The organism is Sporosarcina sp. P29, assembly GCF_002743265.1.
Lineage (GTDB): Bacteria > Bacillota > Bacilli > Bacillales_A > Planococcaceae > Sporosarcina.
Genome location: NZ_PDYX01000001.1, coordinates 230,685 through 288,355, shown reverse-complemented (window position 1 = coordinate 288,355; position 57,671 = coordinate 230,685). Strand labels below are relative to the sequence as shown.

The following is a 57,671-nucleotide window of genomic DNA, read 5'->3' as shown; positions in this document are numbered from 1 at the left end:
TAAGATGAAGCCTGGATTCCCGAATTTCATTCCAGGAAAAGTCGGTATGAAAGCACCACGTCCTCCAATGGGGATTGTTGGAGGTAGGGGACTAACAGAACTGGAGAGAAACGCAGCCATTACAAATCCGCGACCGGGTGCTGTTTTCACCGATCCATGTCCTGAGGGGGCCCCTGTGAAGGAGTTCAATATCTCTTTGATTGAGATCCCTCTTATTTATAACCGTGAAGGTTGGCATGATCTAACTGGCCGCATTTTCGTACTGGATGAAGATCTGGAGGATATTTGCTTGGGGAAGAAAGCGCCCGAACCGCTCGTCATCCATGAATCCAGTCATACTCGCTATCAAATTAATTTCACAAATCGGCTGCCGCATATTCTGGATGGTGATGCCTTCCAGCTTGTTACGCGAACTTATGAGGCGGGTATGCATATCCATTTTGTAAAGTTTGATGTGCTCGTAAATGATGGGGCGAATGTCGGCTGGAACTATGATTCTTCCGTTTTGTCAGGTGAGACCATTCAATACTCTTACTATGCAGATACAGAGCTTAAAGCATGGTTCTTCCATGATCATTTATTCCCTGGTGCCCATCAGCAGCATGGCGTCTTTGGAACGGGCGTTGTTCATCCGCGATTTACTAAATATCTTGATTCGACGACTGGAGAAGAAGTAGATCAAGGAACGGAAGTCACTTGTGTCAATCCGCTAATACCTGATTACAGGGACTTTGTGATCTTTGCACAGGATTTCACACATTTAGTCAATAAAGACGGTAAACCATTAGCACCTCCGCCATTCCCAGGTTCACCGGATGATCCAGGATTATTTGGAGTGAACTATAAAAATGAACCACTGCAATTCCGGTTAGGCAAAGACTGTGATCCTGCTTATAGTTTCAGTTCTTATGTAAAAGGCGATCCAATTACTCCGATTTTTAAAGCGTATGAGGGAGATTCCATCCGGATTCGGCTGCTGCAAGGGGCACAGGAAGAATCTCACAGCTTTAATGTACATGGTCTTCGTTGGCTACATGAACGAGGCGATCTGAATTCCAGATTGGAAAACCAACAGCATATCGGCATATCTGAATCATTTACGATGGAGATGAATGTGCCGCGATCGGGTGATTATTTATGGACTTTCGAAACAGAAGAGGATTTATGGAATGGGTTATGGGGTCTAATCCGCGCATTCGATGAAAAAGTGCCTGAATTGATCAAATTGCCAGATCGGCCTGAACCAAAAGAGCGTTCAACACCTTTGCCGGAATGTACAGGGATCAGACCGCCGTCAGCTGCTGATCCAACTGTGGAGATAGTGAAGGGGCCACTGAGGAAGTACGATGTTGTAGCCTTTCAAACCTCGATCCAATATAACTCGTTCGGTGATCATGATCCGGATGCCATCATCTTTGCATTGCGTGAGGATATGGAAGCGATACAGAATGGCGAAATAGAACCAGTACCACTCATCTTACGTGGCAATGTGGGCGATACAGTAGATGTTACGTTAACTAGCTATCTGAAACCAGAGCTGTTTCAATTCAAAGACGGAATCTATCCATATCCAATAGTGAAGGAGCAAGCATTTTATCCACCATCTCTACGTATTTCCCTTCATGCTCAATTACTTGATTATGATGTTAAGACATCCGCCGGAGAGACGGTAGGGTTTAATGGTGATCAAACTGTTGGTCCGGGTGAATCTAGGACCTATCGCTGGTATGTCGATTCGGCTGTCGGTGTGTGTGGCATGTGGGATATGGCAGATATCCGCAATCACCGTTCGCAAGGAGCGTTCGGAGCTTTCATTGCTGAGCCTAGGGGGACGGAATATTTGGATCCGTATTTACTGCAGCCAGTGGCGACAGGAGCGAATGTTATTCTGCGGAATCCGTACTTACCAGATACCAGGGAATTCGTAATTGTAATGCATGACGGTGTAAGGTTGCTTGATAAAAATAACCAGGTCATTTTTGATCCTGTGGATGGTATATTGCTCGCTCCGCCTGGAATAGACGAAGATTTGCTTGATACGTATGATCAAGGATCGCGTGGCTTTAACTATCGAAGTGAGCGTCTAATCAATCGTTATCTAGAGCATGCAAAAATTCATGATTTATTTAGCTCAGATGTTTTTGGCGATCCTTCAACTCCTATATTTGAAAGCTATGTGGGGGATCCAGTCACTATTCGGCTAGTTACACCTGCCGAAAGACGTAGATCTCATACATTCCACTTACACGGCCATCGTTGGAAATCTGATTCGAAAAATATTCATTCTCGAACAGAATCAAATGTCGGATTTAACGTAGCGGGTGCTAAGAGAAATCTGCAATTGCTTGGCGGTGCGGGAGCTTATAACGGATTCTCGGGCGATTTCATGTATCGGTCAGGAAACATTCGCTGGGATATCGAGCAAGGGATGTGGGGGATTATGCGGGTGTTCGAAGAGCTTAAAAAACATCTCCCTAAACTAGATCAATAGTTTGTTAAGAACGGGGGGGTGTGAAAATGGGGAACAAGAGAATAAGGAAGAAACAAAAGAAAAAACAAAAGAAAAAACCAGACTTTTTCATACCCGTAAAATGCTGTCCAGAAAGGGCGGATAGTCCTGAACTGCCATCTCCAGAAAGCTGTCTTCCTCCTGAAAAGCGTGAGGAAGTAGACAGAAAAATTGCAGAAGCCAATAGATTATTACTGGATCTGGCACTTGATGATAATCGATCCATTCAAGAGACGTATCAACGGGCGTTTGACGGCTTGATTGGTCTGGAAGTAGAGATAGTAAATCCTTTAGATGAAACGATTTCGGGAGTAGTGATGATGGCGGCATTTGATTTCATTCTGTTAAGTCGAGACGATTATAAAATCATCGTGCCATATGAACAGATTGAATCGGTCAAAGCTTCCGGCTGCTATGCTGAACTAGTACCGGTGGCCAATTTACTGAATATCGGTCCACGCTTACGTAGGAAGCTGACATTTCAGTTTGGAAAAGTTGTCGGCTCATCTCCAGAGCTTATTCAGCTATTTTTCAAAATCCCGCTAGCAGTTTATCTATTGTTGTTCGAAGATCAAACTATAAAAGTTCGAGTGGGACGGTCACTAATTGAAGGGGTGCTAGTGGATGTGAATAAAGAGTCCATTGTACTGGAGATGAATAAAGAAAAAAGCATCATCGCCATTGGAAATATTGCCCACATCATGGTAGGTAAATAAGAAATCAGTCCCTATAGCTGGGGACTGATTTTTTATTACTATACTACCTGCATGGGTTTTTGGAATGGCAATATCCTAGGGTTTTGATTTGTGAAATCTTGTCGATTGGTAAAATCAAAGTATTACCGATTGGATGATCTACTTTCTTTCCTTTTTCATCAGTAGTACAACCACAGTCTGCGGGCAATTCGCCTGGTTTCCCATTCACGAATATCTCTACAAAGTTAGAGCCGACAAAAATTATAGTACCCTTTACAATTTCCTCTTCCATCTGTAACTCCACCTCACAACAAACCATTTGGCGCAAACGGAAGTTAAGACCGTCTTGTAAACCACCTAAACGGACCATGAAGCATGGATTACATAAGTCTTTTCTACAACGGCTACAGTATTTGGCATCGCATTTTATTTTGAGGCACTTCTGACAGTAATGGTGATCTCCACATTTACAATTCTTTTCTTTTTTCAAAGCATTCACCTCCCACCGCTCTATGTAGTATATGAATATCTACTGCTCGAGAGATGATGGAACAACCTAAGAAAGTTGTAATGTCTAGAGATTCATTTTTTTATAACGGATAGTGGGTGAAATTCATTCCTCCACAAACGTTCTTTTCCATAATAATTATATAGCTAAGTATTCAAGATGAGAGGCGAGATCGTCTAATGCTTTTCTGATCAAAGGATGCTGGAGAAATGAAAAACCACTCTTTGAATCATCTAGATTCAAAGAGTGGTCCATTACGTAGTATTAGCTATCTAGACTTTTAATGAAGTGCAACACTTCATCCGCGGTAGATAGGGAAAGAATATGATCTATCTGTTTTTCTAAGGTGACCTTAGATAGTTTCTGGATTTGTGAACGTGTACGAAGTATGGAAGATGCACTCATGGAAAACTCATCTAATCCCATCCCAAGCAGTATAGGAATTGCCGTTTCATCACGTGCCATTTCTCCACACATTCCTACCATCTTACCTTCTTTGTGTGCCGCATCAATAATCATTTTGATAAAGCGTAAAATAGATGGATTATACGGCTGGTAGAGGTAAGAAACGTGCTCATTCATCCGATCAGCAGCCATCGTATACTGAATTAAATCATTTGAACCAATGGAGAAGAAATCTACTTCCTTGGCAAATACATCAGCCAAAATAGCTACAGCCGGTGTTTCAACCATAATTCCGAGTTGAATCGTCTCACTTACTTCGATTCTTTCACTAATAAGTTGTTGCTTTACGTCTAAAAATAGTTCTTTTGCTTGTCTGAATTCATTAATCGTTGCGATCATCGGAAACATGATCCGCAAGTTTCCATATATACTGGCACGCAATAAAGCGCGTAACTGTGTTCTAAACATCTCTTCATGATCAAGACATAGACGGATTGCTCGTAATCCTAAGAATGGATTGGCTTCATGTGGAAGTTGTAAATACGGTAATTCTTTGTCTCCACCAATGTCTAGAGTACGAACAATGGTAGCGCTTCCGTTCATTTGCTCTAGCACGCTTTTATATGCTTCAAACTGCTCATCTTCGGTAGGGAATTGTTCTTTTCCCATGTAAAGAAACTCCGTCCGGAATAATCCAATCGCTTCTCCACCATTTTTCAAGACATTTTCCACATCATCGGGTGTCCCAATATTTCCAGCTAATTCAACGCGATGACCATCAAGTGTAATAGCAGGCTCGTTCGCAAGTAACTGCCATTCTGCTTTTTGTTTGGCAAATGCCTGCTGCTTTTCTTGATAAACGGCTAATGTTTCTGCGTCAGGGTTTACAATAACCTTCCCAGCTTCACCGTCTACAATAATGATTTCACCGTTTTGAATCATAGCCATTGCGGTTTTACTTCCGACAACGGCTGGAATTTCCAATGTTCTCGCTAAAATAGCAGAGTGAGAAGTAGGACCCCCAATATCTGTTACGAAACCTTTAATTAGTTCAGGATTCAGTTGAACAGTGTGAGAAGGCGTCAAGTCTTCTGCAATGATGACGACCTCTTGCGTAATGTCTTCGGGCGTTTGAATACTGACGCCGAGCAAATGGGAAAGGATTCGTTTTGTTACATCCCGAATATCAGCAGCACGCTCTCGCATATATGGATCGTCCATCGCTTCGAAAATGGAAACGTATAAGTTTGCCGCTTCTTGTACTGCATATTCGGCGTTTACGTGTTGCGTCTGAATTGTATCTGTAATAGCCGCGCGTAATTCTGGATCGTCGAGAACAAGTACATGTGCACTGAAAATAGCTGCCTCCTGATCACTGAACTTTTCTTGTGTCTGTTTCTGAATCGTCGTCAATTCTGATCGGGATAGAGAAAGAGCGTTTTGTAGACGATCTATCTCTGTTGACACGTCTGAAATGGATTCCTTCAGTACAGTCAACTCCGCATTTTCTAGACGAAAGGCTTTGGCGATAGAAATACCATTGGAGGCTGCGATGCCCTGAAGGATTTTGTTCATTAGTCTTCTGCGCCTTCAGATCGTAATAATTCCTCCAGCTTGTTCATCGCGTCTATTTCATCTTCACCATCCGCAATCAATGTAATTGTAGATCCTCCAGCGACGCCAAGTGACATCACACCAAGAATAGATTTTAGATTTACCTTCTTTTCTTTATACTCAAGTGAAAGTTCTGATTTAAAAGGGGTTGCAGCAGCGACCAATTGGGCGGCTGGACGAGCGTGAAGCCCTTCACCATTGCTGAATACGAACTGTTTCTTTATCATTACGAAAACCTCCTATGAATTGTTTTGAATGTTTTTGACTGCTTATGACTGATTATGATGGATTTTATTGAAAAATTCAAGTAATATGGTGTTATTGATAGAGAAGGTGGGTTGCACATGCTAACAAATGAACGATTTGAATTAATTTTGAATAAATTGGCTACTCATAAAACGGTGAAGATTACAGAATTAATAGAGGCAACCGACGCATCGGAATCTACCATTCGAAGAGATTTAACTGAACTCGAAACGCTCAATAAACTTCAACGAATTCATGGTGGAGCCACATTACCAGATCGAGATATGCAGGAATTAAGCATTTCAGCCAAGTCTGAAAAATATTTTTCAGAAAAAGTAAAAGTTGCTTCATTGGCAGCAAGTATAGTCAAAGAGGGTGATTTCATCTATCTTGATGCGGGTACCACTACGTTTCAAATGATCCCTTTTCTAAAAGACCGTAATATAACGGTTGTAACAAATGGACTGACACATGTGGAATCATTAACTGAGCATGGCATTTCCTCTTATTTAATTGGAGGCTATGTCAAAGCCACAACAGGTGCGCTTGTAGGACAACAGGCTAGGAACTCATTGAAACAATATCATTTCAATAAATGTTTTTTAGGTACGAATGGAGTTGACCCCGTTCATGGGTATACGACACCTGATCCTGATGAGGCAACTGTAAAAAGTTTAGCAGCAGAGCAATCAAGAACTACTTATATAGTGGCGGATCATTCTAAAGTGAAAAAAAGCAGTTTTATAAAGTTTTTATCTATAGAAGAGGCCGTCTTGATTATTGACGAAATGCCAGAAGATATTCTAAATGAACTGGAAGAGAAAACGTTAGTAAAGGTGGTGCAAAAATGATTTTCACATGTACATTCATGCCAACAGTTGACTATACCGCATATTTATCGAACTTTGAGCGCGGAGAACTGAATCGTACAAATGAAGTGTATTATTATCCAGGTGGAAAAGGTATTAACGTATCAAGGGTTGTTCACAGACTTGGTGCAGATACGGTCGCATGCGGGTTCATTGGTGGTTTCACAGGAGACTTTATTGAGGACTTTTTACAAAAAGAAGATATAAAAACCGATTTTATTCGCACAGCAGATATTACGCGAATTAATGTGAAAATTAAATCAACTGAAGAAACGGAATTAAATGGGCCTGGACCAAGTTTAAATGAAAACAATGTTCAAGGGCTCCTTGAGCGAATCGGTCGACTAACAGAAGATGACTGGTTAGTGATTGCTGGGAGAATTCCAGATTCTTTACCTTCGTCATTCTTATCTGAACTCGCTAGACTTTGTGGAAAAAATAAAGTGAGGCTTGTAGTGGATACATCAGGGCCTGCATTGAAACAGATCATGGAAGTAACTAAGCCATTTTTGATCAAGCCGAATGAACAGGAACTTGGAGAATTGGTTGGTAAGACCATTCATAGTAAACAAGAGGCAGTTGGTTATGCCAAAAGATTAGTAAGTGAAGGTATTCAACATGTAGTGATATCGATGGGGAAGGAAGGGGCGCTCTATGTATCAGCTGAAGAAACATTGGCAGCCACTGCGCCAAAGGGCAAGCTCGTCAATTCAGTAGGTGCTGGAGATTCGCTAGTATCAGGTTTTATCGCATCCTACTCTACAGATGGACATGCAGAAAATGCTTTCAAATATGGAGTCGCAAGCGGAAGTGCCACCGCATTCCAGTCCGATTTATGTAAAAAAGAAGATGTGGAGTCATTATTGAGCCAAGTGATCATTACGAAACTATAGGAAGAGGTGCTATTCTATGAAAATCACACAATTATTGACAGAGGATACAATCAACCTTCATTTGCAGTCTAAATCGAAGGATTCAGTCTTGTCCGAATTGGTTCAGCAGTTACATGTCGCGGGGAAATTACGTGACAAAGTGCAATTCACCAATGATATTCTCAATCGGGAAAGTCAAAGTACGACGGGTATTGGTGAAGGAATCGCTATTCCACACGCGAAGTCAGCAGCTGTTCAGACACCCGCTATCGCGTTTGGCCGTTCTACTGAAGGTATAGACTTTGATTCGCTTGACGGTCAACCGGCACATTTGTTTTTCATGATTGCTGCGAGTGAAGGGGCTAACGACGACCATTTAGATGCACTCTCTAGACTTGCGACATTTTTGATGGATACTTCATTTCGTGATAAAATCATGTCTGCACAAACAGCAGCGGATGTATTGCAAGCGGTCAATGACAAAGAGTCGGAATTGGATGATGAAGTAACAGAAGATGTACAAGCACCGAAAGAAGAGAAATCTACCGTACGTTTGCTAGCGGTTACGGCTTGTCCGACTGGAATTGCGCATACGTATATGGCTGCTGAAAAATTAAATGAGAGAGCAAAAGAACGTGGCCTTTCATTAAAAGTAGAAACGAACGGTTCATCCGGTGTGAAAAATAGATTAACAGATGCAGAAATTGCAGAAGCGGACGCCATTATTGTGGCAGCTGATACGAAAGTGGAAATGGCTCGATTCGCTGGGAAACATGTGATCCAGACGAAAGTCGGAGATGCTATCTATGAAACGGATGCATTACTGGATAGAGCGATTGAAAAAGATGCACCGATTTATCAGCCAGAAAAAGGTCAGGAAGATACTTCATCGAGTGACAAGAAGAGCGGTTTTTATAAGCATTTGATGAACGGTGTATCCAATATGCTTCCTTTCGTTGTCGGTGGGGGGATTTTGATAGCGCTCTCTTTCTTCTGGGGAATCGAATCTTCTAATCCAGACAGTCCTGAATACAATGCATTTGCAGCGATGCTTAACACTATAGGTGGAGGAAAAGCATTCTTCCTCATGGTTCCTGTGTTGGCCGGTTTCATAGCTTCAAGCATTGCCGATCGACCCGGTTTTGCTCCCGGTATGATAGGGGGGCTGATCGCCATCACGGTTTCAGGTGTAGATGAAGTGGGTGGCGGATCAGGATTTTTAGGCGGTCTTATTGCAGGGTTTTTAGCAGGGTATATAACTTTACTTGTTAAGAAGTTATTTGCTCGTTTACCTAATTCATTAGAGGGCTTAAAACCCGTGCTGTTTTACCCGGTTTTCAGTATTGCAGCGACAGGATTAATCATGTTGCTTATCAATCCACAACTGGCCAAGCTGTATACAGGATTTTCCTCGTTCCTTGAAGGGATGGGCGGTACGAATCAAATTTTAGTTGGTTTAGTCATTGGTGGAATGATGGCTGTGGATATGGGAGGACCGGTCAATAAAGCGGCATACACATTCGGTATTGCCATGCTAGATGCACAGAATTTCCAATTTATCGCAGCGGTAATGGCGGGCGGTATGGTACCGCCGCTTGGCATGGCGATTGCAACTACCTTATTTAAAAATCGTTATACAAAGACTGAGCGTGAAGCGGGGAAAACTGCGTATGTGCTCGGTGCTTGCTTCATAACGGAAGGTGTTATTCCATTTGCAGCAGCTGATCCATTGCGTGTCATTCCGGCTTCCGTAATAGGGGCAGCGACAGCGGGTGCACTAACGATGGCATTTGATATCGCCTTACGCGCACCACACGGAGGAATCTTCGTCATGGGACTCATTGAAGGTGGAATTAGTAAGATCCTTCTGTATGCATTTGCAATAATCATTGGTTCTGTCATTACAGGCTTAATTGCTGGCATGTTGCGTAAGAAGCCTGTTTGATTACAATTCAAATCAGTTAATTAGTAAAAGCTGGCCGTGTAAAGTCATCAGTTGACGCAGCATGGCTAGCTTTTTACTTTTTCTATTCAATTCTTCTGCAACATGGTAAACTATTCAGACTGCATACATTCTCATGAACTGGAAAACCATTAGTAAGACAAAATCTTAAGGAATTCCTTAGTGTATTGTGATGTTGAAGTGTGAATTATATTGAAAAGGGGATTCATTGTATGGGGTTGTTTGATGCTCTTTTAGGGAATGCTTCCGTCGTAAACAATGAAGAAGTAAAGAAGGAACTCGACTTAATCTTAGCAGAAGGTGAGGAAGTAGAGGCTGCGTTTAAGCTCGTGCGGGATTTAATCGTATTCACGAAAACTCGATTAATACTCGTAGACAAACAAGGTATCACAGGAAAGAAAGTGGAATATCATTCCGTCCCATTCAAAAGTATCTCTCATTATAGTGTAGAAACGGCAGGTACATTTGATATGGATGCCGAATTGAAGATCTGGATATCAAGCTCACTGACTCCGCATATTGAAAAACAGTTCCGTAAAGATAAAAGTATCTACGATATTCAAAAGATATTGGCGACTGTTTGTGTGTGACTTTCGTTTGAAATAAATAAGTGGTACTTTCTTTAATAGAAAATACCACTTGTAGCTTATCTCTTTTCAGCTGGAACGACACTTTCATACGCAACAAGAGTCACGCCTATTTTATCCTCCAGACGATTTACTGCATGTAATTCTTCAGCACTTAGTTTCGCAATTGATGTGTCTTTATTTGTCATATAAAAACTTCCTTTCCCTGTTTAAGCATAAGATGGCTGAATCGCAATAAATTATACATACAAGAGGTAAGGAGGCCACGACATGTACGACCCAACTGTATTTGAAAATTTAAAAGTCGCATTTGAAAATCATATATATAATTTGGATAATCTGAAACAAACCGTTCATATTTTACATCGCAAAGATCAACTGGATGTAGCCGTGATGGCAAGAGAACTAACCATTCGTTTTTCCAGAGTCGGCTTTCCGTCTGTCATTGTCGATTTAAAATTACATTCATCACTCAAGGAACTGGCGGATGAAATACTTGAAACCAAAGGCACGGATCCGGGCTGTACGCTTACATTACTCGTCCGCACGTTTATTCGAGATGTAGATAAAGAATGTGAAGAAATTGCGAGTATCCTTCGTACTGTATGGGAGAACGATATTAGTTTCACACAAACACTTAGCTTCCGTCATGAACAAACAGAACCGGGGTTCATGAACAGGATCAACATTCATTTCAAACCAAAACTAACTGAAGAGCATATGGGGGAAATCGGTGAATTCTTAAAAAGTGTACTGGACATGATGGAGCGAATTGGAGAAGTGTCATAAAGAAAGAAAAAACGCTTCCTGTTAACGGAGCGTTTTTCAAATACTACTATAATACTGTTTGTGAAAAAGCCCAAATATAGTCTACACCATCTTCAGATGGACCACTTGGATCACCGAACTCGGTTACGCAACCACATGTACCGCATACTGCGGAATAACCGATCGATAGCACACCAATTCCTGGATCTTCCACGTTTGAGAAAGAACAATAAAGGATAAATTCATCATGCTTACAAAAGTGACAAATAAGTAGATGTTCTAAAATCGTTATACGGCTTCTTACGCTTTCTAGCTCTTCTACCATTACGAATCCACCTCGATGTAGACAATGTTTGGCTTGTCGTGGTGTGATTGCTCTTGGATCAACTGCGTTGTACTACATAGTTCACAAGCAAATGATTGCAATGTTAGCTGATTAGGTATGTCTTTAGCTGTTTGCTTCAAATCAATATATACTTCACGGTGAAAAAACGTTGTGCCACCGCAGAGTGTACAATGAAGCGGTATGCCAATAACTTCTATTTCAAATATTCCGCGTCTTCTAACCATCTTTCAACACCTACCTTATTTTTTAAACCGATTACCTGTATTGACATAGAGTAAAGTAAATGCGAGTACTAATAGGAACAGTGTTAATCCTACAATGAAGTATAGATCTTCTTCCAACAGTTCACTTACGGCGAACAATCCGACACAAAAACTTAAAGCGAACATGATTTTCGCCATAAACTTGCATAACGCACGCTCATTAATACGCATTTTTTTTTCGAATGGCATCGTATTATAGCCTGACAGTAAGGATGCACCTTTACCTTGCCAAAGTGCTATGCCATAGACAATAAATGCAATCATTATAATAATATTAAGAAGTAGGCCGGTCATAGTGATCCCTCATTTCATGAAAAAGAATCGGCATTCAATAAAAAATGGAGCCAACTCTTAGACGAGTTAACTCCATTCTATCTTATTCCATAGCGGTCTGCCGAGTCTTTACAGCTATCGATAAAGAGATAGCTGCACATAAGAATGCGATGATAACAATTACGCCACCAACTGCCGGCATATTTGTGACACTACCTGTTTGACTATAAACTACCCCGCCAACTCCAGATCCAAGCGCAATTCCGACTTGTAGCGCCGAGTTATTGAAACTCTGGTGTATATCGGAAGTTACCGGATCACTTTGGATAATATAATCTTGCTGAGCAGGTGCTAGCGCCCAACTTAATCCACCCCAGATCATCATGAAGATAATGAAAAGTGGAATGGAGAATGTGGAATAGGGAAGCGCAAATAAACTAATCGCAAATGCCCCTAATATAATTAAAATACTTTTCTTCGAGCCAAGACGTGAAGCTAATCCGCCACCAAATGCTCCGCCTGCTACTGCTGCCAGTCCAAACAGGAAGTAGAATACACTGATCCAATACGGACTTAACTGCATCGTCGTTTCTAAGAAGGGAGTGAAGTACGCATATACCGTATAATGTCCAGCGAGCATAAACATGGTCGCTAAATGAGCAAAGAATATTTTTTTATTCGCTAAAGCTTTAATCTGAACAGACAGTGGTTGTACTTTCGCGTTAGGAATTTTTTCGAGAAACTTTGCGATTAATAGTATAGAACCTACTGTCAAAATCGCAATTCCTAAAAACACTGAACGCCATCCGAATGCGTTCGTTACTACAATACCGATGGGTACGCCTAGGACAAGCGATGAACTGATCCCCATGTAAATATAGCCAAGCGACTTAGCTCTCACACGTGGCTCGACCATTCGTGCTGTAATCGTTAATGATAGCACAATGACAAGTGCTGCACTTGCAGCTGTCAATACACGAGCAGCCATCATCAAGCCGAATGTCGGACTGAAGTATGTTAGAATGTTTCCGAGTAAAAACACGACTAATGTAATTAAATATAATTTCTTGCGTTCCACTTTCGCGGTCAGTGACAATAATACAGGTCCTGCAACCGCGTATACGAGAGCGAATACTGTAATGAGTTGTCCAGCGGTTGCGATGGAAACATTCAAGTCATCCGCAATGACGGGCAAAATTCCTCCGACTACCAACTCAACTAGTCCTACTGTAATAGCAGACACTGCCAATAATAAAACACGTAAATCCAAAACAATTCCTCCTACTAGTGTCTCTACACTATTTTTTCGAATAGAAAAATCCTGATTACAAAAATTACTTTGTAATCAGGATTTGACGGTTCCTGGTAGAGACCCTCGAACCATATTATCGAGGTTATACATGTTGATTCCGTAATGAAATTTTCTATTGTTCAATTTATCATGGAATGTGAGATATGGCAAGTTGGAAAGCTGCTACCTAAAAAGATCCCCGATTTATTAAACAATGTAGAAGTGACGTTCGTTCTGCGTAATAGTATGGTTCGAATCGTCTCGAGTTGTAAAAGTCCTCAAAATCAAGTATACTTTTCCCGATAAACTTGTGCGGATCAATACACTAATAAAGGATGGATATGCATGACATTTGAAGAGGTATTACCACGTTTGAAGGCTGGAGAGAAAGTCATCCGTAGTAACTGGGGCGGAGCAGAGTTATACGTGAAGCTAGTAGGGGAAAGTGAACAAGACGGTAAAAAACTGAATCCATATTTCGTGATTGATGTAACGGGTGAAGGCTATACAATGTTCACACCAACAGTTTGTGACTTACTAGCCGAAGACTGGGTCATCGTAGAGTAAATCGGAAGAATCAAAGCTCATGAGTATTCATGAGCTTTTTTATATAGGAGGCCGTTATGAAATTTGCAGAATATGAAAATAAGACCATCGTAGTGACAGGTGGCGGGTCTGGTATTGGGTACGCACAAGCTGTAGCATTTTTGGAAAATGGAGCAAATGTTTTTGCATTTGATATACAAGAGGGGGATCTCCCGAAATTACAAACAGACTATCCGTCACAGTTTGCCTATGCGATTGGTAGTGTCAGTGTAAAGGACGACGTAGCACACGCGGTGAAAGAAGCGTGTAACGTATTTGGTACTATAGATATTTTATTAAACACTGCAGGGGTGCTCGATGGTTTTGCCAAAACATTAGATACTGACGAAGCGCTTTGGGATAAAATCATGGATACGAATGTAAAGGGTACATATTTTATGACGAATGAAATATTGCCACAGATGATCGCTCGTAAGTCAGGTGTTATTGTCAATATGGCGTCCGTTGCGGGCCTTGTGGCAGGTGGTGGGGGTGCGGCTTATACAGCATCCAAACACGCCATTGTTGGTTATACAAAGCAACTGGACATGGATTACTGCCGCAATGGAATTCGCGCGAACGCGATTGCGCCAGGTGCGATCCAGACACCGATGAACCAAGCGGATTTTGAAGGTGACGGTGAAATGGCGAAGTGGGTAGCAGAGGAAACGCCTGCAGGACGTTGGGCGCAGCCGAGTGAGGTTGCAAGCCTGACATTATACATAGCCAGTTCCGCAGCGGACTATATTCATGGAGCGGTTATTCCGATTGACGGAGGTTGGATTGCAAAATAAAGCTTTTGTATTATAAGGAAATCTGTTATAATACCGAAGCAAGCAAATTCTGTTTGCACTACGACACTTTTGATCGAGCGATAGGCTCTTTCTTCCTTTGGTCGTAGTTATTACTGGAATAGCATTTTCGCTATTTCACAAAGGAGAAAATAAAATGAGTATGTCTTATGTTAAAGATTCGCCTAAGAGTAAGAGTACGGTGAATGAACTGACAAAAACAGCGCTCGTCGCCGCTTTGTATGTGACGGTGACGTTCGTGTTTGCAGTGATCAGTTTTGGTGCAGTCCAACTGCGTTTGTCAGAGATGTTCAATTATCTGGCTTTGTATAATAAACGGTACGTGATCGGAGTCACGCTAGGTGTCATGTTCGCAAACTTTATGTCACCGACTTGGATTTTGGATGTGCCGATTGGTTCTATGGCTACGTTAGTCGCATTATTAGTCTGTCGTGCACTGACAAAGAAAATTAAAAATGATATCGTCAAAATGGTGATTACTGCTATTGTGTTTGCATTATCTATGTGCGCCATTGCAGCTCAACTGACAATTTTACTAGGTTTCCCGTTCTGGGCTACATGGTTAACGGCTGGAATTGGTGAATTATTATCGATGACAATTGGCGGAGTTATTATATATACATTAAACAAGAAAATAGATTTGTCCAAATAAAAGAGAGCATTCGCAGATTTTGTGAATGCTCTCTTTTTTGTTTTCCTTAAAATGATCTCATTATATAAAGTAGGTGTACGTTCATGTATTAAGCGCGTTGCAAAACGGTAAATGAAATCGCGTAAATAATCAAACCACTAATTGGAATAGAAGCTACTGCGAATATTGGATACCAAATATAATCCAAAAAATAGTTTGGAATAAACATGAATGAACCGATCATGAAAAAGGAGTAAATTAATATACCCGAAAAAGCATAACTAATCGCTTTTCGTGTATTCGCCACTGCTCGTTCGTCTGTAGAGTCGTATTCGAACGTGATGAAATCACGTATATCGGTATTGTTATTTTTTCGCATACGTAAAAAGTGAATCAGATTAGCGATTATAAAAAGTATGAGTACAGCAATCATCAAAGCTCCTGGCCAAGTATTAACTTGTACTGTAAATCCTTCAATATATCCGCGATCCATCTGAATGAATTTCTGTTCAACCTGCAAAAAATCAAAAACCATGATAGCTAAAGCGATGAATAGCACGATTCGTAATGTAACAGAAATACATATATTCTTCATTCAAGCATCCTCCTTGTAAAAAATCTCTTCAATCGATAACTTAAATACTTCTGCAATGTTCATAGCTAGCAAAAGAGAAGGGGTATAGCTACCTTTTTCTAAAGCCACTATCGTTTGCCGTGTAACTCCAACTTGTTCTGCAAGTGCACTTTGTGTTAGATCCATCCGCGCACGTAATTCTTTCACTCGATTTTTAATCACTCCACTCATCACCTCGTCTTGTTAAATGTATATCAAACTTTACATATTGTCTAGTTGACTATACAATAATTTATATAAAAAAACCGGAAATCAATAGGTTTTGTTGATAGAAAATCAAGCAAAAAAGGATGCCCAGAGAAGTGTTTCCACTTCATGGACATCCTATTATAGTTTTACACCTTTACATCGGTATCTTTTGGTCTTGGATTCTTGATCAGCAGCGCCAATAGTAGACCGACAATGGATATACAACCTGAAACGAAGAAGGCTGTATTTACACCTTGAATTTGACCAGCAATGGTTCCGTTATCTAGATCGGATGTGATCATGATTGTCACGAGCGCAGCAGTTCCAATAGACCCCGCAATCTGCCGGAAAGTATTATTCATAGCTGTACCATGAGAAATCAAGTGATTGGGTAGCTGATTCAGACCTAGTGTAGTCGAAGGCATCATAATCATCGCAATACCAAACATTCTTACAGCGTTTAATATGGCTAAATAGGTGAACGTTGTATCTACTGATAAGTTTGCGAACATGAATGTCGTTACGGTTAAGATGGTGAAGCCTGATAGCAGTAACCATTTGGCACCATACTTATCGAATATCGTCCCCGTTACCGGATTCATGATACCCATGACAATTGCACCTGGAAGTAGCATAAGACCGGAGTGGAGTGCATTAAAACCAAGCATAGTCTGCATGAACAACGGTAAGATCACTGTAGATGCAATCATGGAAGCAAATACAATCATACCTAAGCTAGTTGCCAGTGTGAATACGCCATACTTGAACACTTTAAACTCGAGAATGGGTTGTTCTAGTTTCAATTGTCTTAGAATGAACCAAGCAAGTGAAATTGCCCCAATGATTAACGAAAGTAAAACGTTCACATGTAGCCAACCCGTATTACCTGCAATACTGAAGCCGTAGAGTAATCCACCAAAACCGAATGTAGAGAGCACAATCGATAAATAGTCCATTTTTGGATTGGTTAGTTTCGTTACGTTTTTCAGCAAGAAATAAGCGGCTACGATATTTAACAAAGCAAACGGTAAAACAACGTAGAATACACTGCGCCAAGGGTACTGATCTACGAGATATCCAGATAGGCTCGGCCCGATAGCTGGCGCAAATGCAATGACGAGTCCAAAGTACCCCATTGCTTTTCCGCGTTGTTCAATCGGAAATAGCAAGAACATAATAGTTTGCAGTAGCGGCATCATAATCCCGGCTCCCGCACCTTGGAGAACTCTACCTATTAACAATATAGAGAAGTTTGGAGATGTCGCTGCAATTAGTGTTCCTAAAGCAAATATACTCATCGCTGTCAAAAATAGTCGTCGAGTCGTAAACTTGCCGATGAAAAAAGCTGTAATAGGAATCATAATCCCGTTAACTAGCATGAAGATTGACTGCAACCACTGCACGGTACTTTCGCTAATCTGAAGATCCTTCATGATTGGCGGAAGGGCTGTAGCGAGAAGCGTTTGATTCAGGATTGTAATGAACGCACCCGATAATAATACAATCATCAAGGGAAGGTTCTTTTTAAAATCGAATTTTTGTGAGTTTACCATGTCCACGCATCACCTCATAATTAATTACAGATCACAAAATAATTCGGAGTTCGTTATAAATCTAACATACAGGCTATGTTAATTGTTATTTCGTAAGACCACAATAATCTTGCTTGACTATGTCTATAGGCGAAGTTGGAAAGGTACTACGTTTAAAAGAATGTAATGAGGATACTATGAATAGTAATAAGATCTTTTAATTGGGAGGAAATCTACTATGAAAAAAGCTGTATTCTTGGATCGAGATGGTGTGATCAATGAAGTGTTGACGGATCGAGTGAAATTTGTGAATGAACCTAATCAATTATATTTTTTGCCAGGAGTGGCAGAAGCGATAAAGGAATTGAATCAATCGTTTGACTACATATTTGTAGTGACGAATCAAGGCGGTGTAGGTCTTGGTTACATGAAGGAATCTAAGTTGAAATCCATACATGATCATATGATAGCAGAGCTCGCAAAGGAAGGTGCCATAATTGACGAAGTCGCATATTGTCCGCATAAGCCGAAGTCTGGTTGTGATTGCCGCAAACCCCACAGTAAGTTGATAGAAAAACTCGCAAAGAAACATAATGTAAACTTGTCCACTTCCTATATGATAGGCGATACGGATACAGACATTATTGCCGGAAAAAGAGCAGGGACCAAGACGGTCTTCCTAGGTACAAAAGATCCACTGGCAGATGCAGTATTTCCAGATTTGCTTCATGCTGTTCCTTGGATCATAGATGATATGTCGAAGTGAAGAGCATTCAAGCACTAACCCATTACTAGTAAGGCAATCAATGAAGTAGCGCATCCAGATGCAAGAAAATACAGATAATATTTTTCTGCCTGTGATCGTCCTAACTATTAATTAGGATAATAAATGCCGCAACATCACTAGATATTTGTGGCATTCATGCTTACTTTACATAGGCTCATCCTACAGACTTTACTCACCACAAGCCCATGATTATCTAGTGTAAAGTAATCTCTCCAAGAAAGTACTAGTGCAATTGAGTAATAGTACTGAAAAAAACCATTTAATAGCAACACTTGAGAGAAAAATATAAGAAAGACTAGTGAAAAAGTATTATACTATGATATGATTATTAAAATAATTAATAGAATAATACTAATTACCCTTATCATTCTTACTAAGAAAATAATTAGATACCCTCTAATTATTTCAACCTATTTTAAGAAAGAAAAAGTGAAAGTGAAAGAGTACTAGTGAAAGGGGGGACTACTTATGAAGAAGTTAGTAATGGTTATGATGGTTATAGCATTTTTACTCATTGTGCCTGTAGGGTTATGGTTTTTGAAGAGTAATCCGCCGATGAAGGTAGCTATTATTGATAAGTCGGCTGTAGAAAACTTACATACAAAACATCTGGGGATTAGCTGGGTATTAAACTATTCAAAAGTAAAAGCACCGCATAACAAACCATTTGATCCTGCACGTGACTATTATGGCGGATTCACAGTAGTAGAAGGAAAAGGTATTTCAGAGTTGAAACCACTACCTAAAGAGTATGTGCAGAAAGATATAATTTACTTGGCAAATACCGCTAGTATCGATGAAAGTATGGTAGATATGAATGATCCTGTGCTTGCTGCATACGAAGATGATCATGGCGGACTAAAAGAAGTAGAGTGGCAAAGAATCTTGAAAAGACTGAATTCAAAAAAGCCTTCATTATTTATAGCGGAGTATAATTCGTTTTCTGCGCCCACTTCGGAGAAAGTACGTACGCGTGTTGAGGATCGAATGGGATTGAAGTTTTCTGGTTGGAAAGGACGTTATGTGGAGGAACTTGACCCACAAAAGAATGCGGAAATGCAAAGTATTCTTGCTGGACAAGCAGCAGAGTGGACATATAATGGTCCTGGGTTTTTGTTAGTTAATGATACTACAGGCGAAGTTCTAGCATTGGAAAAAGATGAAGAGCTCTCAAAAGAGGGTATTCAGCTAACATTTACGGATATTGGAACGGAACGATTAAACATCTCGGGGTCGCATCACTTTCACTCTTGGTTTGATATCGTAACAGCAGAGCAAGGGGAATCTTTAGCGGTGTACGATTGGAATCTTACTGAAAAAGGAAAACAGCTGTTAGCGAAGAAAGGAATTCCTACTCAATTCGATGCAGTAGTGCGTCATACATCAGGTGTTTCTGAGAGCATGTATTTTTCTGGGGATTTCAGCAGCGTGGAAAATGTCCCTTCTATCTATCAAGTAAAAGGAATAGCGAAAGTATATAAAATGATTCAAAGATCCTCTGAGAAAACATTCTTCTGGTCAGCATATGTACCCATGGTGCAAGGTGCGCTTGAAAAGTTTGGTCAGGTAGAATCAAAGGAAGAGAAAGAGCCTAAGCAAGAGGGAGTAAAGATGACCTCACGAATGAACGGAAAACATTTGGAAGTTTTAACAGATGGAAAGTGGACTCCGATGATTGTGAAAGGCGTGAATATTGGAATGGGGAAGCCGGGAGCATTTCCTGGGGAAGCTGCCATTACAGAAGAAGAATATTACAAATGGTTCGAAGCAATTGGTGAGATGAACGCGAATACTATCCGAGTCTACACGCTTCACCCACCTGATTTTTATCATGCTTTAAAAGCGTATAACGATGTACACGATACCCCTATATATGTCATGCATGGTGTCTGGATCAATGAAGAAAAACTGGAAGAGTCATTGGATGCCTTTGAAAAAGAGAACTTGCAAGACTTTCAAAAAGAAATGGTTCAGCTGGTCGATGTCATTCACGGAAATGCTACTGTGCCGTCCCGTCCAGGTCATGCATCCGGTGTATACGACGCGGATATCTCCCAATGGGTCACAGCGTGGATGATTGGAATTGAATGGTATCCTTTCATGGTAGAAAACACGAATAAACTACACCCTGATTTAGGAGAATATAATGGAAAGTATTTTGAAACAAAAGGTGCCGCTGCATTTGAATATTGGCTAGCGGAACAAATGGATGTACTAGTGTCGCATGAAGTGCGTAACTACCAGCAGATTCGGCCGATGAGCTTCGTCAACTGGGTAACAACTGATATGCTGACACACCCGTCAGATTCTTCAGGTCAGGAAGATATCGTATCCGTTAATCCGAATCTACTCTACACTAAAGGAGAAATGGACAAGCCGGGTCAATTTGCTTCCTATCATGTGTATCCTTATTATCCAGACTTCTTGAACTACGAGAAAAAATATCGTGAGTTTATTGATTTCAGAGGCCAGAAGAATAATTACGCTGGCTATTTAAAAGATTTGCATGAAGCGCATCGAATACCGATTTTAATATCAGAGTTTGGAATTCCAGCATCTAGGGGAAAAGCGCATGAAAATCCATTTGGCTGGAATCAGGGCTTTATATCAGAGGATCGACAAGGGGAGATACTAACACATTTATATGAAGATATTTTGCATGAGGATATGATGGGAGCGCTAGTGTTTTCATGGCAAGATGAGTGGTTTAAACGAACGTGGAACACAGCAGAATATGATAATCCAGATCGTCGTCCATACTGGTCAAACACGCAAACGAATGAACAAAAGTTCGGACTGCTCAGCTTTGACCCGTTGAAAATAAAAGTGGCTGGATATGAAGAGGAATGGACAGGAGAACCGATGTACAAAAACAAGCAAGGCACGCTCGAAAAAATGTATATAGATCATGACGAAACATTTTTGTACATTCGGGTAGATTATGATGAATCCAAAATAGCTAAAACGGATGTAGTGAATATTCTCTTTGACACGATACCAGGGCGTGGAAATGCACGTGCTAGTAGAATAGAAGATATTCAATTTACTAACGGTCTAGAATTCATTGCTAAAATTAACGGGGCCAAATCACGTATGTTGATTGACCCTCATTATGATCTATTCCACCATGACTACGGTAAGGATGTAGGATATATTCCAGAAAATGAAATGAAAGATCGAACCAATCAGTTTATTCCGATGCAGTATGCGTTAAATCGAAAATATCTAGTGAAAAATGAAAAACGTACGATTCCTTTTAGTTTCTATGAAACGGGAAAGCTACAGGAAGGAAATGGAGACCCAGACTCAGCCGATTATGATTCTTTAGCAGATTATCGTATGCGTGACGGCATGCTGGAACTACGTATTCCATGGATGTTGTTACAAGCAAAGGATCCAAGTAGAAAAGAGTTTATCGAGAATTTGTTGGTGGATGGTACGAAAACAAGTATAAATATCGATGAAATATTTATTGGAGCGGTTTTAACATCAGAAGATGGCAAGGTACTGGAGTCATTTCCTCAGATACACGACAAAAAGCTAGATTCAATGGAAAGTTACACATGGGATAGTTGGCAAGTTCCTATGTATGAAGAACGATTGAAGAAATCTTATTATTACTTACAAGATGCATTTAAAGCGAAGTGAAATTAAGATTCATAGTGGAAAAAGAACAGAAGTCTTTCTGAGACATCTGTTCTTTTTTTGTAAATTGAAATATTTACTTATGCTAATACTTGATAAAACCTCATTATATTAATAGAGAAAAATGAACGTTTTTGTAGTATTATGATATAGTATTAAATGCATTTAAAATTAAAAGAGCATATGTAACGGAGGAAGTTATGTCGGATCTAAAGTTACCAAATAAAAGATTTAGGCCCGAGATAGAAGGGGTACGAACGGTTGCAACATTATTGATCGCTATTTATCATATATGGTTTGGTAGGGTGTCTGGTGGAATCGATGTGTTCTTCGTTATTTCAGGGTATTTGATGACATTGTCCATCATCTCGCGAATAGAACGAACCGGATCAGTGAATTTCATCGAATATTTTCTGAACTTAATGAGAAGGCTATTACCCCAAGCCACAATCGTCTTGATTTTCACTGGAGTTTTTGCGGTAATTCTTCTACCCCAGTTTGAATGGGGAGAAATCATTGCACATATGATGGCTTCCACGTTTTATTTTGAAAACTGGCGGTTAGCATTGGATTCTGTTGACTATTTAGCAAAAGATAATTTTGCAAGTCCATTTCAACATTTTTGGTCACTCAGTGTGCAAGGTCAATTTTATCTGATCTGGCCAGCTTTACTGGCGTCTATTTATTATCTCGCCCGAAAGTTTTTGAAAACACCTGTATATAAGACATTACTTGGTTCGCTAATCATAGTGTTTATTTGTTCGCTTGTTTTGTCCGTCTATCAAACGAATGTTAACCAACCTTTTGCCTACTTCAATACATTCACGCGGATTTGGGAATTTAGTATTGGCGGTATTTTTGCTTTACTATCACCGTACCTATTTTTCAATAAAAGATGGAGTGTTGTTTTAGGATGGCTAGGCTTAGCGATTATTGGACTTACTGGAATATTATTCCCAGTGTCCACTGTATTCCCTGGGTATTTGGCATTGATTCCTATTAGTGGAGTATTACTTATATTAATCGCCTCTGAAAGTATAACGATATATGGAGTAAATCGTTTTTTATCAACAAAGCCTCTTATCTATTTAGGAAGTCTTACATATGGTGTGTATTTATGGCATTGGCCGTTGCTGATTTTCTATCGTTCCTATATGGAAACAGAAACAGTGCCTCTTGGAGATGGTATTTTACTTTTGATGACAACTTTTGTGTTGTCCATGATTTCTACAAAACTAGTAGAAAAACCCGTTCAAAAATTAGGTCGCAATCAGAAAAATGGAAAATTGCTAGTCGTATTGTCGACTATGGTAGTACTCGCGTGTAGCTCAATATTTTCTATTTCTGCTTATATTGAAGAGGCAACAGCTAGTTCGGATATTGTCCAGGAACAAGATTACCCTGGCGCTCAATCAAATCAGTTTAATATGAAACCTGTATCTCATGTAGACCTGATCCCATCACCTTCAGAAATCAAAACAGATCTTCCCGTATTTTATAATGATTTGGAATGCCAGTCGGCTAACCTCACGGAAGTCAGAAAATGTTCTTATGGTGTATTGAAGGACTTTGATTTTACGTTAGCGCTCGTTGGTGGTTCACATTCCGGTCATTGGTTCCCAGCTTTAATAGAATTAGCGGAAGAAATGAATTTTAAAATTGATTTGTATAGTCATGATGGTTGTCGATTTACAGACGAAGATCCTAGAGGAAACTTAACGAAAGCTTGTATTCCTTGGAATAGTAACTTAATTGATACGTTACTAGAAGATCCCCCTGACTTGGTTTTCACCACTTCGACGGTGAATAAGCGACCAAAAGTACCTCGAGGATTTGTTAATCAATGGAAGAAATTAGAAGGTGTTACGACAATCTTTGCGATACGTGATAATCCTCGTATGCAAGAAATTATTCCAATCTGCCTTGAAAAAGCAGACGATCCATTAGAGTGTTCAGTGCCAAGGGATCAAGCGATTGCCAAGGACACACCATGGGAAGTGACAGAAGGTATTCCATCGAATGTGTTCTTCGCAGACTTAACCAACTCTTTTTGTGATGAAACGACTTGTTATCCTGTCATTGGGAATATCATTGTCTATCGTGATGATAATCATATTACTGCGCAATTTGCAAAAACATTAGCCCCTGCATTAAAAGTACCATTGCAGCAGGCGTTCGACAGCTTAGGAAAACACACACGTAATGATGAGTGATCTGTTTGCCATGAACTTTGTATAGTTCAACTAGATACGGGAAAGCTATCATATAGAACGAAAACTTCAAAAAGGAGTGTATATGATGACGAAGAACTACCCGAAACCGAATGATTCTGCTGACAACAAAGTCCGATTGAATAAGACGATTAGTAATATGGAAGCAGCAGAAGATGCGATGAAGTTTGCAGAGGGCAAAGAGTTCGAACGGATTAAAAAGAAAAATGAACGCAGAGCAGAAAGTATTGAGGACTTAGAAGAAGAAATTAGTGAAGAAGATAAGTCACGGATCAATGGTTATTTATAAATAATTTGTTACTACAATAGGTAGACCCTCACTTTTAAAAGTGAGGGTCTCTGCCGTTTGTCGAGATATAAATAAGCAAAAAAGAGGAATCAGTTCAGTACGCTCTATAGAATAGAAGAATCTACACTATTTAAGGTTTTGTCTATAAGGAGAGAATATAAAATGAAAAGAATTAAAAAGGTTGAAGAGTGGCGGGAACTACTTGAAAAGTCAGATGAGCAACCCTTTCTGTTGTTTAAATCTAGCATGACTTCTGTTAGTAGTTTAGCAGCTAAAAAAGAATTGGATGGACTTCGAACGGAATTGCCTATTTACATCATCATCACACAAGTAAGTAAAAAACTTTCAGCGGCCATTGAAACAGATTTAGGTGTTCCACACGAAGTTCCGCAATTATTGATTTTAAAAGATAAACGTGCGATCTGGCAAGCTACCCATTATCAAATCAAAGAACAGATTTTATTGGATGCAATAAAAGAATACGTCTAAGATGTGTAAGGATTTTGAAGTGTCGTTTTCAAGACATCCGGAAAGGTGCATGGACATTTTTAAATACATTGACGATGAATAGTAGAATGGAAATAGCTAATGCGCTACCGCCAGCCCAGATACAAAGTTGAATCCAAACCATAGGCAATCCTAGTGCTGGTTGTATGATGAACATGCCTATTAATAATACAGGCAATCCAATGTTATAGAGCCAAAAATGTACTTTTCCAAGTATACTGTTACCTGCTTGGGGATAGATCGTATATATTATTCCGATCATAGCCGTTGTAAGCCAACCAACCACATTAATATGTGCATGTGTGGCTACCCACTGAAGTTGAATAGTAGCATGCATATATAGTCCAAAGCCTACACCGATTAAGAAATAAATCACTGCTGCTTTAATCCACATTGCGCCCATCAATAATCAGCTCCTTTTCGTATATAGTACGTTTGCTTTCTATCAATTATGTACGGACTAATCTACATAATAAAACGTGTAGACAACTAGAATGGTAACAACTATTCATAGAAAATAATCAAGTGATAAAAGGAGTTATTATAATGGTAAGTGTATTTCCAAAAATATATGACATGGCCATGAAGCCTTTAGAAGCAACGCGATTTAAAAAAGTTCGAACGGAATTAATTCGTCATGCACAAGGGAATGTACTGGAGATTGGTTCAGGTACCGGTATTAATTTTCCGTATTATCAGCAAGCAAAACATGTAACAGCAATCGAACCGAATCCAGAGATGAGTCGCAGAGCTACTAGAAGAGGACGAAACGCGCATGTTCCCATTACTTTATATGAGGCAAATGCAGAATCATTACCATTTGCTGATCATACATTTGACACGGTCATCTCGACGTTAGTATTTTGTACAATACCCAATCCACTACTTGCATTAAAAGAAATCCAACGCGTTAGTAAACCGGGTGCTACCATTTTATTTTTTGAACATGTCAAAATGAAGCAACCTACTCTTGCAAAAGCACAAGATCTAGTAAATCCATTATGGGAGAAAGTATGCGATGGCTGTCAATTAAACCGAGATACACTATCCATGATTGTGGATTCAGGTATATACATAGAACAGCTGGAATCACTTTATGGCGGCTTGTTTTTATCCATTAGATGTATAAATGATTACAAGGAACTTACGAAGTGATTTGTACGTACAAGCCTTAATTAAATGGAAAGGAGTGAGGGAATGAAAAAAATCATTGTATTCGCTCTAGCGACGGTTTTTCTACTTGCCGCATGTGGAAATAATAAGGTCGATGATTCTGCTGCCAAAGAGTATATTAAGAAATCAAAAGAAACAATCTCGTTATTTAATGAAGAAAAGTTTGATGAAATGCGATCAATGTTTGATGCGACGATGAAAGATGCGTTATCTGTAGAACAACTACAAGAAGTGTCGGATATTGTAAAAGAATCTGGTGAATTCGTCAGCTTTGAAAAAGAGTCAGTCGCTAAAAAAGAGCAATACTTTGTTGCGACCATTGCTACGAAATACAAAGAAGACAATAGAGTGTACACTATAACATTGGATGAACAACAACAAGTTGCAGGGTTCTTCGTGAAATAATGAAAGCTATTGAAACCCTAACGGAAGTCATGTACTTCTTGTTAGGGTTTTTGTGTTATGTAAAAGCCACTGAACTTAAATCTTTATTTACACTTGCTAAAGAAATGAAAACTAGTTATTATAGTATTCAGAACATACCAACCAGTTAGTATAATGATAAAGAGGAGGAAAGATATGAATTCAAACGATGTGAAACGGATTACAGTAATTGGTGCCGGGCAGATGGGGCACCAGATTGCCATGCTATGTGCGCTAGGTGGTTACCAAACCACTTTGCAGGATATTAATCAGGAAGCTTTGCAACAGGCAAAGAATAACTTGGAGCGTCTGATGAGTGATTGGGTAAGAAAAGGGAAGATTAATGAGCCAGCTGTAGAGAAAGCTTTTTCATTGCTAACTTTTACAGATCAATTAGAAGAAGCGGCAAAAGATGCAGATCTTGTAATTGAGGCGATCGTCGAAGTCCTTGAAGCGAAGCAAGAGCTATTTAAAAAATTAGATGAAATTACACCACCTCATGCTATATTGGCGACGAACAGCTCAACTATTATGAATTCATTAATTGCCGAAGTGACGGACAGACCGGATAAAGTGTGTAATATGCATTTCTTCTTCCCGCCACTTGTAATGGATAGCCTTGAAGTAGTCATGAGTGAAAAAACTTCTGAAGAGACAAAAGATATCGCCATGGCAGTTTCAAAACAAATTGGGCGTACGGCAGTCCTACTGAGGAAAGAGATTTCTGGATTTGTTGCGAATCGTATACTTGGTGCAATTCATCGCGAAGCAACGTACTTATACGAAGAAGGAATTGCTGACTTCAAAGATATCGATCTCATTATAAGAAAGTCTCTTGGTCATAAACTCGGACCATTCCAATTAATCGATATGTCAGGAGCTGACGTCGTGTATTCGGCCATGCAACATCAATATCAGCAAAGTGGAGATGAAAGAGATAAGCCGCCTGCATGCATTAAAGAAAAAGTAGATAAAGGAGAACTAGGAAGGAAAACGAAAATAGGGTTTTATGATTACCGTGAAGTACCGGTGAAGTAAGATAAAAATGGTTTGGAATGTATTAGGCAACCACTCTATTTAATGAAGAGGCTATCTAGTAGATAGGAGAGGGGAATTACTATGCAAAAAACAGTGCGACCTTATTGGCCATCCACAGTACCGGAAACATTAACTTATCGTCTAGGTGAAATCCCTCTGCATGAATATGTAAAACACAATGCGCAAGCTCTATCAGAACAGACGGCATTCCAATTTTACGGCAATGCGATAAGTTGGAGAGAACTAGATGATCAAATTGATAGATTGGCACATTTCTTTATCGATAAGAACTTCAAAAAAGGAGACAGAATCGCACTGTATATGCAGAATTGCCCCCAATATATTATCGGACATTATGCGATTCAACGTATGGGTGGCATTGTAGTTCCACTGAATCCAATGTATCGAGAAGCAGAGTTGATCTATCTCATTCAGGAAGCAGATATTAAAGGCATAATTGCGGGACAGGAAATCTATAGCCGTATTGAAGAAATTGCGGATGAAGTTCCGGGGCTCCATTGTAAAATCACAACCAATTATATAGATTATTTACCATCGGAGCCTAGTCTTCCATTTCCACAAGAATATAATACAACGAAAACTTCATTTAAAGATACGTATGATTTTAGTGGAGTCATACAGGAAACCGAGCCACTTAAGGAATATCCTGCTATTGATTTGTGGGAAGACATTGCACTACTCGTGTTTACTTCCGGGACGACAGGGAGACCAAAAGGCGCCATGCTAACTCATGGAAATGCTTTATACAAAACAGCAGCTGCAGTTGCCGGCAATGAACTGAATCAACATGAAGTGTTGCTATCGATTGCACCGCTAAGCCATATTGCTGGCATGCTAATGGGCGTAAATATTCCTGTCTATAATGCTAGTGAAACGGTCTTGATGACAAGGTTCGATCCACAAGCGACAGTTCTAGCGATGGAAAAGTATAGAGTTACAGCGTGGTACAGTATAGCGATTATGAATGGTGCTCTTCTACAAATACCTGGTATTGAAAACCGTGATTTTTCTTCATTGAAAAAGAATATGTCTACTAGTTTCGGTGTTCAAGTCACAGCAGAACTAGCGCATAAATGGGCATCAGTTACAAAAGGATGTCCGATGTTTGAAGCTGCGTATGGGCTGAGTGAGACACATACAGGCGATACATTTATGCCGCAGGAGAATATTAAATTTGGAAGCTGTGGTATCGCTGTGAATGAAACGGAAATTAAAATCATTGATCCAGCGACTGGCGAGGAAATGCCAGCCTTGCAAGAGGGAGAAGTCCTCCTAAAAGGGCCAGGTGTGTTTAAAGGGTATCTGAACAGACCGGAAGCAACTGAGGAAACTTTACGGGATGGCTGGCTGCATACGGGTGACTTCGGGAAGTTGGATGACGAAGGGTATTTATATTATTTAGGACGCATTAAAGAGCTCATTAAGTGTTCGGGATATAGTGTATTCCCCGATGATGTGGAAGCTTTGCTCAGTAGTCATCCTGCTGTTTCGCAGTCTGTTGCAGTAGGTGTGCCAGATCCCAAAAGAGGAGAGAGCGTCAAAGCGTTCATTGTATTGAAAAATGATTATAAAGGCAAAATCGAACCACAAGAAATAATAGACTGGGCGAAAAATAATATGGCGGCTTATAAATATCCTCGGGAAATTGAATTCATTGAGGAATTACCTACCACGAGCTCAGGGAAAATTCTGAGAAGGCTTTTGAAAGAGGGCGGTGGTCAACGTGACGCATAAACCAGCGGAAAATGAAGTGCATCTATCTGTTGAAGATTTAAAACGGAGAAAAGAGCAAGCGTTGCAAGGTGGAGGAGTAGATAAGCTAAAGAAACAGCGCCAATCAGGTCGCTATACTGCAAGGGAACGTATCGATCTGCTTGTCGATAAAGATTCGTTCATGGAACTCGGCTTGCTGAATTACTCAGATCAAATGGGGGTAGGAAGCGATAGTGCGGGTGACGGTTTAATTGGTGGTTTGGGGAAAGTAAATGGCAGACATGCAGTTATTCAAGCCGGTGACCAAACTGTTTTCGCAGGTACGGAAGGGACTGTCCATCTTCGGAAGTCAAAATCATTGATGGAATATGCAATTAAGCGTGGTCTGCCTATGTTCAACTTGAATGAAGGTGGCGGCCTCAGGATGCCTGATGGAATGGGTTCTGACGGAATTAGTACTAAACTATTCCCTCAAGAGCTTTTAACATTAAGTCGAGAAATCCCTATGATTACAGGGATTTTCGGAGACAGTTTTGGTGGGCCGACTTGGATTGCGGTATCGTCTGATTTTGTGACACAAGTAAAAGGTACATGTCTTGCAGTGGCGGGTCCGCGTATGCTAGAAATGGCTAGCGGTCAAAAGGTATCTAAAGAAGAGTTAGGCGGAACGGAAGTACATGTCAGACAGACTGGACAAGTAGATGCCACGGCAAACTCTACTGAAGAGTGCATAGAGCAAATGAAAAAGTTCTTTGCGTACATGCCGTCAAATAGCTCGGAATTACCACCACGCAAGCAGACAAATGACAGTCCTACCCGCCTGGCGAACAATGTACTGTCCATTCTTCCACCGTTAGCGAATCGAGTTTATGATATGAAACGTATTATCGAGGATCTTGTAGACGACGGCGAGTATATGGAGTATAAATCTGGCTACGGACAGGCACTGATTACGGTTCTGACACATATGGATGGGCGTGCGGTCGGAATCATTGCGAATCAGCCGAATAAATACGCGGGTGCGGGCGGTCCAGAAGAATGTGAAAAGGCAACCGATTTCATCTGTCTTTGTGACTCTTACCATATTCCGCTGATATTCCTTCATGATACACCAGGATTCAGAATCAGTACGCAAGCTGAAAAAGAGAAAATACCTACTAAGATTATGGTGTGGAATCAAGCATTAGCGCAATCAACGGTGCCTAAAATCTCCGTCATTATACGAAAGAGTATAGGGGCAGCTTATGGCAATATGTGTGGTCCGACGATGGGTGCAGATTTCGTCGTCGCCTGGCCAACTGCGGAAATCAATTTCACAGGACCGGAAGTCGGGATTAATGTTGTATATGGTAGGCAATTGGAAAAAGCAGAAGATCCGAAAGAGGAACGGAAGAAGTTACTGGAAAATTGGGCGTTTGATAGTTCACCTTATAAGGCTGCAGCAAGTCATTATATAGATGATGTAATCGATCCCCGGGAGACGCGTAAATTTATCTGTCAGTCATTGGATTTTGCGTGTGTGAAAAACGATGGCAGGAGCGAGCGGCGTTTAGCCAATTGGCCGACTGGATTTTAATAGAATTATTCAAACGACGACACATGTAGTATGGATGTGTCGTTTTTCATAGGTATTCTAATTCGGAAGTAGCTGTGAAAATTTCTCTTCAGTGCGTAGATTTCCCTCTTCATTCATTAGCACAATTGCCAAGTGACAGGTACATACAGTAATCCTTTATTGACATGCCAACTAAATGAAAATCGTGACTTTTTGATTTCAGCAGAGGTTAGTATATACTGAAATCAAATACGACAAGGATAGTCTGATTTGAAGTAGCGACACCCCCTTTTTTATTGACAGTAGGAACTGGAGGCTAAATGTTGAAGAAATTAGTATGGTTGATCGCAACTGTTTTAATACTGGCGGCTTGCGGTTCGACAGATAAAGCATTTGAAACAGTAAATTTAGAAGATATTGAAGCCTTACAAAAGGAAGGCGCCTTAGTGATGGATGTGCGCGAAGTAGATGAATACAATGAAGGTCATATTAGTAGTGCAATCAATATCCCGTTATCGCAACTACAAAATGGTGCAAGAACCGGTTTGGAGAAAGATCAGAAGTATGTAGTCGTTTGTCGTAGTGGAAGCCGTTCACAAACAGCAAGTGAGATTTTGCATGAAGAAGGATACGATGTGACCAATGTTTCAGAAGGTATGTCCACTTGGCAAGGTCCCGTAGAATAATGAAGGAAAAGGCGACGGGATGCTTACCGTCGCTTTTTGGTAAATGCTTATTCTGTCGGCGGACCTATTAATTGCGAAGGAGAAATATCTTTCACAGCGGTAGCCCATTGTTGTTCATTTACTCCATAAGAGTAAGCAAAAACGTCAGCTGGTGTAGCGGTTAGGATATCGGAACCTAAGACAACCTCTGGAGTATTTGCATTAAATATCCCTTGTAGATGTGTATCATCGCTATGTGCGATTTGGTAATGCCACCATCCTTGAGGAATATTAACGACTTGACCAGCTAGTATTTTATAATGTTGAAAGTTTTTTGTGTCAATATTCATAATAGAAATAGTAGCCGAGCCTGAAACGCAGTAGGTTAGCTCGGAGGCATTTGGATGATAGTGAGGTTCAATAATATGATCTTTACTTAGGAAGATATCCAACATCGACAAATGATCCAACGTGTTTAATTGTTTGCTACTCAAAATATTAATAAAGTTCTTATCATTTTTCTTGAAAAAGGGACTAGTATTCAAATCCGCTGCGTACTGAGGATTATTTGAAATCAAATTCATCCAACCTTTCCTGTGTGCTGTTATATAGTATGTACGTAGGGAAGTAACGTGATGTAAATTGTATAATTGTTTCCAAGTGTGATATAGGACAATAAAGGGTAATTGATTACAGAATGGATAAACAGAATGAGCAAGAAAAGTTGGAGGAGATAGAGTATGGTCAAAGAATATGATTTGCTTGTAATTGGAACAGGCAGTGCGGGTTCTATTACAGCGACGAAGTGTAAGAAAGAAGGCTGGAGCGTTGCAATTATCGATGATCGGCCATTCGGGGGCACATGCTCTCAGCGAGGTTGTGATCCGAAGAAAGTATTAGTAGAAAATGCTGAACTAATGGATTGGAATAAACGTATGCAAGGAAAAGGAATTGAAGAAGATAGCAAAATCAATTGGCCCGAATTAATGGAATTTAAACGAACGTTCGTTCAAACGATACCTGAAGATACGGAAGAAAAGTTTGGCAAATTAGGGATTGATATTTATCACGGCAAGGCGGTCTTCCAAAGTGAAACGGAATTGAAAGTCTGCTCAGATGTATTAAAAGGGAAACATATCTTAATTGCGACGGGTGCAGAACCTATGAAAATGAATATCGAAGGTGAAGAATATTTGACGCTGAGCGATGATTTCATGGAACTAGAAACACTACCTAAAAAGATTGTCTTTATAGGTGGTGGGTTTATTTCATTCGAATTTGCGCATCTTGCCGCGAGAGCAGGTTCAGAAGTGCATATTTTGCATAGAAGTGAAAGTGCTCTGAAGAAATTTGATCAAGATTTAGTGAAAATGTTGATTAAACGTTCTGAGGAAGTTGGCATTCATGTGCATTTGAACACACCGGTAAATGGAATTGAGAAATGCGGTAATTCATTTGTGGTCAAAGGTGAACAAGACGATCGCCAAGTGGAATGGAAAGCAGATCTTGTTGTACACGGGGCGGGTCGCACACCAGCATTAGATATTGATTTGGAAAAAGGAAATGTAAAGCGCGATAAGCAAGGTGTATCTGTCAATGAATACATGCAAAGCGTAAGTAATCCACATGTATATGCGGCTGGAGATGTCGCTTCAAATGATGCGCCTCCATTGACACCCGTCGCTACAATTGAGTCACATATAGTTGCTTCTAATCTTCTGAAAGGGAATCATAAAACGGCAGATTATCCAGTCGTTCCTTCTGTTGTATATACGGTTCCAAAGTTATCATCCGTCGGAATGAGCGAACAAGAGGCGAAAGACTCCGGTTTGAAAGTGTATGTGAAATCACAAAACATTACTGAGTGGTTCACATATAGACAGACAAATGAAGGGGCGGCCGCATTTAAAGTAATTATCGATCAAGAGAAGGACGTCGTACTCGGTGCACATTTCTTAGGAGGAGGGGCCGATGAACTGATCAATCTCTTTGCAATAGCTATTCGATTCCAAATACCTCTCGCGGAATTAAAGCGAATGCCATTCGCGTATCCAACGGCAGCTTCTGATATTTCCTATATGTTGTAAATAAATTAAACCGACTCTCTATCTTGCAAGTGGATAGGGAGTTTTTCGTTGATGGTAAATAGAAGAGGACCTAGTAAAGAACGATGAAATTGACTCTTTAAACCTCCTCACGTTATCCTGTACAATGATGCCTATATATAATAAGTAATCTGATGAATTACATCTAAGACAGGAGAAAAAGAGATGATGATCAAGCGAGCATTAACTATCGCTGGTTCCGCTGCACGTGGAGGAGCGGGAATCCAAGCTGATTTGAAAACATTCCAGGAATTTGATGTGTTTGGTACAACAGCGATCACGGCGATTGTTGCAAAAAATCCACGTACTGGACAAGGCATATTCCCACAATCTTGGGAAGCGATTGAAGCACAATTAGTGACGATAGAAGAAGATATTGGAATAGATGCTATGAAGACTGGCATGTTGTTTACAAAAGAAATTATTGTCAATGTAACGAATTGGATTCAGCAGTCTGACATTCAAAATATAGTAGTAGATCCCGTGATGATTGGAAAGATGGGCTCTGCATTATTAAAGGACGATGCAATGGAAGCGATGCAGAAACAATTGATTCCTCTTGCAACGGTTATTACGCCGAATATGCCCGAAGCTTCTTACTTATTGGGCGGTATGGAATTGGGATCTGTAGCTGATTTAAAAGAAGCTGCACGTCGTTTGTTTGAATTTGGACCGAAGTTCGTATTAGTGAAAGGTGGAAGACTGGAAGGACCCGCAGTGGATGTGCTGTATGACGGAGAACAGTTTTATCTACTCGAAGCTCCAAGAATTGACACGCTAAATACCAATGGTGCCGGTTGCAGTTACTCCGCTGCTATTACGGCAGGCTTGGCGAAGGGACAAACGGTGCAAGATGCCGTGATTAAAGCGAAGAAGTTCATCACAGCTGGAATTCGCCATTCGCTCACCTTCAAACAAGGCGTAGGACCAACCTATCACGCGGCATATGGTAAATATGACGAGATGAGTTGTAAAGTTACTATTGAGCAGGCTTGAATTTAAGAGCAAGCATAAATAAGAGGATGTTCTAGGAGTAGTAACACTTCTAGGACATCCTCTTTTGCATTGGTTAAGTTTAAGGATAAACGTTTTATACAGTGGATAGTGGGAGGTACTAGAATCACTTACTGGAGATAGTGTGTTAATTATTATTATCTTAGAACTAGGTTAGCTCAAGTTTTAATTCCTGTATAAAACTGATTACACTCCTAGATTCAATACACTACAGAAAGTGTCATCCAATCCCGAGCCCAACTGCCCGCCTAACCACTCGCTTACATATAAGTAGTAATCGAATCAATAGGTAAACGCGTAGAACCATAAGCAGGTGAAGCGGCTTTACCTAGCGCTATCAGCACTAGCGGCTCGTAGCGTGATTCGAGTTCAAACGACTCAGCAAACTGCTGCTTGTCAAACCCACCCATCGGAACAGTATCATACCCTCTTGCTTTAGCAATCAACATGAGTTGCATAGAAACCAAACCTGCATCAAACGTCGCGATATTCCGTCTCACTTCAAGTGGAGCATTCGGATAAGCCGCTTTTGCGTTTTGAATCTGGATTTGCACATGCTCTTCATCTATATTTCCTGCAGCCAAATTAGAAAGATAGATCTCATCAATGTTGTGATACATTTCTGTATCGCCAATCACAGCTATAATAGCGGATGAGGTTTCGATTTGTTCTTGATTGAATGAAAAACGATTGATCTTCTTCTTTAACTCTTGATCTTGTATGACAAGAAAACGCCAAGGCTGTAAGTTGCTTGAAGACGGAGCGGAAATCGCTTCCTCCAGCATAGATGTGATCTCTTCTTTATCGATAGTGTAGTTCGGATCAAACTTTCTAACAGATTTACGTGCATGCATAACTTCTAGTAATTCTTCGTAATTTTGTGACATATGGACAAACTCCCTTTGAAATATATTGATATTCACTTACTAATAGTAAGTTCTTTTTAAGATTACTATTAGTAAGCTTGTTTGTCAAACCTAGGTGTGATAAAGTTAAAGGAGTACAGGATTGGGGTTTTGCTAATGAAGAAAAATGAAGAGTTTGTTCAGTCAGTAAATCCTAAAGGTCAAAAAAGTTGCGATAGTTTCCACAACACGATCGAGTTTATCGGTAAGCGGTGGATGGGAATCATTATTTATCATTTATTAGACGGACCGAAGAGGTTCTTTGAATTATCGGCGGAGATCGATGGGATATCAGATCGTCTTCTAACGGAGAGGTTGCGTGATTTAGAAGCGCACGGCTTGGTCGTTAAAAACCAGTCCGATCCAAAGGTCAGAAAAGTCGAGTATGAGCTTACGCCAAAAGGTAAAGAGTTGGAAGATATTATTCAGGCCATTTTTGAATGGGTAAAGAAAAATGGTTGCTGTTATGAGGAGTGAATGAATTGATTAGAGAAAAGGCAAAACAATTTAACGGAATTCCGTTGTCGATATTAGACTTAGCAATGATCAATGAAGGAAGTCATGCGGGGCAATCATTTAAGAATAGTGTAGATCTTGCACAGCATGCAGAAGATTGGGGATTCAATCGTTATTGGTTAGCAGAGCATCATAATATGCCCGGTGTTGCGAGTTCTGCAACGTCTATCATTATTGGACATGTAGCGCAAGAGACGAAAGATATTCGAGTAGGTTCTGGCGGTGTGATGTTACCAAACCACGCGCCACTTGTTATTGCGGAACAGTTCGGTACACTCGATGCGATGTATCCAAATCGTATTGACTTGGGGCTAGGCCGTGCACCTGGTAGTGACCAGGCAACAGCGTATGCGCTTCGCCGTACATTACAAAGTGGTGGGGAAGATTTCCCACAACAGGTGGAAGAATTACGTAAGTACTTTGCGGGCAATCCAACTGATCGCGTTCGAGCATTTCCTGGAGCAGGGCAAAACGTTCCGATTTGGTTGCTTGGTTCAAGCGGCTTCAGTGCGCAATTATCAGCTGAACTAGGCTTGCCGTTTTCATTCGCCAGTCACTTTGCACCGCAGTTTATGATGCAGGCACTGCAAATTTATCATCAAAACTTCCGACCGTCTAAAGATCTCCAGAAGCCATATGCGATGATGGGGGTTAATTTAATTGCGGCGGATACGGATGAAAAAGCACAATACTTGGCTACATCGATGCAACAGCAGTTCTTAAATATCCGTCAAGGTAAGATGACGCAATTTAGTCCTCCAATTGAAGATATTAATGCGGTATGGTCACCATTTGAACAAGAAGCGGTTGCACAGCAAAGTCAAGCACCGTCTGTCATTATTGGTAGTCCAGAAACTGTGAAACGGAAGCTGGAAGAGTTCGTAGAAATGACGAAAGCGGATGAGCTGATTATCAGCTCAGGAATCTTCGATCATGAAGAACGACTTCGTTCATATGAAATCTTAAGTGAAATAATGAAGTAAAAGAAAAAACATCCGCCAAGCAGGAAAACCTGCTTGGCAGATGTTTTTTTGTTCTTACTGTGCTTCGATCTCTTTTGTCAGTTTCTCAATTTCATCGATTAACTCACCGATATATGAGATCGTATCGCGCAACGGTTTGTCCGTTGTGATATCGATCCCTGCCATCTTCGCAAGTTCAGCTGGTTTTTTTGAACCACCTGCACGTAAGGTATTGAGCCAGTCTTCAACAGCTGGTTCTCCATCTTTCAATACGCGTTTTGCCATCTCAGTAGAAATAGTCAATCCCGCACTATATGTGTACGGATACAAGCCCATATAATAGTGTGGTTGACGCATCCAAGTCAACTCAGCGCCATCATTCATCTTCACGCTATCGCCCCAGAATTCTTCGAGTACACCGCGCTTTAATTCGTTCAAGATTGTTGCATTGACATTACCGCCTGCATCCACTCGCTCGTATACTTTGCGCTGGAACGCAGCTTCAAGTAAATGCGTTACGAAGTTATGGTAGTATGTTCGTGCCACGATGGAAGACAGTACCCAGCGTTTGAATTTCGGATCATCCGAATTCTTCAATAAGTGATTGGCCATCAGCATTTCATTCATCGTAGAAGGCGCTTCAATAAAGTACAGTGATGATTCCGAATTAAACAGGTTTTGTGCTTCATTGGCATAGTGGAAGTGTCCTGCATGACCTAATTCATGAGCCAGTACAAAGACGTCTTCCATGCTGCCTGTCCAAGAAATTAAAATAAACGAGCCGTTGCCATAAGGACTTGCACAAAAAGCACCTGTGGATTTGCCTTCATTTTGAGCGAAATCAATCCAGCGTTCTGAATAGGCACGGTTCACCATGTCAAGATAGTCATTGCCCATCACAGCAAGAGCATTATTCATATATTTTTTCGATTCCTCCACTGTAATGGAAGGCTCATATAATGGATCGATTGGCATTTTTAAGTCCGCAAATGTCATTTCGTCGAGATTATATATTTTCTGAAGGAGTTTCGCGTACTTTCGCATATGTGGTGCAAGCTCTTCCATAATCACATCTATTTGGCGATTGTACATCGATCGATCCACATCTTGTTCCATCAATAAATAGTCTATAACAGAGTCATACCCACGTAAGTCAGAAGTCGTTTTCTCCATCTGTACATGCATGTCATAGGTTTTCGCTGTTGTGTGCTGATACGTACGCAAAGTATTGCTGAACGTTTCAAAAGCAGCACGTCTTACTGGTGTTTTTGGTTCAGACTCCCATTTCCCTTCGAATGAAACATAGCTCAGTGGATAGACTTTTCCATCAGCAGTGAAGTCGGGGAAATTGATGTCTGCCATTTTCGTCGTATTATACAATGAATAGGGTGCTTGGAAAGAAGAGGAGAATGCAGCTAGTGTCTTCTCTACTTCGGGATGTAATTGATGTGGCTTTTCCCGAATGATTTTATCGAATACCGTTGCATACTCCTCAGACTGTTTACTTGCTTGTTGCAAAGTCTCCTCGGAAAGCGCTGTTAATTCACTCATCACAAAGGAAGTTTGACTGGCGATTTTCGCAGCGATTGAACCAAATTTGCTCTCTCTCATTTGAGCTTCATCATTTGTTAGATCAACACTTGCTGCTAGCTCAGCATAACTAGAGATTTTGACGAGTTTCTCTTGTAAACTGCGATAGGCATCCAATGCTTGAATAGCAGAAGTTGAATCTATAATCGTACCTTTATAGTTTTTCTCAAAAGCAGTTGATTCCATTTCTGCATCTTTTACTGCTTTTTCGTAGTCCTGTTCATTTTCAAATAAAGTTTTTAAATTCCACGTTTCTTGTTCGTTTACTTGTGCACGTTTAGGTAAGCTTTTCACCAATATGAATCTCTCCTTCAAATCGATTATTCGGTTATCGAATTAATGAATAGTATAATACAATGAATGTTCAGAGTACAAAATTACGGTTTATTGGAAAGCATGAATTCCATTAGCCAATCGACTTGTAAGGGGCCATTAACAACCTCATAATACAGACGGTCATTGTGGATCAATACTCCTTCTTCGATCAATATCGTCATACGATTTCCTGTGTCATCATGTAGATCGATTGTGAAGTGCGGTTGATCATCAAATAATTCCAGTGAGTCTGGATCCACACGCTCATAATCATATGCTTGGAGAAATTGAAGTAAGCGATCAACTTCTTCCACTTGGTCAACTTTCCACGTAACGGCTCGCTGTTCATGCAGACCAGGTTGCCGGAAAGTGATGAATGAATAGGGGGATAAACCATTCAGTTGTTGTTCTTGCAATCGCTCAAAGGGATGGGAGGAAGCTTCGTCGATTGTCTGCATCATGACATAAAATCCTCCAGCCACTAGTAATGCCAATATAACGCCACGTATTTTCATACTATTTCCCTCCTTCCGCAACAAATCGTTTCTCCCTAGTATATGAATGTAGTGAGTAAGATACGCACAGAACTGTCCGTCCTATGACAGATATTTCGTTTTTGGTCGATATTTCAATTTTCGGAATGTATAATAGAGAGAATTCATTTGAAAGGGAGGTAATTTATATGAAAGAATATGTTACACATGCGATTCAAGACAGTTATGCGGATGATTTTTCATGGTGTTATGGTTGTGGGCGGCTCAACGAGGAAGGGAATCATTTCCGCACTGGTTGGGAAGGAGAGCAAACCGTCACATATTCATTACCACCTGAGAAATATACGGCAATACCAGGATTCGTGTATGGTGGATTTCTGGCTTCATTTATGGATTGCCATGGCACAGGTTCTTGCGCACTTGCGTTACATCGAAAGAATGGTCATGAACCAGGTGACGGTTCCGTACCGCCACGCTTTGTGACAGCTTCCTTGCAGATTACATACAATAAACCGACTCCACAAGGAAAAGTATTGAAAGCAATTGGAAACGTCACGGAAATCCATCCGAAGAAATGGAAAGTAGCTGTAGAAATTTACGCTGAGGATGAATTATGTGTTTCTGGAGAAGTGGTTGGAGTTGTAATGCCTGCTACATTTACAAAGTAAACTAGACAACTAGATAAGGTGTGAACAGATGGTATGAATAAATCACCACAAACTGCCGTAGCGAATCCAGTATTTCCGATCATGATTGCGATCGCTGTCTGTCACTTATTTAACGACACGTTACAGGCAGTGATTCCAGCTATGTTACCGATTTTGGAGAAAGAATATCAATTTAGTTATAAACAATTAGGTTATATTGTGTTCGCTCTAAATATCGTAGCTTCTTTACTTCAACCCGTTGTAGGCTATTTAAGTGATCGTAAACCTAAGCCATTTGCATTGCCGATCGGCATGACTTTTTCATTAATTGGAATGGCAGGTCTAGCGTTAGCACCGAGCTATTGGCTGATCATTGTATCCGTTATGTTGCTCGGGTTAGGGTCGGCGATCTTTCATCCAGAAGGTTCTCGAGTGTCATTTTTGGCAGCAGGGGACAAGCGTGGTCTTTCACAGTCTATCTATCAAGTAGGAGGGAACTCCGGACAAGCACTTGCACCGTTGATCAGCGCGTTCGTCCTCGTTCCTCTTGGCCAAATAGGAGCAGCCGTTTTTGTACTAGTAGCTGCCGCTGGGATTGCCTTATTAACTCGTATTTCTTTCTGGTATAAGAATCAGCTGAATGAAGAGCGTTTAGGCAACCGGAAAAAAGTTTTGTTAACGACGATGGAAAGTTTATCAAAGAGACAAGTCACTATTGCACTAATTTTATTAATGATTATTATATTTGCTCGTTCATTCTATGTGACGAATATTACGAGCTTCTATATTTTCTATTTGATTGAATATTACGGCATGACAATTCAACATGGTCAGTTGTATATTTTCTTATTCTTGGCTCTAGGAGCAGTCGGAACATTTTTCGGCGGACCGATGGCAGACAGGATAGGACGGAAAAAAGTAATCGTCTTATCGCTAGTTGTGCCTTTACCACTTAGTTTATTGTTGCCGTATGCTCCTGTATGGGGAATCATTTTACTACTAGTAACGATTGGATTCTTTATTATGCTTAGTTTTTCCGTCACGGTTATCTATGCCCAAGAACTTGTACCTTCCAAAATTGGTACGATGGCGGGACTAACTGTAGGATTAGCGTTCGGGATGGGGGCAATCGGTGCAGTCGCCATTGGAACGCTTATCGACTCGATCGGTATTTACCAAACGATGATTATCACATCATTCTTACCGTTCATTGGGCTAGTCGGATTAGCTTTACCACGAGATCAAAAGATTACATCAGCTTCATAAACAGAGTACCAATTTCATCATCATGAAAAGAAGGTGTGCACAATGAAAGTAGTCAATAATATGGCGGAATTGATCGGTGATACTCCGCTAGTAAAAGTACGAACACTCGGAGATGCGACTGGAGCCGAAGTGTATGTGAAATTGGAGTACTTTAATCCAAGCCGCAGTGTAAAAGATCGCGCGGCGTATCAAATGCTTGTAGAAGCCGAGAAAACTGGCGTTCTGAAACCGGGTGCCACGATTATTGAGCCGACGTCCGGCAACACGGGAATTGGCTTGGCAATGAACGCTGCTGCAAAAGGATATCCAGCCATTTTTGTTATGCCGGATAACTCGACGATTGAACGTATTAACTTAATGAAAGCGTATGGAGCAAAGGTTGTATTGACACCTAGCTCAGAACGTATGCCAGGTGCGATCGCTAAAGCGAATGAAATCTCAGAGTCCATCGACAATAGTTTTATTCCGATGCAATTTGAAAATGAAGCGAACCCTGATAGTCATCGTCATACAACCGCTGTAGAAATTATAGAAGCCATTCAATCCATCGATCGTACATTAACTGCATTTGTTTGTACTTCAGGAACGGGTGGCACAGTAACAGGGACGGGTGAATCATTAAAAGAACATGATCCGGCCATTACAGTTCATGTGGTTGAGCCTGCAGGGTCGCCGGTATTATCAGGTGGTAAGCCAGGAAAGCATAAACTGGTAGGTACAAGCCCTGGATTTATTCCAATTGTCTTAAATACCAATGTCTACGATGAAATTTTTCGTATTGAAGATGATGACGCATATAATACGGTCAGACAATTTGCAAGACAAGAAGGTGTGTTGCTTGGGCCGTCAGGTGGTGCCTCTCTGTATGCTGCATTGCAAGTGGCAAAACGTTTAACACCCGAAGATACAGTCGTTTGTATTGCGCCAGATTCTGGTGAAAGATATTTATCAAGTGATTTATTTCAATAACGCCTACTAGCAAAAACCTCTTCCCGCTTTGGGAAGAGGTTTTTTAGCGTAGGATTTCATGTTGGAAAGTTATGAAAACCCATTACCTATAGCGTTCAATCTATTGATTTCAAATAGATTGAAAAAATAATCAGGAATTCTATTGACAAAACATACGTAAATGGTAGATTATATATATACAAAACATATAAAGTTAGTAGGAATTAAAAAACGCGATGAAACGAAAAGTATTTACGAGGGGGAATCAACATGTATTTGGAAATTGAAGGCATTGAAAAGAGCTTTCCCCACAAAGAAAAGGGAACGGTCAAAGTACTGGATAACATCAATCTGGAAATAGAAAAAGGACAGTTTGTTTCCATTGTAGGTCCTTCTGGTTGCGGCAAGTCGACTATGTTGTATTTAATTGCGGGACTGGAAAAAGCGGATCAAGGGAAAATCAGCATTAACGGTAAAGAAGTAAAAGGTTCAGGATCAGATCGAGTAGTCGTTTTCCAAGAAGCGGGGTTATTTCCTTGGCTGACAGTCCTCGATAACGTTACATACGGATTACTTCTAAAGAAGATGTCAAAGAAAGAGGCGGAACAAAAAGCGATTGACATGCTGAAAATGGTGCACTTAGGAAATTACGTAGATGCTTATCCGCATCAATTATCCGGAGGAATGAAGCAACGTGTAGCGATCGCCCGTGCGCTTGTGATGGAGCCAGATATTTTGTTGATGGATGAACCCTTCGCAGCATTGGATGAACAGACACGCATGGTGCTTCATAAGGAGCTATTGGATATTTGGAGAAAAACAAAAGTAACGGTACTCTTCATTACGCATAATATTCGGGAAGCAGTATTGCTTTCACAAAAAATTGTCGTCTTTGCGACACGTCCAGGGAAAATCAAAAAAACGTTTATTTCAAATGATTCAAAGGATGGCGTTATGCCGAGTGATGTGACGTTGCAACTTGAAAAGCAGATTTTAGCTGAGCTTCAAGAAGAAATAGAGAAAGTGTTGAAGGAGGAGATGGGCGATGACTACAGCTTTAAGACGAATAGTGTTTCTCGGGATACTAGTGGCGATATGGGAAGTCACATCTAAGCTATCGGATTTACCCGATTTTATGTTTCCGAGTTTTACACAAGTCATGTCGACCTTAATTTCTGGTCTCATCTCCGGTCAAATCCTGATTGCGATCGGTGCAAGTCTAAGCAGATTATTAATCGGATTCACCATTGCTTCCATACTTGGTTTGGTGCTTGGTTATTTAATTTGGCGTTACAAAATAGTGGAAGACACACTTGGTTTTCTTGTAACAGCTTTACAATCTATTCCAAGTATCGTCTGGTTCCCGCTAGCAATTATCTGGTTTGGACTCAATGATTTTGCTATTTTATTTATCGTTACACTAGGGGCTACTTGGACGATGATTGTCAATGCAACGAGCGGATTTAAAAACGTACCGGTATTATACCAACGCGTTGCTAAATCACTTGGGTCTAGTGGCTTTCACTTTTTGCGGACGGTGATTTTGCCAGCATCCGTACCCCAATTGATTTCTGGTTTACGTATCGCTTGGGCATTCTCATGGCGCGCACTCATGGCAGGGGAGCTATTAGGTGCGAGCGTCGGTCTCGGTCAACTACTAGAATCAGGACGCGCACTTGGTCAAATGGATTTAGTTATTTCTGTCATGATCATCATTGGTGTGATCGGTACGATTATGGATAATGTATTATTCTTACGTTTGGAACGCAGTGTAGAAAGAAAATGGGGAATACGGGCGTAACACGCTCAAAGAAAAGGGGATTATTATATGAATAAGAAACGATTAGGTGTACTGCTTTCTGTATTGGCAATTGTGGGGATTTTATCAGGATGTGGGAAAACAGAAGAAAGCAGTGCAGATAAAAAGGAAGTAAAGATTGGATACTTTCCAAATTTAACACATATCGCAACAATTGTCGGACTAGAGAATAATTATTTCGCAGAAGAATTCGGTGAAGATATCAAGATCACAACGAAGACAGTGAGTAACGGTGGATTATTCATGGAGGCAATGGCTTCTAATTCCATTGATATCGGAACAGTTGGACCTGGACCTGTAATTAATTATTATGTAAAAGATCCAAAGTATCATATTGTCTCTGGCGCAGTAAACGGCGGTGCGGTATTGGTAGCTAACGGTAAAAGTGGAATTAATGAATTGGCGGATCTAGACGGCAAGAGAGTTGCGATACCCGTAATTGGTAGTACACAGGATGTTATGTTGCGTAAAGCGTTGAAAGATGTGGATCTAAAGGCAAAAGCTAACGGTGGAACAGTTGAGTTTTTCGCAGCGGCACCAGCGGATACAGCTACCTTATTTATTCAAGATTCAGTTGATGCAGCAGCAACACAAGAACCTTGGGGATATATTTTACAAAATCAAGCAGGTGGCAAACTGATTCTCGATTGGGAAGATTTTGCTTGGGGTAAAGAATCTACGAACACTGTTGTCGCAACAAGCGATGCATTTTTGAAAAATGAAAAACTATCGACAGCTTATTTAACAGCTCACGCAAAAGCAGTTCAGTTCATTCGTGATGAGCCTGAAAAAGCACAAGAACTAGTAGTGAAGCACATTAAAGACCTAACGGGTAAAGAAATAGCTAGTGATGAATTAGAAGCAGCTTTCACTCGAATTGAAGTGACTACAGATGTAAATGAAGAGGTATTGCAAGAGATGGCTGATATTAGTCAAGAAGCAGATTATATTAAGACGAATGAAATTGATGGCTTGATTGATCTTGGAGCAATTAAAAAAATTACAGCAAACTAATACCAAGCGGGTATCCATTGTGGATACTCGTTTTTCTATTTCGGTATCGTTTGATAAGTAGCGATAAAACAGGATATGCTAGTATATAGATAGAACATAATTTCGCTAGTTGAAAGGATGAGGACAGTGCTGGCAGATTTATTAAACGAATCGAAACGTACTATCGTCTATACAGGAGCAGGGATGTCGACAGAAAGCGGGCTACCCGATTTTCGTTCCGCTAAAACGGGCATGTGGGAAACAGAAGATCCTGCCAAAGTGGCAAGCGTAACAGCTCTCAATCAGCAAGTGGAACAGTTTTTCCAGTTTTATAAACAACGTGTCATTGCGGCGAAAGAAACAGGACCGCATAAAGGCCATGATATTTTAGCTAAGTGGGAAAAAGACGGTTTGATCAATGGAATTATTACGCAAAACGTCGATGGTTTCCATACGATGGCGGGCTCGAAAAACGTCATGGAACTTCATGGTACCCTTCGCAATGTCCATTGTGAAACATGTGGAAAAGCATATGGGAACGAACGTTACGAACTTGATGAGTTTTACTGCGATTGTGGCGGTACGTTACGTCCGTCCGTTGTGTTATTCGGAGAAATGTTGCCGGAAGAAGCATTTATTCAAGCGATATTTGAAAGTGAGAAAGCAGATCTTTTCATTGTCCTTGGATCATCATTAACCGTTACACCTGCAAATCAATTTCCATTGATCGCAAAAGAGCAAGGCGCGAAGTTGGTCATTATCAATATGGAACCTACAGAAATGGATCGCTTTGCCGATCTCGTTATCAATGAACGTAAAATTGGAGAAATACTGAATGAAGCAGATCAAAAAGTAGATAGTAAGTAAGTTGAGACAGAAGAATGAGCGTAGTAGACGAGTAATTTTTATACCACTTCTCTAGTACGCTATTCTTCTTGTCTCCATTTTTACAGATAAAGAGAGGGGAAACATCTTGAAAATTTTCCACACTGCAGACTGGCATCTCGGCAAGCTCGTGCAAGGAGTGTATATGACTGAAGATCAGCGTTATATTTTACAAGCCTTTATAGAAGAAATTAAGAGAGAACAACCGGATGCGATCATTATCGCGGGGGACCTGTATGATCGTGCAATACCGCCAACGGAAGCGGTAGGGCTGTTGAATGAGGTTTTACAGGAGATTGTCATCGATTTGAAAATTCCTGTCATGGCTATTGCAGGAAACCACGATAGCCCTAGCCGCCTTCATTTTGGAAGTACGTTCATGAAAAATCAAGGGTTATACATAACAGGAGAATTATCTCCACACTTGTCACCAGTAAAGCTCCAAGACGAATATGGTGATGTCTATTTTCATTTAATTCCATACGCAGATCCTTCGATCGTTCGTCACGTGCTCGGAGATGAGTCGATTTCTAGTCATCAGCAAGCTATGAAAAAAATCATCGAGCGTATAGAACAGTCAATGGACAAAGATGCTCGACATGTTCTAGTGGGTCACGCGTTCATTACGAAGCATGGTGAGAAAGAAGAGAATACTAGTGACGCAGAACGACCATTATCGATTGGTGGAGCTGAATATGTTTCATCAGATGTATTTGAGCCGTTTCATTATACAGCGCTCGGTCATTTACATCAGGCGCATTTTGTAGGCAATGAAACTATTCGTTATTCTGGTTCGCCATTAAAGTATTCTATTTCCGAAGAGAATCATCAAAAGGGCTACCTCATTGTGGAGTTAGGAGAAAATGGCGAAGTGGGAATTGAGAAAAGGCTACTGACTCCTCTTCATGATGTACGAACAGTTGAAGGCACGATGGAAGATATAGTAGAGATGCCACACAATGAAGATTATGTGTTCGTCAAACTGCTGGATACGGTGCCGGTCATACAACCGATGGAGAAAATTCGTTCCGTCTTTCCGAATGCGATGCATGTAGAACGTAAACTATTTGCTTCTTCTACAGACAGCCTAGGCGGAACAGTTAATGTGGAGAAAAAAGAAGACGACCAAGCGATGTTTGCTTCCTTCTTTAAAGAACTTCAAGGCGAAGAAGTAGATGAAGAAACGAAAGAGCTATTCGCTGAAGTTTTGTGGGATGTTATGAAGGAGGAAGATCGTGCATGAAACCCATTACATTAACGATGACGGCATTTGGGCCGTATAAAGATAAGGAAATAGTTGATTTTCGTGATTTGAAAGATCATCGTTTATTTGTCATTTCCGGAAAAACGGGTGCAGGAAAAACTACGATCTTCGATGGCATTTGCTTCGCATTATACGGACAGGCAAGTGGAGAGGATCGCACCGATACGAAAGCATTGCGCAGTCAGTTTGCAGACGATGAAATTCAGACGACTGTAGAATTGACGTTCGATATCCATAAGCGTAGATTCCGAGTCGTGCGTCAAATTCCTTACAGAAAAAAAGGCAATAAATCGGATACTTTAGGTCGCTGTGAATTATTTGAAGAAAAAGATGGGCAATTCATTCCGGCGGTTGATCGCCAAATTGTTACCGAAGTAAATGATAAGATTGAACAATTGTTAGGCTTTACGCATGCACAGTTTAGTCAAATCATGATGTTGCCTCAGGGAGAATTTCGTAAGTTCTTGACATCTGATACGGCGAATAAAGAAGCGATCATGCGTAAAATATTTAAAACTGAACCGTATCAGAAAATTGTTGAACGGTTAAAAGTGAAAAAAGAAAAAGCGAACGTGGAATACCTTCGAGAAAAACAGATGAGTGATGCGGTTCTTCATCAAATTCCAGCAAAGTTACCTGCGCGCGACTCTTTAATCTTTACAAAATTACAGTCAGAGTACCCGAATTACTATCAGCTCGTATTAGGTCTTCAACAAGAACATGCACATCATGAGACGCAATCTAAAGAAACACATAAAGAATACACTAGACTCTATACCTTTCATAACGAAAAACAACAGGCGCTACATGATGCGCGTTCAATTAATGAACAATTTACAAAGCTGCTCCAACGACAAAACGAATTAGATGGCTTGCAAGCGAAACAACTAGAGATGAAAAGTCTTGAACAGCAATTACAGCAAGCTGAACGGGCTGCGAGATTAGAAGATGTAGAACATCAAGTAAAGACGAATCAGATTGAATGGCAGAAGAAAGAGCGTAGCTACTCTGATGCTGTTACGTTTCTCGCGGATGCAGAAGAAAAGCTAGTGTCCGCACAGGCTTCTTACAATGTGGAACTAGCGAAAGAATCTGAGCGAAATGAAGTAAAAGAACAGTTGCTTACGCTACATAATTTACTTCCAACCGTTTCGGGACTCACTGCACAACGTCAAGTGTTAGAGTCACTCAAGAACACGGTCGACCAAGTGGAGAAATCCTTGCTGGTAAATCAGCAATCATCCACGCAACAAAAAGAATCTATTATAGTTCAAAAAAATGAAATTAAAGAGTTGGAAACTTCATTAGAAGAATATGAACAGTTGTTGGACCAACTTGCGATTAGCAAAGCCATTGCAAAACTAGTAGCTTCATACAGCCAACAACTAGCACAACGACAAGAACTTGAGGCGCAGTATGAAACGGCTAAGCAACAAGTGGGGCATTATACAGATGCCTATCAAGCCCTTGAGAATCGTTGGATTAGTAATCAGGCGGTAGTTCTTGCTGCTTCACTTCATGATGGAGAGTCTTGCCCAGTTTGCGGGAGTATCGACCATCCAGCTAAAGCTGGTGGTGTAGAAGCCGAGCACGTATCAAAGCAACAAATAGACACGGCTAAGCTGGAGTTAACGAATAAAGAACAGATTTTCCATACTAAGCAAGCGGAATTGCAACAAGTCCAGCAACGTATTGAATTAATTGAAGCGGAATTGAAAGAGCACCAAGTAGATTTGCATCGCGATTATCAAAAAGAACATGTAGAACTGATGGAGAAAGTAGCTGTCCTTAGAAATAAGCGAGAGTTATTGAAACAAAAGAAGGAGAAGATAAATGAAGCGGAAAAGTCCATGGAAGAACTTACCGAAGAAATGAAGAAATTAGAATTGCAGCGAAATGAATCAAAAGGAGAGCTTGCAACGAAGCGAGCCCTCTATAACTATGCACTCACTAAGATTCCTGAAAACTTACAGGAACTATCCGCATTGCAACAACAAATTGCATCTAAAGAAACAACTAGTCAGAAACTTGAAAGTGCTTGGAAGGCTGTTCAACAGAACTTACAAGACGCTTCAACTGAGGTAACAAAATGGGAATCTCGTGAAGTTCTGGAGAAAAAGTCTCTTGCGGATATGAAAGAGAAATTGGATCAAAGTTCGGCTTTCTTTTCAAAACGGCTGACCGAAGAGGGCTTTACTTCGGAAGAGAAGTATATACAAGTGAAACTGTCAACGTCAAAACGCCAGGCTATACAACAACAACTTCAAGTGTTTGCCCAAACGCTTCATACGTTAAAATCTTCCATAGAAGAACTCAAAAAGACAGTTGAAGGCAAACAGCCAACTGATATTGAAATCATAGAGCAACAAGTAGAAGCGCTGAAAACACAATATGAAGAAGCATTTGCGCAGTACAATCAATCAAAGGCATGGGAACAAGCGGCACAGGATCTTCATAATGAATTAGAAACAAGTAAATCTAAGGAAGCAGAGCTAGAAAAGACCTATGGAAAGATTGCGAATCTCTATGATATAGTCCGCGGTCAAAACCATTTGAAGATTTCCTTTGAGCGTTATATTCAAATCGAGTATTTAGAGCGTATCATTCAAGCAGCGAATATTCGTCTTCGCGACCTATCAAATGGACAATATGAACTCGTCCGCAGTGATCGTCAGGAAACCAGAGGGAAACAAAGTGGATTAGGTATTGACGTTCATGACGCGTATACAGGACAGACACGAGACGTTAAGACGTTATCAGGTGGTGAAAAGTTTAACGCCTCCTTATGTTTGGCGCTGGGTATGGCAGATGTCATTCAAAGCTTCCAAGGTGCTGTTCGTATGGAGACGATGTTTATTGATGAAGGATTTGGTGCATTGGATGAGGAGGCTATCCAAAAAGCTATTGATACACTGATCGCTCTTCAACAATCGGGTAGAATGATCGGTATTATTTCACATATCGATGAAATGAAAGAGGCTATACCTGCTACATTGCAAGTAACCAAGTTGAAAGAAGGTTACAGCAAGACGAAATTTGTTTTGACTTGATGGAATAGTTTTTGAATCGTAGGCAAGTTTTGGGGGAGTAGCGTGGCACTGTTAATCGACTCTGCTATGGAAACCCAAAACTGCTTTCTATTTAATTTAGTTGTTTACATTTATTTTTCTTATTAGTCTAAACTGATCTCTTTTGAGGTCAGTTTTTTCTGTTTTGAGAACTCTATTGTAATTCAGCTTAAATAGTCAGTAAGTTAGCAATATAGACAAAAATTAAATGATTTGACTGGCTGTTGATTTTCTAAATAGGGAAGAGTAATATAAGGGAACGTGATATATTGCATACAAATAAGTGCTGTTGACTTTGGGAGGAATTTTATACATATGGAGAAGAAATTATCATTTTCATCGAGTCTCGTTATTGGGGTTATGCTATTCGCATTGTTTTTTGGAGCAGGTAATTTAATCTTCCCTGCAGAGCTAGGACAGCTAGCTGGAGATCAAACGTGGAAAGCGATGGCCGGCTTTTTGTTTACTGGAGTAGGTTTGCCTTTCTTAGGTATATTGGCTATCGGTTTTTCTGGAAGGAAAGATTTGCAAGACTTAGCAAGCCGAATTCACCCAGTATACGCTATTCTATTTACAGCGATACTTTACTTAACGATTGGGCCTTTCTTTGCAGCACCACGTACAGGAGCTGTAGCATTTGATATTGGTGTTGCGCCATTTTTAAACGGATTTTCAATCGATCTCGCACGTTTTATATTTACATTAGCTTTCTTTGGTATTAGCATGTGGCTATCATTGAACCCTGCAAAAATTGTCGACCGGGTCGGTAAGTATTTGTCGCCACTTATCATTATCATATTGATTGGCTTAATTGGTATGACTCTTCTTAGTCCGATGGGAAGTGCGCAAGTATCGCAAGCGCCTTATAATGAAACGCCGTTCTTTACAGGTTTTCTTGAAGGCTATAACACGATGGATGCACTAGCTTCGTTAGTATTTGGAATCATTGTGATTAACGCATTGCGTGCAATGGGCATTACTAGTAAGAAGCAAATATTGGCTTCTACGGTTAAGACAGGATTTGTAGCAGCTGGATTTTTAGCCATTATATATATCGGTATTGCTTATCTGGGTGCCACATCGGTTGATTTATTTGGCTATCTGGATGGTGGAGGTTCTGTGTTAAGTGAAACTTCCTCGCATTTATTCGGTACAACAGGTCTAGTGTTGCTCGGTGTAGTGATTATGCTTGCTTGTTTAACAACGGCTATAGGGCTACTGACTGCATGTGGAGAGTATTTCCATACGATTATCCCGAAAATAAGTTATAAATTCTTTGTAGTTTTCTTTTCAGTATTTTGTTTGGTCGTAGCGAATTTCGGTTTAGCGAACATTATTAATTACTCGCTTCCTGTACTCGTTCTACTTTATCCACTGGCAATGGTTTTAATTCTGTTGACGTTCACTGGCCCTTTATTCCATCAATCCAGTTTGGTATATCGAACAGCGACCATAACGGCTTTCTTTGTCAGTTTCATTGAAGCGCTTGTGAAATTTTATTCACTAGTAGAGAAGCCTATGCCGAATTGGCTTGAGACTGTACAAGAGGCGTATACAGCGTACATCCCATACTATGCAGAAGGTATCGGCTGGTTAGTTCCAGTATTGATTGTGATAGTTGTAACGGCTATTGTAGCGATAGTAAACAATAAAAGAGCGCAAAGTGTCCAAGTGATCTCTACAAATGAAAAAGCATAAAATGAAAACAGGATCCGATTATTCCGGATCCTGTTTTCCTATCTATTTACGAATCGACTTTTTCAATCGAATGAAACTCCTCGATCGCGCGTAACCAATTTTCCCTCATAACTTTTGTAACTTGCTCACCATCACGCTTACTCATTAAATCTATAATCTGATCATGTTCTGTAATCGATTTCTCCGTCAGTATAATGGAATTATGAAAGAAGAGTCTACGTACATGGGCTTGTAATGAGACAAGCATCGAAGAAATATATGGATTATTCGCTGTGTCTACAATGATTTGATGGAATTTTTCATCTGTTTTCAAAGCTTGGAAATAATCTTCCTTTTCAACTGCTAGCGCGAATTTCTTATTCGTTTCACGTAATTTCTTAATAATACTTTCAGTTAGATTGGGTATGCAAAGTTCAGCTGATAATGCTTGCAACGCAGCGAGTGGAGGGAGCAAATCTGAAATAGATTCACGATCTACATCTGTCACTTGGGTTGCTTTACCCGGAAACATTTGAACAAATCCTTGAACTTCTAATAATTGTAGTGATTCCCGTATAGGTGTCCGACTTACTCCAAGTGCTTCTGCTAATTCAACGTCATTTAACTTTTCTCCGGGCTGTAGGGTACCATCGATAATCCATTTTTGCAGTTGACTAAACGCATTTTCCTTGGCCGTCTTTCGTATGGGTAGTGCATGGTTAGTTGGTATAGGCAATTTATCCCACCATCTTTCTCCAAAAGTTGTCTTCACGTAAAGCTATTTTTACTGATAACCAATATACAATATACTACAACTTTTTTCTGTTGTTTAACAGTATTAAGCAAAATTCAAAGAAATAATTGGAAATCTTCATAACGTCATATAAGATAATATTTAAAAATGTTGAGATAAATGCAAATAGTTCTTGTAGTTTCCGCTTGTATTTGATAGATTAATGTCTATAGTGGATTTGCTTCCTTTAGTAGATCAAATTTTACAAATCTTCTAAAAAGTCATTGCAAATCTAGTAAACGTTTGGTATCGTTTACATGTGTACTATAACAAATGGATATCCGAATACGCTGTAATACATTATCGATTTAGCTTGATGATGAAAGCGGTTTCAGTGAAATGGGGGGAATATGAACTACTTTACTTCGTAATATAAAATAGAAAGGGGATTAACTAATGACTAATCAAGTGGCACGTGGGAAATCCACGATGGACTATGAAAAGCTCGTTCAATCAGAAGACTTTAAAGGTCTTGTAAAAAGAAAGCAAAACTTCTCTAGACCGTATGTTGTTTTCTTCTTCGCGGCGTACTTCCTTCTTCCATTATTAACTGGTTATACAAAAATTTTAGAAAAACCTGCAATTGGTGCGATGACATGGACTTGGATCTATGCATTCTCTATGTTCGTGATGGTATGGATATTCACATCCATTTACATGAACAAAGCAAAACAATTTGATATTGAAGTAGATAAGATTATAGAGAAAAATGTTTTAAAATAAGGGGGTTTAGTTCATGAGTTGGATTTCATATGTTATATTCTTCGCAGTAATTGCGCTGACGCTCTACATTACATACTGGGCGGCACAGCAAACGACTACCGCAAGTGATTTCTATACTGCCGGTGGTTCATTAACAGGTTGGCAAAATGGTATGGCGATTGCTGGTGACTACTTATCAGCCGCATCGTTCCTAGGTATCGCAGGTGCGATTTCACTTAACGGATTTGATGGTTTCTACTATAGTATTGGTTGGTTAACAGCTTATCTAGTTGTTTTATTCTTGATTGCTGAACCACTACGTAACTTGGGTAAGTTTACGATGGCAGATATGATTGGTGCTCGTTTCGGCGCTAAGAAAGTGCGTGGAGCAGCAGCATTGAACACAATTACAATCGTAATGTTCTACATGCTTGCACAATTAGTTGGTGCAGGAGCTCTTATTAAATTATTATTCGGTATCGAGTATTGGATTGCTGTTCTAATCGTTGGAACGATGATGTTAATCTACGTTCTATTCGGTGGAATGACTGCAACAAGCTGGGTACAAATCGTAAAAGCAATTCTTTTGATGTTGGGGACAATCATTATCTCCTTCTTGGTACTTATGAAGTTTAACTTCAATTTTATCAGCATGTTCGAGACAATGAAAACTGCTACTCCACATGGTGAAGCATTCCTTCACTCAGGTGTTGTCTACACAGACACAATCGGTCTTATATCAGTATTGATCGCACTAGTTTTAGGTACTGCTGGTCTTCCACACATCTTAATGCGTTTCTTCACAGTTAAAGATGCGAAAACAGCACGTTCTTCCGTAATTTATTCTGTATGGATTATTGGTATCTTCTATGTATTGACGATCTTCCTTGGATTTGGCGCAGCTAAATTCGTTGGAGCAGACGCAATCATTGCAGAAAACGCCGCAGGTAACATGGCAGCGCCAATGCTAGCTGGAGTTCTTGGCGGAGACGCACTTGAATCCTTCGTAGCAGCTGTTGCTTTCGCGACAATCCTAGCAGTTGTTGCAGGCCTTGTACTTTCAGGTGCATCTGCAATCGCTCACGATATTTATGGACAAATCTTTAAAAATGGTAACGTAACAGAGAAACAACAGGTAAATGCTGCGCGTTGGGCTTCCATCGCTATCGGTGTATTCTCTATCCTTCTAGCACTTGGTTCAGAAAAGTTGAACGTTGCGTTCTTAGTATCACTAGCATTCTGTGTTGCTGCATCCGCAAACGTACCAACTATTCTTTTAACAATCTATTGGAAGCGTTTCAATACAACAGGTGCGGTTGCATCTATGTTGACAGGTCTTATCGTTGCGTTAGTTCTTGTTGCGATCAGTCCTTCTGTAATGAACCCAGTTGAAGGTGCTACTCTAATCACTGGTAATCCAATCTTCCCGTATGCTAACCCGGCTATTGTTTCCGTCCCTGCAGGTTTCCTTGCTGCAGTTATTGGTACACTTGTTAGCTCTAAACGTCACGAGAAAGATGAAGTTTCATATGCAGAAGTTCGTTTCAAAGCAGAAACTGGCTACAAAGAGCTCGATCTTTAATAACTAGCTTGATTTTCAACAAATGGTTCTCTCTTCTACAAGCACGACAGAAGAGGGGGCCATTTTTTATTAAAATGACACACTGCAGAAGTAGGCTAGACATTGATTGTTTATGGAACATTCCCGCTTGAAGAGTACTAGGAGGAAACATATAGGTACTGATGACATTTGCATTTGAATAATATGAAGTGAAGTCGTGTGATAGCTAATACGAAACAGGGGGTTTTGAAATGCTGAAGATGGTGAAAGATCAGGAATGGTATGATAAAATTCATGAAAATCCGTTATTTATAAACACGCCAAACAAGGAATTTGAACAGTTGTTGCTTGAATGCAAGCTGAGAATGTATGAAGAAGCGGAGAAATCTAACTATTTCAAAACACCCCAAGAAGGGTTGCTCATTGTGTTGAAAGGGTCTGCGGAGGTTCAGATAGAAGGACAAGATGGCAGCTCGGTAACACTGGAGTTTATTCAAGAAAATGAAATCATTGGCTTTTCCAACTTTGCTTACTATTTAGGGGAAATGGCTCGACCATTGGATAAACATCATATTGATATGGTCGTGGCAGAGGGCTCCGTTTGTCTCCAAGTTCCGTATGAAGTAATTAAGCATCGGATGGACAATCAAAATGTGCGCGATTATGTCTTGCGCAAAATGTCGATTCGTTTAGCGAATGTCTATACTTCATTAGGGGAGCAAGTTCGTTTGGCTGACGAATATGGTGAAAGTGAACCGTATGTCCGTCGAGTACAGGATTTCATGAGCAGTCCAGTGGTGACAATCCATGCGGAAGCGGAAACGAGAGAAATCGCTGAATTGATGATTAAACACTCCATCAGTTCCATTATTGTTACAGATCAGTCCGGTAAACTACTTGGAATCGTAACGGAAAAAGATCTGGTCGAACGAGTAATAGCGGGTGGAGGTTCTCCCATCGGACTTAAGGCAAAAGATGTCATGACGAAAAAACCGCATACGATCAAGGTATCCGATTATTATTATGAGGCTTTGACTAAATTTTATAAACATGGTATCAAGCATTTACCTGTAGTCAAAGCAGGCAAGCCTATAGGGATCGTGACATTTGCTACGTTGATGACGAAACGCGATCGTAACTCCATGAATATTTTAAAAACGATAGAAGAAGCTTCCTTTGAAAAATTACCTGTTGTTAAAGCGGCGATTTACGATGTGTTGTCCAACTTAATACAGGATGAAATATCCACGATCCATACATTGGAAATCATTACGAAGTTCTATGATCGTCTAGCTAAGCACTGCGTTATGCTGGCTGTGCAGTCACTTGAAGATCAAGGGAAAGGTAGACCACCTGTTGCGTTTGCCTGGTACCAGATGGGCAGTGGTGCACGTGGAGAGCAGTTTATGCTGACAGATCAGGACCACTTCCTTGTTTATGAAGATGTAACGAGAGAAGAGTCTCAACAAGTAGAGAACTATTTCGAACTTCTGGGCAATGAAATTGTCGTTCATCTTGAGCAAGCTGGATATACTAGGTGTATCGGATTCATGATGGCTAGTGAATCGCAGTGGCGTGGCACGATGGCAATTTGGCACGAGCGTATTCGCCAATGGGCGCTGCAATCTACACCTGAACAAATCTTGCTCGGATACAACTTCCTGTCATTCCGATTCCTCTACGGTGAAACTGCTGTCAATGATCGGTTTATTGAAATGGTCCATGATTTGTTAAGAAAATCTGCTACGTTTATTTACTATATGGCACAACAGGAAAGAGAAAAACCGATACCACAATTGCAACAAAACTTTTTGAACATTTTCAGGGGCCGCAGTAAAGCGGATGTGATTGATATTAAGAAACATGCTTTATTCCCGCTTCATCATTGTTTGCAAATCTTAGCGGTTAATAATGGGATTATCAACGCGACACCTCTTGAGATTATATCGGCTTTGCAGAAAAAGAAGAAATTCACTAAAGACTTTGCGGAAGAAATTCGCCATGCGTATGAAATATCCTTGAGTATTCGTATTTCCATGTCGTGGGAGAAACATTTACGCGGGGAGAGAATATCTACAGAAATCGACTTGCGCAAGCTGAGAAGATGGGAATTGAACGAATTACGTACAACGCTAGATACAGTCAGAGCACTTCAATCGCATTTATTATCAAAACTTTAAGATAATATAGATAAAGGTCCCTGTACAAAATTGGCGCATAATGTACTATAGAGGTAGGGGGCGATATCGTGTTTTGGAAAAAGAAGAAATTGACATACGAATTACAGCAATCAATTCAACTAAATACGCCGCTGCAAGATATGAACTTTACAGTATTTGATACAGAAACTACCGGTTTTGCTATTGGTGCAGGCGATCGAATGATTGAGATAGGTGCCGTACAAGTTGAAGGATTTGAGGTTACGGATCATGTATTTCAAACATTCGTGAATCCATCCAGAGATATTCCTCCTGTTATTAGCAAACTGACGACTATACAGCAATCACA

General features: G+C 40.4%; 56 protein-coding genes and 1 riboswitch (2 of these 57 cut by a window edge). Of the genes, 39 read left to right on the top strand and 17 right to left on the bottom strand.

All coding sequences use genetic code 11. The features are described from left to right. Together CSV68_RS01330 and CSV68_RS01325 are read left to right on the top strand one after the other, a co-directional pair. Window positions 1–2,491, top strand: the 3' portion of a protein-coding gene (locus tag CSV68_RS01330) for a copper oxidase (RefSeq protein ID WP_099661298.1). Its footprint begins 1,151 nt before the window's first position; the window shows 2,491 of its 3,642 coding nt (coding positions 1,152–3,642); the start codon falls outside the window, past its left edge; it ends in the stop codon at window positions 2,489–2,491. Between the two features lie 26 nt (window positions 2,492–2,517). Next, window positions 2,518–3,225, top strand: coding sequence for a hypothetical protein (locus CSV68_RS01325; protein WP_099632700.1), 708 nt, complete (start codon window positions 2,518–2,520; stop codon window positions 3,223–3,225). Between the two features lie 43 nt (window positions 3,226–3,268). Here the strand turns inward: CSV68_RS01325 and CSV68_RS01320 are convergent, their stop codons facing one another. From CSV68_RS01320 to CSV68_RS01310, 3 genes are all read right to left on the bottom strand, one after another. After that, complete coding sequence (locus CSV68_RS01320; protein ID WP_143565183.1) at window positions 3,269–3,694, bottom strand: hypothetical protein; 426 nt, start codon at window positions 3,692–3,694, stop codon at window positions 3,269–3,271. A gap of 282 nt (window positions 3,695–3,976) precedes the next feature. Then, entirely contained in the window at window positions 3,977–5,692 is a 1,716-nt protein-coding gene (ptsP, locus tag CSV68_RS01315) for a phosphoenolpyruvate--protein phosphotransferase (RefSeq protein WP_099661297.1), read from the bottom strand. Then, a complete protein-coding gene (locus tag CSV68_RS01310) occupies window positions 5,692–5,958 on the bottom strand; it encodes an HPr family phosphocarrier protein (RefSeq protein ID WP_099624731.1) in 267 nt (88 codons plus the stop codon). Before CSV68_RS01310 ends, ptsP begins: the two co-directional genes overlap by 1 nt. A 117-nt stretch (window positions 5,959–6,075) precedes the next feature. Between CSV68_RS01310 and CSV68_RS01305 the strand changes: the two genes are divergently transcribed. From CSV68_RS01305 to CSV68_RS01290, 4 genes are all read left to right on the top strand, one after another. Next, window positions 6,076–6,828 (top strand): DeoR/GlpR family DNA-binding transcription regulator, encoded by a 753-nt coding sequence (locus CSV68_RS01305; RefSeq protein WP_099661296.1) that lies wholly within the window; start codon window positions 6,076–6,078, stop codon window positions 6,826–6,828. Next, window positions 6,825–7,739, top strand: coding sequence for a 1-phosphofructokinase (gene pfkB / locus CSV68_RS01300; protein WP_099661295.1), 915 nt, complete (start codon window positions 6,825–6,827; stop codon window positions 7,737–7,739). The genes CSV68_RS01305 and pfkB overlap by 4 nt, the downstream gene beginning before the upstream one ends. Before the next feature lie 16 nt (window positions 7,740–7,755). After that, on the top strand, window positions 7,756–9,663 hold the full coding sequence (locus tag CSV68_RS01295) for a PTS fructose transporter subunit IIABC (protein WP_099661294.1): 1,908 nt from the start codon (window positions 7,756–7,758) through the stop codon (window positions 9,661–9,663). 230 nt (window positions 9,664–9,893) lie between these two features. Further along, entirely contained in the window at window positions 9,894–10,271 is a 378-nt protein-coding gene (locus CSV68_RS01290) for a PH domain-containing protein (protein WP_099632706.1), read from the top strand. A 56-nt stretch (window positions 10,272–10,327) separates the two neighbouring features. On the opposite strand, the gene CSV68_RS17510 is transcribed toward CSV68_RS01290, so the two are convergent. Continuing rightward, entirely contained in the window at window positions 10,328–10,456 is a 129-nt protein-coding gene (locus CSV68_RS17510) for a hypothetical protein (protein ID WP_255397633.1), read from the bottom strand. A gap of 82 nt (window positions 10,457–10,538) precedes the next feature. Here CSV68_RS17510 and CSV68_RS01285 point away from each other — a divergent pair, with 82 nt between their 5' ends. Further along, on the top strand, window positions 10,539–11,057 hold the full coding sequence (locus CSV68_RS01285; protein ID WP_099632707.1) for a hypothetical protein: 519 nt from the start codon (window positions 10,539–10,541) through the stop codon (window positions 11,055–11,057). Between the two features lie 46 nt (window positions 11,058–11,103). Here the strand turns inward: CSV68_RS01285 and CSV68_RS01280 are convergent, their stop codons facing one another. The 4 genes from CSV68_RS01280 to CSV68_RS01265 all read right to left on the bottom strand — a co-directional run bounded on the left by CSV68_RS01280 (window position 11,104) and on the right by CSV68_RS01265 (window position 13,188). Continuing rightward, on the bottom strand, window positions 11,104–11,361 hold the full coding sequence (locus CSV68_RS01280) for a hypothetical protein (protein WP_099661293.1): 258 nt from the start codon (window positions 11,359–11,361) through the stop codon (window positions 11,104–11,106). After that, entirely contained in the window at window positions 11,361–11,606 is a 246-nt protein-coding gene (locus CSV68_RS01275; protein ID WP_099661292.1) for a hypothetical protein, read from the bottom strand. Before CSV68_RS01275 ends, CSV68_RS01280 begins: the two co-directional genes overlap by 1 nt. Window positions 11,607–11,621: 15 nt before the next feature. Continuing rightward, window positions 11,622–11,939: a DUF3784 domain-containing protein gene (locus CSV68_RS01270; RefSeq protein ID WP_099661291.1), complete on the bottom strand. Its 318-nt coding sequence runs from the start codon at window positions 11,937–11,939 to the stop codon at window positions 11,622–11,624. 82 nt (window positions 11,940–12,021) lie between these two features. Beyond that, on the bottom strand, window positions 12,022–13,188 hold the full coding sequence (locus CSV68_RS01265) for an MFS transporter (protein ID WP_099661290.1): 1,167 nt from the start codon (window positions 13,186–13,188) through the stop codon (window positions 12,022–12,024). Window positions 13,189–13,240: 52 nt separating this feature from the next. Then, window positions 13,241–13,340: riboswitch (purine riboswitch) on the bottom strand. A 214-nt stretch (window positions 13,341–13,554) separates the two neighbouring features. Here CSV68_RS01265 and CSV68_RS01260 point away from each other — a divergent pair. The 3 genes from CSV68_RS01260 (at window position 13,555) to CSV68_RS01250 (ending at window position 15,258) form a co-directional block, all read left to right on the top strand. Continuing rightward, window positions 13,555–13,776: a DUF2829 domain-containing protein gene (locus CSV68_RS01260; protein WP_099632712.1), complete on the top strand. Its 222-nt coding sequence runs from the start codon at window positions 13,555–13,557 to the stop codon at window positions 13,774–13,776. A 56-nt stretch (window positions 13,777–13,832) separates the two neighbouring features. Next, the gene (locus CSV68_RS01255; protein WP_099661289.1) at window positions 13,833–14,588 is read left to right on the top strand and encodes a 3-oxoacyl-ACP reductase; all 756 of its coding nucleotides are present in this window, start codon (window positions 13,833–13,835) and stop codon (window positions 14,586–14,588) included. A gap of 154 nt (window positions 14,589–14,742) precedes the next feature. Beyond that, window positions 14,743–15,258, top strand: coding sequence for a QueT transporter family protein (locus CSV68_RS01250; RefSeq protein ID WP_199168336.1), 516 nt, complete (start codon window positions 14,743–14,745; stop codon window positions 15,256–15,258). Window positions 15,259–15,346: 88 nt separating this feature from the next. On the opposite strand, the gene CSV68_RS01245 is transcribed toward CSV68_RS01250, so the two are convergent. From CSV68_RS01245 to CSV68_RS01235, 3 genes are all read right to left on the bottom strand, one after another. Beyond that, on the bottom strand, window positions 15,347–15,832 hold the full coding sequence (locus tag CSV68_RS01245; protein ID WP_099632714.1) for a hypothetical protein: 486 nt from the start codon (window positions 15,830–15,832) through the stop codon (window positions 15,347–15,349). After that, entirely contained in the window at window positions 15,833–16,033 is a 201-nt protein-coding gene (locus tag CSV68_RS01240; RefSeq protein WP_369802906.1) for a helix-turn-helix transcriptional regulator, read from the bottom strand. 173 nt (window positions 16,034–16,206) lie between these two features. Continuing rightward, on the bottom strand, window positions 16,207–17,613 hold the full coding sequence (locus tag CSV68_RS01235; protein WP_099661287.1) for an MDR family MFS transporter: 1,407 nt from the start codon (window positions 17,611–17,613) through the stop codon (window positions 16,207–16,209). 217 nt (window positions 17,614–17,830) lie between these two features. On the opposite strand from CSV68_RS01235, the gene CSV68_RS01230 reads away from it, so the two are divergent. From CSV68_RS01230 to CSV68_RS01210, 5 genes are all read left to right on the top strand, one after another. After that, window positions 17,831–18,358 carry a D-glycero-alpha-D-manno-heptose-1,7-bisphosphate 7-phosphatase gene (locus tag CSV68_RS01230; RefSeq protein ID WP_099632717.1) on the top strand — a complete coding sequence of 176 codons (528 nt, stop codon included), beginning with the start codon at window positions 17,831–17,833 and terminating at the stop codon, window positions 18,356–18,358. A 489-nt stretch (window positions 18,359–18,847) separates the two neighbouring features. Further along, the gene (locus CSV68_RS01225; RefSeq protein WP_099661286.1) at window positions 18,848–22,027 is read left to right on the top strand and encodes a hypothetical protein; all 3,180 of its coding nucleotides are present in this window, start codon (window positions 18,848–18,850) and stop codon (window positions 22,025–22,027) included. Window positions 22,028–22,224: 197 nt separating this feature from the next. Continuing rightward, on the top strand, window positions 22,225–24,237 hold the full coding sequence (locus CSV68_RS01220) for an acyltransferase family protein (protein WP_099661285.1): 2,013 nt from the start codon (window positions 22,225–22,227) through the stop codon (window positions 24,235–24,237). An 85-nt stretch (window positions 24,238–24,322) separates the two neighbouring features. Next, window positions 24,323–24,544: a small, acid-soluble spore protein tlp gene (locus tag CSV68_RS01215; protein WP_099632720.1), complete on the top strand. Its 222-nt coding sequence runs from the start codon at window positions 24,323–24,325 to the stop codon at window positions 24,542–24,544. 162 nt (window positions 24,545–24,706) lie between these two features. Further along, the gene (locus tag CSV68_RS01210) at window positions 24,707–25,033 is read left to right on the top strand and encodes a monothiol bacilliredoxin BrxC family protein (protein WP_099661284.1); all 327 of its coding nucleotides are present in this window, start codon (window positions 24,707–24,709) and stop codon (window positions 25,031–25,033) included. Window positions 25,034–25,061: 28 nt separating this feature from the next. On the opposite strand, the gene CSV68_RS01205 is transcribed toward CSV68_RS01210, so the two are convergent. Then, entirely contained in the window at window positions 25,062–25,454 is a 393-nt protein-coding gene (locus CSV68_RS01205; protein WP_099661283.1) for a hypothetical protein, read from the bottom strand. 143 nt (window positions 25,455–25,597) lie between these two features. Here CSV68_RS01205 and CSV68_RS01200 point away from each other — a divergent pair, with 143 nt between their 5' ends. The 6 genes from CSV68_RS01200 to CSV68_RS01175 all read left to right on the top strand — a co-directional run bounded on the left by CSV68_RS01200 (window position 25,598) and on the right by CSV68_RS01175 (window position 31,660). After that, window positions 25,598–26,206, top strand: coding sequence for a class I SAM-dependent methyltransferase (locus CSV68_RS01200; protein WP_099632723.1), 609 nt, complete (start codon window positions 25,598–25,600; stop codon window positions 26,204–26,206). A gap of 42 nt (window positions 26,207–26,248) precedes the next feature. Next, window positions 26,249–26,629: a DUF3887 domain-containing protein gene (locus tag CSV68_RS01195; RefSeq protein ID WP_158233475.1), complete on the top strand. Its 381-nt coding sequence runs from the start codon at window positions 26,249–26,251 to the stop codon at window positions 26,627–26,629. Between the two features lie 174 nt (window positions 26,630–26,803). Further along, window positions 26,804–27,685 carry a 3-hydroxyacyl-CoA dehydrogenase family protein gene (locus tag CSV68_RS01190; RefSeq protein ID WP_099661281.1) on the top strand — a complete coding sequence of 294 codons (882 nt, stop codon included), beginning with the start codon at window positions 26,804–26,806 and terminating at the stop codon, window positions 27,683–27,685. 81 nt (window positions 27,686–27,766) lie between these two features. Next, entirely contained in the window at window positions 27,767–29,440 is a 1,674-nt protein-coding gene (locus tag CSV68_RS01185) for an AMP-binding protein (protein ID WP_099661280.1), read from the top strand. Then, a complete protein-coding gene (locus CSV68_RS01180; RefSeq protein WP_233190360.1) occupies window positions 29,430–30,995 on the top strand; it encodes an acyl-CoA carboxylase subunit beta in 1,566 nt (521 codons plus the stop codon). Before CSV68_RS01185 ends, CSV68_RS01180 begins: the two co-directional genes overlap by 11 nt. Before the next feature lie 302 nt (window positions 30,996–31,297). After that, window positions 31,298–31,660 carry a rhodanese-like domain-containing protein gene (locus tag CSV68_RS01175; RefSeq protein ID WP_233192831.1) on the top strand — a complete coding sequence of 121 codons (363 nt, stop codon included), beginning with the start codon at window positions 31,298–31,300 and terminating at the stop codon, window positions 31,658–31,660. A gap of 47 nt (window positions 31,661–31,707) precedes the next feature. Here CSV68_RS01175 and CSV68_RS01170 read toward each other — a convergent pair whose 3' ends face one another. After that, complete coding sequence (locus CSV68_RS01170; RefSeq protein ID WP_099632727.1) at window positions 31,708–32,223, bottom strand: cupin domain-containing protein; 516 nt, start codon at window positions 32,221–32,223, stop codon at window positions 31,708–31,710. Window positions 32,224–32,379: 156 nt separating this feature from the next. On the opposite strand from CSV68_RS01170, the gene CSV68_RS01165 reads away from it, so the two are divergent. Beyond that, window positions 32,380–33,726, top strand: a complete 1,347-nt coding sequence (locus CSV68_RS01165; protein ID WP_099661278.1) for a dihydrolipoyl dehydrogenase family protein — start codon at window positions 32,380–32,382, stop codon at window positions 33,724–33,726. A 183-nt stretch (window positions 33,727–33,909) separates the two neighbouring features. After that, the gene (gene thiD, locus CSV68_RS01160; protein WP_099661277.1) at window positions 33,910–34,740 is read left to right on the top strand and encodes a bifunctional hydroxymethylpyrimidine kinase/phosphomethylpyrimidine kinase; all 831 of its coding nucleotides are present in this window, start codon (window positions 33,910–33,912) and stop codon (window positions 34,738–34,740) included. A 278-nt stretch (window positions 34,741–35,018) separates the two neighbouring features. Here thiD and CSV68_RS01155 read toward each other — a convergent pair whose 3' ends face one another. After that, window positions 35,019–35,645 (bottom strand): nitroreductase family protein, encoded by a 627-nt coding sequence (locus CSV68_RS01155; protein ID WP_099661276.1) that lies wholly within the window; start codon window positions 35,643–35,645, stop codon window positions 35,019–35,021. A 135-nt stretch (window positions 35,646–35,780) separates the two neighbouring features. On the opposite strand from CSV68_RS01155, the gene CSV68_RS01150 reads away from it, so the two are divergent. After that, window positions 35,781–36,140, top strand: a complete 360-nt coding sequence (locus tag CSV68_RS01150) for a winged helix-turn-helix transcriptional regulator (protein ID WP_083032469.1) — start codon at window positions 35,781–35,783, stop codon at window positions 36,138–36,140. Beyond that, window positions 36,137–37,162 (top strand): LLM class flavin-dependent oxidoreductase, encoded by a 1,026-nt coding sequence (locus CSV68_RS01145; protein ID WP_099661275.1) that lies wholly within the window; start codon window positions 36,137–36,139, stop codon window positions 37,160–37,162. Before CSV68_RS01150 ends, CSV68_RS01145 begins: the two co-directional genes overlap by 4 nt. Before the next feature lie 54 nt (window positions 37,163–37,216). Here the strand turns inward: CSV68_RS01145 and pepF are convergent, their stop codons facing one another. Beyond that, entirely contained in the window at window positions 37,217–39,028 is a 1,812-nt protein-coding gene (gene pepF / locus CSV68_RS01140) for an oligoendopeptidase F (RefSeq protein ID WP_199174994.1), read from the bottom strand. Window positions 39,029–39,108: 80 nt separating this feature from the next. After that, the gene (locus tag CSV68_RS01135; RefSeq protein ID WP_099632732.1) at window positions 39,109–39,561 is read right to left on the bottom strand and encodes a hypothetical protein; all 453 of its coding nucleotides are present in this window, start codon (window positions 39,559–39,561) and stop codon (window positions 39,109–39,111) included. A 167-nt stretch (window positions 39,562–39,728) separates the two neighbouring features. Between CSV68_RS01135 and CSV68_RS01130 the strand changes: the two genes are divergently transcribed. The 10 genes from CSV68_RS01130 (at window position 39,729) to brnQ (ending at window position 52,128) form a co-directional block, all read left to right on the top strand. Next, on the top strand, window positions 39,729–40,208 hold the full coding sequence (locus CSV68_RS01130; RefSeq protein ID WP_099632733.1) for a PaaI family thioesterase: 480 nt from the start codon (window positions 39,729–39,731) through the stop codon (window positions 40,206–40,208). 33 nt (window positions 40,209–40,241) lie between these two features. After that, window positions 40,242–41,453: an MFS transporter gene (locus tag CSV68_RS01125; RefSeq protein WP_099632734.1), complete on the top strand. Its 1,212-nt coding sequence runs from the start codon at window positions 40,242–40,244 to the stop codon at window positions 41,451–41,453. 42 nt (window positions 41,454–41,495) lie between these two features. Further along, on the top strand, window positions 41,496–42,422 hold the full coding sequence (gene cysK / locus CSV68_RS01120) for a cysteine synthase A (protein WP_099632735.1): 927 nt from the start codon (window positions 41,496–41,498) through the stop codon (window positions 42,420–42,422). Between the two features lie 249 nt (window positions 42,423–42,671). Beyond that, the gene (locus tag CSV68_RS01115) at window positions 42,672–43,514 is read left to right on the top strand and encodes an ABC transporter ATP-binding protein (RefSeq protein ID WP_099661274.1); all 843 of its coding nucleotides are present in this window, start codon (window positions 42,672–42,674) and stop codon (window positions 43,512–43,514) included. Continuing rightward, the gene (locus CSV68_RS01110) at window positions 43,447–44,202 is read left to right on the top strand and encodes an ABC transporter permease (protein WP_099632737.1); all 756 of its coding nucleotides are present in this window, start codon (window positions 43,447–43,449) and stop codon (window positions 44,200–44,202) included. Before CSV68_RS01115 ends, CSV68_RS01110 begins: the two co-directional genes overlap by 68 nt. Before the next feature lie 27 nt (window positions 44,203–44,229). Beyond that, window positions 44,230–45,234: an aliphatic sulfonate ABC transporter substrate-binding protein gene (locus tag CSV68_RS01105; protein ID WP_099661273.1), complete on the top strand. Its 1,005-nt coding sequence runs from the start codon at window positions 44,230–44,232 to the stop codon at window positions 45,232–45,234. Window positions 45,235–45,360: 126 nt separating this feature from the next. Then, complete coding sequence (locus CSV68_RS01100; RefSeq protein ID WP_099632739.1) at window positions 45,361–46,080, top strand: NAD-dependent deacylase; 720 nt, start codon at window positions 45,361–45,363, stop codon at window positions 46,078–46,080. 106 nt (window positions 46,081–46,186) lie between these two features. Further along, on the top strand, window positions 46,187–47,341 hold the full coding sequence (locus CSV68_RS01095; RefSeq protein ID WP_099661272.1) for an exonuclease SbcCD subunit D: 1,155 nt from the start codon (window positions 46,187–46,189) through the stop codon (window positions 47,339–47,341). Beyond that, window positions 47,338–50,412 (top strand): AAA family ATPase, encoded by a 3,075-nt coding sequence (locus CSV68_RS01090; protein ID WP_099661271.1) that lies wholly within the window; start codon window positions 47,338–47,340, stop codon window positions 50,410–50,412. The genes CSV68_RS01095 and CSV68_RS01090 overlap by 4 nt, the downstream gene beginning before the upstream one ends. Before the next feature lie 333 nt (window positions 50,413–50,745). Further along, a complete protein-coding gene (gene brnQ, locus CSV68_RS01085; protein ID WP_099661270.1) occupies window positions 50,746–52,128 on the top strand; it encodes a branched-chain amino acid transport system II carrier protein in 1,383 nt (460 codons plus the stop codon). Between the two features lie 46 nt (window positions 52,129–52,174). Here the strand turns inward: brnQ and CSV68_RS01080 are convergent, their stop codons facing one another. Next, a complete protein-coding gene (locus CSV68_RS01080; RefSeq protein WP_099632743.1) occupies window positions 52,175–52,843 on the bottom strand; it encodes a GntR family transcriptional regulator in 669 nt (222 codons plus the stop codon). Between the two features lie 453 nt (window positions 52,844–53,296). Between CSV68_RS01080 and CSV68_RS01075 the strand changes: the two genes are divergently transcribed. The 4 genes from CSV68_RS01075 to CSV68_RS01060 all read left to right on the top strand — a co-directional run. Beyond that, complete coding sequence (locus tag CSV68_RS01075; RefSeq protein WP_099632744.1) at window positions 53,297–53,623, top strand: DUF485 domain-containing protein; 327 nt, start codon at window positions 53,297–53,299, stop codon at window positions 53,621–53,623. 13 nt (window positions 53,624–53,636) lie between these two features. Continuing rightward, window positions 53,637–55,184 (top strand): solute symporter family protein, encoded by a 1,548-nt coding sequence (locus tag CSV68_RS01070; protein ID WP_099632745.1) that lies wholly within the window; start codon window positions 53,637–53,639, stop codon window positions 55,182–55,184. A gap of 230 nt (window positions 55,185–55,414) precedes the next feature. Next, window positions 55,415–57,343, top strand: a complete 1,929-nt coding sequence (locus CSV68_RS01065) for a DUF294 nucleotidyltransferase-like domain-containing protein (protein ID WP_099661269.1) — start codon at window positions 55,415–55,417, stop codon at window positions 57,341–57,343. Window positions 57,344–57,411: 68 nt separating this feature from the next. After that, on the top strand, window positions 57,412–57,671 hold the start of the coding sequence (locus tag CSV68_RS01060) for a 3'-5' exonuclease (RefSeq protein WP_199168344.1). It continues 406 nt past the right edge of the window; 260 of the gene's 666 nt are visible here — the first part of the coding sequence; the start codon lies at window positions 57,412–57,414; the stop codon falls past the right edge of the window.

Coding starts and splice junctions, on each gene's coding strand:
- CSV68_RS01325 (WP_099632700.1), top strand. CDS start 2,518: ATGGGGAACAAGAGAATAAGGAAGAAACAAAAGAAAAAACAAAAGAAA.
- ptsP (WP_099661297.1), bottom strand. CDS start 5,692: ATGAACAAAATCCTTCAGGGCATCGCAGCCTCCAATGGTATTTCTATC.
- CSV68_RS01310 (WP_099624731.1), bottom strand. CDS start 5,958: ATGATAAAGAAACAGTTCGTATTCAGCAATGGTGAAGGGCTTCACGCT.
- CSV68_RS01305 (WP_099661296.1), top strand. CDS start 6,076: ATGCTAACAAATGAACGATTTGAATTAATTTTGAATAAATTGGCTACT.
- pfkB (WP_099661295.1), top strand. CDS start 6,825: ATGATTTTCACATGTACATTCATGCCAACAGTTGACTATACCGCATAT.
- CSV68_RS01295 (WP_099661294.1), top strand. CDS start 7,756: ATGAAAATCACACAATTATTGACAGAGGATACAATCAACCTTCATTTG.
- CSV68_RS01290 (WP_099632706.1), top strand. CDS start 9,894: ATGGGGTTGTTTGATGCTCTTTTAGGGAATGCTTCCGTCGTAAACAAT.
- CSV68_RS17510 (WP_255397633.1), bottom strand. CDS start 10,456: ATGACAAATAAAGACACATCAATTGCGAAACTAAGTGCTGAAGAATTA.
- CSV68_RS01285 (WP_099632707.1), top strand. CDS start 10,539: ATGTACGACCCAACTGTATTTGAAAATTTAAAAGTCGCATTTGAAAAT.
- CSV68_RS01280 (WP_099661293.1), bottom strand. CDS start 11,361: ATGGTAGAAGAGCTAGAAAGCGTAAGAAGCCGTATAACGATTTTAGAA.
- CSV68_RS01275 (WP_099661292.1), bottom strand. CDS start 11,606: ATGGTTAGAAGACGCGGAATATTTGAAATAGAAGTTATTGGCATACCG.
- CSV68_RS01270 (WP_099661291.1), bottom strand. CDS start 11,939: ATGACCGGCCTACTTCTTAATATTATTATAATGATTGCATTTATTGTC.
- CSV68_RS01260 (WP_099632712.1), top strand. CDS start 13,555: ATGACATTTGAAGAGGTATTACCACGTTTGAAGGCTGGAGAGAAAGTC.
- CSV68_RS01255 (WP_099661289.1), top strand. CDS start 13,833: ATGAAATTTGCAGAATATGAAAATAAGACCATCGTAGTGACAGGTGGC.
- CSV68_RS01250 (WP_199168336.1), top strand. CDS start 14,743: ATGAGTATGTCTTATGTTAAAGATTCGCCTAAGAGTAAGAGTACGGTG.
- CSV68_RS01245 (WP_099632714.1), bottom strand. CDS start 15,832: ATGAAGAATATATGTATTTCTGTTACATTACGAATCGTGCTATTCATC.
- CSV68_RS01235 (WP_099661287.1), bottom strand. CDS start 17,613: ATGGTAAACTCACAAAAATTCGATTTTAAAAAGAACCTTCCCTTGATG.
- CSV68_RS01230 (WP_099632717.1), top strand. CDS start 17,831: ATGAAAAAAGCTGTATTCTTGGATCGAGATGGTGTGATCAATGAAGTG.
- CSV68_RS01225 (WP_099661286.1), top strand. CDS start 18,848: ATGAAGAAGTTAGTAATGGTTATGATGGTTATAGCATTTTTACTCATT.
- CSV68_RS01220 (WP_099661285.1), top strand. CDS start 22,225: ATGTCGGATCTAAAGTTACCAAATAAAAGATTTAGGCCCGAGATAGAA.
- CSV68_RS01215 (WP_099632720.1), top strand. CDS start 24,323: ATGACGAAGAACTACCCGAAACCGAATGATTCTGCTGACAACAAAGTC.
- CSV68_RS01210 (WP_099661284.1), top strand. CDS start 24,707: ATGAAAAGAATTAAAAAGGTTGAAGAGTGGCGGGAACTACTTGAAAAG.
- CSV68_RS01205 (WP_099661283.1), bottom strand. CDS start 25,454: ATGGGCGCAATGTGGATTAAAGCAGCAGTGATTTATTTCTTAATCGGT.
- CSV68_RS01200 (WP_099632723.1), top strand. CDS start 25,598: ATGGTAAGTGTATTTCCAAAAATATATGACATGGCCATGAAGCCTTTA.
- CSV68_RS01195 (WP_158233475.1), top strand. CDS start 26,249: ATGAAAAAAATCATTGTATTCGCTCTAGCGACGGTTTTTCTACTTGCC.
- CSV68_RS01190 (WP_099661281.1), top strand. CDS start 26,804: ATGAATTCAAACGATGTGAAACGGATTACAGTAATTGGTGCCGGGCAG.
- CSV68_RS01185 (WP_099661280.1), top strand. CDS start 27,767: ATGCAAAAAACAGTGCGACCTTATTGGCCATCCACAGTACCGGAAACA.
- CSV68_RS01170 (WP_099632727.1), bottom strand. CDS start 32,223: ATGAATTTGATTTCAAATAATCCTCAGTACGCAGCGGATTTGAATACT.
- CSV68_RS01165 (WP_099661278.1), top strand. CDS start 32,380: ATGGTCAAAGAATATGATTTGCTTGTAATTGGAACAGGCAGTGCGGGT.
- thiD (WP_099661277.1), top strand. CDS start 33,910: ATGATGATCAAGCGAGCATTAACTATCGCTGGTTCCGCTGCACGTGGA.
- CSV68_RS01155 (WP_099661276.1), bottom strand. CDS start 35,645: ATGTCACAAAATTACGAAGAATTACTAGAAGTTATGCATGCACGTAAA.
- CSV68_RS01150 (WP_083032469.1), top strand. CDS start 35,781: ATGAAGAAAAATGAAGAGTTTGTTCAGTCAGTAAATCCTAAAGGTCAA.
- CSV68_RS01135 (WP_099632732.1), bottom strand. CDS start 39,561: ATGAAAATACGTGGCGTTATATTGGCATTACTAGTGGCTGGAGGATTT.
- CSV68_RS01130 (WP_099632733.1), top strand. CDS start 39,729: ATGAAAGAATATGTTACACATGCGATTCAAGACAGTTATGCGGATGAT.
- CSV68_RS01125 (WP_099632734.1), top strand. CDS start 40,242: ATGAATAAATCACCACAAACTGCCGTAGCGAATCCAGTATTTCCGATC.
- cysK (WP_099632735.1), top strand. CDS start 41,496: ATGAAAGTAGTCAATAATATGGCGGAATTGATCGGTGATACTCCGCTA.
- CSV68_RS01115 (WP_099661274.1), top strand. CDS start 42,672: ATGTATTTGGAAATTGAAGGCATTGAAAAGAGCTTTCCCCACAAAGAA.
- CSV68_RS01110 (WP_099632737.1), top strand. CDS start 43,447: ATGACTACAGCTTTAAGACGAATAGTGTTTCTCGGGATACTAGTGGCG.
- CSV68_RS01105 (WP_099661273.1), top strand. CDS start 44,230: ATGAATAAGAAACGATTAGGTGTACTGCTTTCTGTATTGGCAATTGTG.
- CSV68_RS01090 (WP_099661271.1), top strand. CDS start 47,338: ATGAAACCCATTACATTAACGATGACGGCATTTGGGCCGTATAAAGAT.
- brnQ (WP_099661270.1), top strand. CDS start 50,746: ATGGAGAAGAAATTATCATTTTCATCGAGTCTCGTTATTGGGGTTATG.
- CSV68_RS01075 (WP_099632744.1), top strand. CDS start 53,297: ATGACTAATCAAGTGGCACGTGGGAAATCCACGATGGACTATGAAAAG.
- CSV68_RS01070 (WP_099632745.1), top strand. CDS start 53,637: ATGAGTTGGATTTCATATGTTATATTCTTCGCAGTAATTGCGCTGACG.
- CSV68_RS01065 (WP_099661269.1), top strand. CDS start 55,415: ATGCTGAAGATGGTGAAAGATCAGGAATGGTATGATAAAATTCATGAA.